Below are 57671 nucleotides of genomic sequence, written 5' to 3'. Positions count from 1 at the left end.
CTGATTGAATACCAGCAATTTACCGGTCCGGTCATAAATAGCACCACGCGAGGGGTATTGGATCTTATTCAGAAAAGCGTTACTGTCAGCATTCTTCTTGTAGTCATCGGTCGTGATCTGCAATACAAAAAGACGTATCAGATAAATCAAAACAATGGAGATAGCAATGCCTCCGATTACAAATTTGCGCTTCTCTAAGATATAATCTTTTGCCATCGTTACTTCTTAATCCCTTCTATAGCTATGATACAGGTTACAGTCAGAATAGTGCAAAGAAGCACTCGCAACAGTAACAGCCAAATGCTGGTAAATGAGAAGAACTCAATGGAGAGTAATGCCAGACTGTGCACAAAAACACTTGCAGTAGTATATTTTAAGAAAGGACTGATTCCCATCGTCTTAAAAGAGGGAATAAAGCTATCCGGATTATCACGGGGCGTGAACAGACGAAGTAAAGAGGGACGAAGAAAGGCTAGCAGCACAGTAGCCGCCGCATTCATTCCCGGAGTATCGGAGAATATATCAATGGTCAGCCCGAAGAAAAAAGCCCACAACATCAGTTCATTCCGGGAAGTGCCGGAGCTGAATTTCAGAATAAAATAGATATAGAGAAAAGGAGTAGCATAGCCGGCAATATGTACACTATTAAGGATTAGCACCTGAAGAAGTACCAAGCCGATAAACCATCCGATTCTATGTATATAAGTAATAATCATTCTTTCATCACCTTGTTTTCAAGTTTCTTCTGTTCTTCCTGACCTGTCCGGGCTACCACCCGAACGTCACTCAACTTACCGAAATCAGTAGCCAGCTTGATTTTCAACAGATAGGAAAGTCCGTCATTAGAGTCGGACATATCATCCACCGTCCCCACCATTATACCTTCGGGAAAGACGGTGGAGAAACCACTGGTAACAACTGTATCTCCCAAATTAAACTCTGCATGACGAGGCAAGTCTTTCAGATAAGCATAGCGCGAATCTCCATGTTCCCATTTCAGGTAGCCGAAATAATCACTGCCGATAATCTTGCAACTGATATTCGACTTGCTGTTCAGCACCGAAATCACCACCGAGTAGGAAGGAGAGGTTTCATAAACAATCCCTACAATCCCATTACCATCCACCACTCCCATTTCGGAGCGAATACCGGAAGAGGAACCTTTATCGAGCGTGATATAATTATCAACCAGATTCAAACTGTTCTTTATCACATGCGCTTTAAACAACTGATAATCCGCTTGCGGCACCTGCCGGATGCTGTTGATGGCCATAGAATCGAGCTGCTGCTCTCTCAATGCTTTTTCCAGATTAGTGATCTGTTGTTCGAGCACCATGTTGCGATCCAACAGATCTTCATTGACCGATTTCAGATGAAAATAAGAGGAAATCCCTCCCGAAACTTCATAAACCGCCCCCACAACCGTATTGGCAGAAGTGAAGAATGCACTCTGCTGATAACGGTTGAACCGAAATAACAAAACAAAACTGGCTACCTCCAATAAGATGAAGAGGAACCAGTAATTGTATTTCAGAAGGAAGTTTAATAAATTCCTCATCCCCGGTTTATCTCATTAAGAAAGAGAAACGGTCTACGTTCTTCAATGCCACTCCTGTACCTTTGGCAACTGCATGCAAAGGATCTTCCGCAATATGGAAAGGAATGTTGATCTTATCGGTCAATCTCTTATCCAGTCCACGAAGCAATGCACCACCTCCGGAGAGATAGATACCATTGTGCACAATATCAGCATACAGTTCAGGAGGTGTATTTTCCAATGCACTCAAGATAGCAGTTTCGATCTTTGAAATTGATTTCTCCAGACAGTGGGCTACTTCCTGGTAGCATACAGGCACCTCCATCGGAAGAGCTGTGATACGGTTCGGCCCGTGAACGATATAATCTTCCGGAGCATCATCACCCAGTTCGGTTAAAGCAGCACCTACATTGATTTTGATACGTTCTGCCATACGCTCGCTGACTTTCACATTGTGCTGACGGCTCATATATTCGCGAATATCCTCTGTCAGGTCATCACCGGCTGTGCGGATGGAGTTGTTGGAAACGATACCTCCCAAAGAGATAACGGCAATTTCCGTAGATCCACCACCTATATCGACAATCATGTTTCCTTCCGGAGCTTCCACGTCGATGCCGATACCGATTGCCGCAGCCATCGGCTCGAAAATCAAATAAACATCACGACCGCCAGCATGTTCCGCAGAGTCACGGACAGCACGGAGTTCAACTTCCGTACTCCCCGAAGGAACGCCAATCACCATGCGAAGAGAAGGTGAAAACAAATGGTTGCGAGTATTCACCTGCTTTATCAAACCGCGCATCATCTGCTCGCAAGCATAGAAGTCGGCAATCACTCCGTCTCTCAACGGACGGATGGTACGTATGTTTTCGTGGGTTTTTTCATGCATCAACTTCGCCTTTTCCCCCACGGCAATCATCTTTTCTGTACGGCGATCCAGAGCTACAACCGAAGGCTCATCCACCACGATTTTTCCGTTCGTGATGATGATAGTATTGGCTGTGCCCAAGTCCATTGCTATCTCTTGTGTAAAAGAAAATAATCCCATTTTTTTATTTACTATTTGACAATTTACTATTTACTATTTGATACATACTTATTACTATCTGACAATCAAATCCATATTGCCGAACGGCTGAATAGTAAATTGTAAATTGTCAAATAGTAAATCGCTTTAGTGTTTAAAATGACGGATACCGGTAGTCACCATCGCCATACCGTGCTCATTGCAATAAGCAAATGATAAATCGTCTTTTACCGAACCTCCCGGTTGGATAACAGCCGTAATACCTTCTTTATCTGCAATTTCCACACAGTCGGGGAACGGGAAGAAGGCATCGGAAGCCATTACTGCACCATTCAGGTCGAAGCCGAATGATTTGGCTTTTTCAATTGCTTGTTTCAATGCGTCTACACGTGAAGTCTGTCCTACACCGCTTGCAAGAAGTTGTTTATCCTTTGCCAATACGATGGCGTTGGATTTGCTGTTCTTTACAATTTTGTTGGCAAACAACATATCTTCCACTTCTTCCGGAGTAGGAGCTTTGTCTGTCACGGTTTTCAGGTCGGCTACCGTTTCAATATTAGTATCTTTATCCTGCACCAATACGCCATTCAGCAAAGCACGGAATTGTTTCTTAGGCAATTTAGCTTCCTTACGAACGAGGATGATGCGGTTCTTTTTCTGTCCCAGGATTTCGAGTGCATCCACATCATAATCCGGTGCGATAATCACTTCGAAGAAAATCTTGTTGATTTCTTCCGCAGCTTCTTTGTCGATGACACCATTCGTAATCAATACACCTCCGAAAGCAGAAACCGGATCACCGGCCAATGCGTCTTTCCAAGCTTCCAAAACTGTAGCACGGGAAGCTAATCCGCAAGCGTTGTTATGTTTCAGGATAGCGAAAGTGAGGTCATCGAATTCGTCGATCAGATCAACGGCTGCGTTGATGTCGAGAAGATTGTTATAAGAGATTTCCTTTCCGTGAATCTGGTCGAACATTGCTTCCAGATTTCCGTAGAAATAACCTTTCTGATGTGGGTTCTCACCGTAACGAAGTTGCTTCTGGCTATTAACAGAGCAACGGAAAGCAGAACCTTCGCCGGCATCGAAATAGTTGAAAATAGCCGAATCGTAGTGAGAAGAAACGGCAAATGCTTCTTTAGCCATCCAGCGGCGTTCTTCGAGTGAAGAAGTAGCGCCGTGCTCCATCAACATATCCAATAATGGTTTGTATTGAGCTTGAGAAGCTACGATGATTACATCGTTGTAGTTCTTGGCTGCGGCACGAATCAGTGAGATTCCACCTATATCGATTTTTTCAATAATGTCTGCTTCAGATGCACCGGAAGCTACGGTAGCTTCGAACGGATACAAATCAACAATAACCAGATCTATCTCGGGAATTTCATATTTCTCAATCTGTTGCATATCCTGTTCCAGGCCGCGACGACAAAGAATACCTCCGAAAATTTTCGGATGTAATGTCTTTACTCTACCACCGAGAATAGAAGGATAAGTGGTCAAATCTTCCACTGCCTTGCAAGGATATCCCAATGATTCAATAAACTGACGAGTTCCGCCTGTTGACAAAAACTCTACTCCCTCTTCATGAAGTTTGGTAATAATTTCATCCAAACCTTCTTTATGGTATACAGATACCAATGCAGTTTTTATTCTTTTAGACTCTGACATTGAATTGCTTATTAAGTATTTGGTGTGCAAAGTTACGAAATATTGTTTATCGTACGTAATAAATAAGGTGTGAATTAATAAAAAAAAGCGTTGACTCTCCTCAACGGAAAATCAACGCCTCTTCGCATATATGTTCTCTATTCAAAAACTATTACCAAATAGATACTCGTTTTTCTTTAGGTACGAACATCGAATCCTGTTCGGTGATTTTGAATGCTTCATACCAATTCTGGATATGAGGAAGAGCACCGTCCACACGCCATTTGCCTAATGAGTGAGGATCAAGTTTGGTTAATCGGAGAATTTCTTCCGGACGGATATTTCCTGCCCACACATTAGCGTAAGCCAGGAAGAAACGTTGTTCCGGAGTAAATCCGTCAACAATTTCCAGCGGTGCGGCTTCTGTTGCATTCTTGAATGCCTGGAAAGATACTTGCAAACCTCCGTGGTCGGCAATGTTCTCTCCAAGTGTCAGGCTACCGTTTGCGTGTACGCCCGGAGCTACTTCGATACTGTCAAAGAAGTTAACCATCACCTGTGCCCGTTCTTCGAACTTTTTAGCATCTTCTTCTGTCCACCAGTCTTTCAGGTTTCCGTCTTTGTCATATTGACGTCCCTGATCGTCAAATCCATGAGTCATCTCATGGCCGATTACCACGCCGATTGCACCGTAGTTCATAGCATCGTCCGCATTCATATCGAAGAACGGAGGTTGCAGGATAGCTGCCGGGAAGCAGATTTCGTTGGTAGTCGGGTTATAATAAGCGTTCACTGTTTGAGGAGTCATCAACCATTCATCCTTGTCTACCGGTTTGCCGGCTTTGGCAATCATTTCGTTGTAATCCCATTCGTTGGCACGCTCGATATTTGCCCAGTAAGAATCATCTTTGATCTCCAGTGCGGAGTAATCTTTCCATTTATCAGGATAACCTATTTTTACATGGAAGGTTGCCAGTTTCTCCAACGCTTTTTCCTTGGTCGGTTCACTCATCCATTCCAAACCTTTGATACGTTCTCCTAAAGAAGTTTGCAGGTTCTTCACCAGTGTAACCATACGTTCTTTGGCAGCAGCCGGGAAGTACTTCTCTACATACATCTGTCCTACCACTTCGCCAAGTACACCATCTACGGTGCTCACGGAACGTTTCCAGCGAGGTTGCATTTCTTTCTTTCCAGACATTGTTCTGCTGTAGAAATCGAAGTTCTGTGCTTCAAAATCATCGCTTAGATAAGAAGCGGCAGCATCTATCAATCCCCATTGGAGGTACAGTTTCTGATCGTCCAGTGATACGGTGTTTATCACATCGGCTACTTCCTTCATGGCAGCAGGCTGACCTACGTTCACTTCTTCCAAATCTTTCAAACCGGAAACGGTGAAATAAGTATCCCAGTCAAAAGTCGGGAAGTTCTTTTTCAGCGTCGCCCTATCCATCTTGTTATAATTAGCATGAGGATCACGCAATTCCACTTGTGAACGAGCCGCTTTCGCCAAGCGAGTTTCGATGTTCATCACTGCTTTCACCGCTTTCTGTGCAGTAGCCTCATCATAACCTGCCAACTGGAACATTTTGGCGATATGTTCCTGATATTTATTACGGATATTTTTAGTCTGCTCGTCATTCTCCAGATAATAGTCACGCTGTCCCATTCCGATACCACCTTGATAGGTCTGTACGATATTCATGGAACTGTTCATATCATCTGCACTTACGAACATGGTGAAGTAAGGACGGATGCCTTTCTTCTGGCTCTCAGCGATATATGCATAGATTTCTCCTTTATCCTTGAGAGCGTCAATGGCTGCCAGTTCTGCTTTGATCGGAGCTACACCTTCCTGGTTCAGCTTCACGCTATCCATTGCGATATTATAAAGATCGCCTACTTTCTGCGCAGCACTACCCGGTGCATTATCTTTCTTCGCTGCCAATTCGGCAATTAATGCTTTCAGTTGTTCACGACTGTTTTCGCGCAACATATCGAATGTACCGAAACGTGAATACTCGTCTGTCAGCGGATGATCTTTCACCCAACCTCCACAGGCATATTGATAAAAACTTGTACCCGGCATAGCCGTGGTATCCAGATTAGCAAGGTCGATACCGGACGTCAGTACGGCCTCTTTCTTACTGTTACATCCTGTTGTCATAAGGCATACGGCAAGAATTGGTAAATACTTGGTTACTTTCATATTGTATAAATAATTAAATAGTCTCTCTAATCAACAATCATCCTACCCGCAGTCCGGCACCGAGGAAGAAGGTGACCGACACCGAGGAACGCCTCGTTCCTCAACGAGAAACACCTGTTTCGACACCGAGAAACAGATACCCGCCAGGAATACCTTCTACCGAGGTATAACGTTTCTCTCACATACTGCCCGGAAGTATGCGTTTTGTTCTAATTTTTCGTTTCTTCCAGTTCCATCGAAACCCGTTCCCACTCTTCAACAATGCCATCCAACTGTTGCTTCAGTTTTTGATGCCGTTCATAGAGCTGCATATCCGAAGCTCCTTCGGGAGTTGCCATCTTCGCTTCTACGATAGCAATCGCGGATTCGGTTTCCTCTATTGAGGCTTCGCAGTCCGCCACTTGACGTTCGAGTTTCTTAATCTTCTTATTAAGTTCTTTCTGGGCTTCGTAAGAGAGCTTATTCTCCGAAGGCTGAACGGTTTCAGGTTCATTACCTTTAGCTGAAGCCGTGGGAGAAGCCGACAATCCCGCTCCTTTCTGAAGCTCGTTCAAGCTATCTATCTTTTTCTTTTGCAAGAATTCATAGATACCTCCAAGGTGTTCTTTTACAAGTCCACCGCCAAACTCATATACTTTAGTCGCAAGTCCATCCAGAAAATCACGGTCGTGGCTGACAAGAATCACTGTTCCGTCAAATTCGCGGATAGCTTCCTTCAAAACATCTTTCGAACGCATATCCAAATGATTGGTCGGTTCGTCCAGAATCAGTAGATTTACGGGTTCCAGCAGAAGTTTAATCATCGCCAATCGCGTACGTTCTCCTCCGGAAAGGACTTTCACCTTTTTATCCGAAGCTTCGCCTCCAAACATGAAAGCTCCCAGTATATCACGTATCTTCAGACGGATATCTCCTGTCGCTACTCGGTCAATCGTATCGAATACAGTCAGGTTCTCATCCAACATTTGTGCCTGGTTCTGCGCAAAATAACCGATTTGTACATTATGTCCGATCGTTAGTTTGCCTTCGAAATCAATTTCGTCCATGATACATTTCACCAAGGTAGACTTACCCTCTCCGTTCTTTCCGACGAAAGCCACTTTCTCTCCCCTGTTGATAGTCAGGTTGACATCATGGAAAACGACATGGCTGCCATACGCTTTGCGCACATCTTCGCAAATCACAGGATAGTTTCCGCTACGACTGGCTGGAGGGAATTTTAAACGCAAGGCGGAATTATCTTCCTCGTCCACTTCGATGCGGTCTATCTTTTCCAGTTGCTTGATACGGCTTTGCACCTGTACGGCCTTCGTTGCTTTATAACGGAAGCGTTCAATAAAATCTTCCGTATCTTGTATTTGTTTCTGCTGATTTTCGTAAGCACGGAGCTGTTGCTCACGGCGTTCTTTACGCAAGACTACAAATTCATCGTACTTCACTTTGTAGTCGTAAATCTGACCGCAAGTAATTTCGATGGTGCGGGTAGTTACGTTATTCAGGAAAGCACGGTCATGGCTGACTAATACGACTGCATTGGCACGTGTAGACAAAAAGTTTTCCAACCATTGGATACTTTCAATATCAAGGTGATTGGTCGGCTCATCGAGCAAAAGCACGTCCGGGCGTCGTAAAAGCAGTTTTGCCAATTCGATACGCATACGCCATCCACCGGAAAACTCCGAAGTAGGGCGTTCAAAATCTTCCCGGCTGAATCCCAATCCAAGAAGTGTCCGTTCGATTTCCGCCTGAAAGTTCGTACCGCCCATCATCAGGAAGCGGTCGTTTTCATGCGTGAAACGGTCTATCAACTGATGATATTCTTCCGAATCATAGTCTGTCCGTTCCGCCAGTTCCTGATTCATCCGTTCCAACTTCGCCTGAAGCTCAAATATATGTTCGAATGCCAGTTCTGCCTCTCCCATCACCGTCCGGTTGTCGGAAAGAATCATGACCTGTGGCAAATATCCGATGGTTACATCTTTCGGAGTAGCTACCACTCCGCGTGTCGGTGACTGCAAACCTGCCAATATCTTCAGCATGGTTGATTTGCCGGCACCATTTTTGCCGACCAGCGCAATGCGGTCTTTCTTATTAATTACATAGCTGACGTCCTCAAAAAGCGGCGTCGCATTAAATTCTACTGATAATCCTTCTACTGAAATCACTTCTGCTTCTGATTTATAACATTTTGGACTGCAAAGATACTGAATATTTATTAGATACTACTTAGTATGATACGTTATGAAAAACAAAAAAAGCAGTCATTCTTATGAATGACTGCTCTTTATCTTAATCAATGGCTCTTCTTTAGAACAACTTAGCAGGATATTCACCGGCATCTACCAATGCCTGAATCTTGTCTACTACGCTCTGACGGTCTTCCGGATAAGTGACGCCGAACCACTTGCTGGTAGTATCCAGTACTTCAACAGTGGCAGTTCCGTCATTAATCAATTTATCTACCATCAATGGGATGAAGAACTCGCTCTTCAGGTTTTCCATATTCTTCGGATCGCTTAAGAAAGTCTTGAAGAATTCCTGGCTGTAAGCGAAGTAATCAGGAGTGAAGCCCCAGAAGTTCATACTTACCGGAGTCGTATCGGGAGTAGCCGTCCATTCGCCATCATCACCGATATATTTCACTTCACCGTCCAGACGTTGAATCTTCGTACGTTCTACTACAGATGTCAACAATCCTTTAGCATCTGTACTACAGATACCACGAGATACCGTACCGCTTTCGCTCAATGTATTTCCTACACGGAAACCTACCATTGAATAAACGTTCTTTGAATTTTCAGGAAGAGCAGAAAGGAATTTACCCATCACTTGGAAAGAATCACGACCATAGAAGTCATCGCAGTTAATCACTGCAAACGGTTCTTTAATCACATCAGCACCCATCATTACTGCATGGTTAGTACCCCAAGGTTTGGTACGGTCTGCCGGGCAAGTAAAGCCTTCCGGAAGATCGTCGATTGATTGAAATACCAGTTCGCAAGGAATGTGACCTTCGTATTTGGAAATAATTTTATCACGGAAATCTTGTTCAAAATCTTTGCGGATTACAAATACAAGTTTGCCAAATCCGGCATTGATAGCATCATAGATTGAATAATCCATAATAGTTTCGCCATTAGGACCCAGTCCGTCTAATTGCTTCAAGCCTCCATAACGGCTACCCATACCGGCTGCCAATAAGAATAAAGTTGGTTTCATAAATTGTGTAATATTAAAAGGTTAGTGATGTCAACGGCATCAGATTTCGTTGCAAATTTACAAAAACTTTCTTTCTTTTGTCTTGAAACAAAAGAAAGAAACAAAGAAAAATTCAAGACTGACTTTTTTCTCCTACTCACACCCTTCACTACGCTAAAGGACAGAAACTCGCTTCGCTCAAACAATCTGCCCTTTTTAACGCTTCGTTACGGGTGTTCGCTTAACAGAGAAAAAAGTAGGTCGGAAAACCTTTCGGCATGTAAACCTATGCAGAATCAAAAGTACATCAATGACAAATCAAGAAATCCGGTAATTCATTAACCTGTGCAGCAAACACGCCGAAAGGGGATCGGCCTCGTTTTTCCGGCGTTAAGCGCAGGCGTTTTCTCCAGCGTTAAAAAGGGCAGACTGTTTGAGCGAAGCGAGTTTCTGCCCTTTAGCCGGAGAGAACACCGGAGTAGCCGGAAAGACGCAGCCTTGAATTTTCTTTGGTTCTTTCTTTGTTTCAAGACAAAGAAAGAACGTTAGAAGGGATAACCGATAGCAAAATGTATTCCCAGATTCTTCATAAAGGATCCTGTGACATTGTAATATCCGCTTCGTTCTGTATCGTAAGGCAGATGCAAAGGAATACCGAAATCAAGACGGAACACAAGAATATCCATATCATAACGAATACCGACACCGGTGCCCAAAGCGATCTGTTTCGGGAACGTTTTCAGTTCGAGTTGTGAATTGGGACGGGCCTCATCCTTGCGCATCAACCAGACGTTTCCTGCATCCAGGAAAGTGGCTCCCCAAATGCTCTTAAAGATACGGAAACGATATTCTACATTTGCCTCAAAACGGAAAGTACCCGTCTGGTCGAGGTAAGAGTAGCGGCTTTCTGCCGGATGGTATCCGCCCGGGCCGATGCTACGTACCGTAAAAGCGCGGATGCTGTTGGCACCACCCACATAGAATTGTTCGCTGTAAGGGGCTATCGTTGCATTACCGTAGGCGAAGAGAGCACCCAAAGCTACACGGGAAGCAATCTTATTATTCTTGTCCATATTCCACAAATGGCGGAATTCCGTATTCAGTTTCACAAACTGCGCGAAAGGGACGTTCAGCAAACGTTTGTCCTCTTTGCTGAAAGACTGACCGAAAGCACGGTAAATCACCGAGGTCAGGTTACCGGCAGAGGTTACAGTCGATTGCCACCAAATCGGATTTTTAATACCGCGTGCGGAAGCATTATCATAGGTATAGGTATATTCCATAGCAGGAATAAACTGGTCTTTCAAACTGATATATAATGCAGGATTAGCATCGGCAATTTCCCTGAATTCTTCCGATTGGTGTTGAAGGACGTTGAATGTCAGTTTGAAAGGGGTAATACTATGACGGCTTGTACGTGTCGGTTGGAAATCGTAGGTAGCATTTCCGCCGAATGACAATAGTTTATAATACCTGGCACGGTTCAACTGGTCGATGTATAAACGGAATGTAGTGGTAGCTGGGAAGTCAAACTCCCTTTTCCCCCAATGCGGGAAAACCACGTGCGGGAAAGTCAGAGAAGTAGAAACTCCCATCTCCCAGCTGTTCATTAAAGAGCTTTTTTCTCCTCCGCCGGTTTGCCATTCATAAGAGCCTTTCAGCTTCACGTTCCAGCTCTCGCCACCTCCGAATACATTGTTCCGGGTGACGCCGAATGATGCCCCGGGACCGGTTTGGTCGTTACTTTTGGTTACGACATTCAATTCCAGTTCGGCGTCCAGCGGCTTGGCAAACGTGGCCTGCATGGTTACGTTCAGCGTATCACAAACGGCTGTCGTATCTTTCGGAGCATATTGCAAATCCAGATAACTGAAGATTCCCAACTGGCTAAGTTTCTCCTGCACCTGCTCCTGTCGATACTGACTGTAAAGACGAGTGCGATTGGAAGCCCGCATCTGTGCATTCCGCACAAACTGTTGATAGTTCAACCAACGATAAAGCATATTCGGACGTACCTGCAATTTCTTATAATAATGTATATTCAGATTCTTATACATCATGCTGTCATTGGGCGCCTCACCATTCTTGCCAAACAGGTAAACAGAGGCATCTCCTACATAGTAAGGACGTTGTGCCGCAGCGGGTAATCCCGGAACGGGAATCAGACGAAGGCTGATATGTCCACCGGGAACCAATGTCGTATCTGCCTGATAAGTCATATAATCGGGACGGAAGTAAAAATATCCCCGGTTACGCAACAGCGTACTGATACGGGTACGCTCTTCATCCAGATCGACCACGTTGAACTGCTCGCCGGGACTTATATAAGACATTCGACGTCCCCGTTCCATAATGCGCAACGTTTGGGGAGTGAAACGCTGATAATAGACCGTATCTATAAAATAAGGATTCTTCATGTCTACCGTATAAAGAATACTTGCTTTCAGGCTGTCTTTCTTATCGACCAATGTTTCATAAGTCACTTTCCCATTGAAGTAACCATAATCACGGAGCAAGTTTGTAGCCACCTTGATGCGGACCTCCGGATTGACAGTGGAAATAAATACCGGAGGGTTAGCAGCCAAACGGTTGAACATCCACTTTCCAAATCCTTTTTTATATTTCACAAAGTCATTGTACATCCACATCTTAAAAGGAATAGGCAGAAGCCCTCCCAACATCTTCGTACTGGGAGTTTTATCAAGGGCCGCCTCAATCTCTGTCAGGGCCGTCCCTCCTACCGGTGTTGTCGACTTATTCTGTATGACAGTTTTTCCTCCTGTATAAAGTACCTCCCCTTCGGGCAGATGCTTTGTCACCGAACAACCCGAAAATAAGATGATACCCATCAGGCAACTTATTAATATGTTACTATATATACCTTTCATGTTTACTTCTTTTTCTTAAAGATGAACAGTTCGCTAAGTTTATCCAGCTTCTTGCGAAGTACCAGACCGACTCCGGTTTCCGTAATCTCGCCTTCGAGTACACTCTCGTAGTTTTTATCGTAGAACAGACGGACATAACGAGTTCCGGTTCTATCCAAGCGATATTCCAGAGAGATGTTATCGATGAAAGATTCCGCGTCATTCGTCGCATTCTCACCCGTAGAAACTTTACCTCCGATTACAATCTGGAAACGGTTATTGAAGAGACGTTGTGAATAACGGAAACTGTAATCCGTACGCTTACCACCCGTATCCGACAAATCGTGATCTTCGATACCGACAGAAACGCTGGCATTTTTCAGGTTCCCCATCAATGAGTTGATTTGGCTACTTAATACGGAGTTCAATGCAGAACCCATATTCAGTTTACCCAGTCCACCACCTCCGCCACCAATCGGTCCGGTGCCAAGGTAGGTTTTCATAACCATGATATATAGAGCCTGTTTACCTCTCTCTTCCGCTCCCATAGCCGTCAATTCATTTTGTATGGTTGCGTCTTCGGGGGCAGATACGTCAAAGGCGAAAGAAAGATTATCCAGTCGGTTCTTGACGACGATGGACACATCAAAATTAACCATACGTGTTCCGCCATTCTCTCCTTCGGAGACAGAAGCACGGATACGGTCGGTTGCTTTGAAGTTCAGCATCGGGTCCATAGGATTTCCCGTCCATTCCACATAGCTGCCGTTGTCGATAGCAAATTCTTTGGCAGCGATGACAGGCAAAGCATATTTCATCAAACCACCGCTCAACGTATAGCGTCCGGTCAATGTCAGATCTCCTTGCGGAGTATATTTCATTGAGAGGTCACCTCCTCCCTCCAGCTCAACACGATTGTCATTGCTTGCGTCCAAATCGACTTTCAAACGAACGGACGGGTCGATGTGTACCATCATCACCATATCCAGCCCGCCTAAAGAAACAGTCGGCACTTCTTGCTGAACAACCGTCGTGGTGTCACTAAATGAAGTAAAGGTTACCAAACTTCCCAAACGGTCCTGCACAGTCAACGGTGAATCGGTCAATATATAAGAAACATCTGTATTGCCCAGCAAACTCATGTTTCCACGCATATTCAATCCGTCTAACGGCCCTTTCACCGTTGCCCGGAAATCAGCATATACTTTTCCGTAAACCAGACTTTCACGGGTACGTTTGGCATCCAGAAGCGTATAGTTCTGTGCCAGCAGATTCAGATTTGCCATCGGCCGGGACATATCTCTGAAATCAACAGATCCGTCAATCGTAAATGGATTCTTTCCTGTTGTATAAATAGCGAACTTATCAAATTCCAAACGATTATTCTTTATCTGCACCGGGCGGTTATCGAACCGGAAGTTAGCACCATACTGCCGGGAAAGGACAGTAACACTATCCAATATCAGTTCGCCATTAATCAAAGGTTGTTCGGTGCTACCGGTAATGTTCAGATTACCATCCATATCACCGGCTAATGTAACCATCTGATCGGGAATGAATACGTTCGCTACACGGAGCGGGAAGTGTTCCAGAGTAGCATTTACTTCCAAACTATCTTTTCCTGTCCGGGTTGGAACCAATTTGCCATCTGCCACCATCACTTCCACATTGTCATGATTCAGATAAGCGTTAAGATATTGTTTTCCTTGTTCACCCGGCAACCAGGTAGCTCCTAATGTCACATCACCAATTCGTTGACGTTCATAAGTCAGCTCGTCAATAGATGATTCAACCGAGAGTTGAAGATCTTTTTCAGTCTGCACGTAGTGTGCTTCCGCAGAGAATAAACCGGTTATTTCCGGGAAGTAAGGCAGTACTTTGCTCAATTCGGCTAAACTGATTCTTCGGATTTCGACATCAATATTCTGTAAAGAAACAGTGTCCCCCCGCACCGAATGTACACGGAATCCCATTCCTTCATCGTCCCACATATCTACATTAGCGTATACACGCATATTCTTATGCACATAAATCCAGTTGTGATTCTCATTAAAATGGAATTTCTGGAAGGCGATAATCGGTTCTTCCGGGATTAATGTGAAAGCTAATCCATCGCCTTTTCCTTGCCCTTCAAACAAAGGACGCGCATTGACACCGAGCAGTACGCCCGTTTCTCCTTTTCCATTCTTAAAATCTACCAGCAGTTCCGCATCCCGGTCACGAATCTCTCCTGTCAGTGTAGTAGAGAAGGAGAATTGCGGATTCTTCGGTCCGTTAATAACACCGGCACGCAATTTCATGAGTGTGGTATCTTGTTTGACTGTAAAGAAAATCGTGTCCAGTTGCAAGGTGTCTACTTTCAAAGCATGAATAGCGGCTTTTCCATTAATTCCCCAATTAGGAGCTGCTCCGAATTTCACAGAAGCATCATGGTAAGCTATCTTTTTAGTAGCCAGAAAATATGCCAAAGGGTTTTCTTGTCCTGCAGAGAAAGAGAAAACTGCCGTCGGTAACGCCTTACGCAGTTCAGCGTGATTCAATGCTTTCTCATCAATCTGCTTCATCAATACATCCACAAAGTGAGTAGATTGGCGAATTAAAGGATTAACGCCGGAACGTGCGCTCAAGTCGAGTTTCATATCTCCGGAAACGAAATGTGCCGAGACTAAATCCCGACGAGCTTCGGCAGCTAAATTAAAAGTAAGCGGACGCTTCATTGGCTGTGGCATGATTCCTAATTCATGTAAATCCAGTTGAGTGACATTAACCGTTATCTTACCATCAGGATAACTGTGCGCCAAATTATATTCCGCATCGGTTGTCATTTTCAATAAAGCATTGTCACTTGTCAGATGTGCGGTGACCAGTGCGCCTTTAAGGTCTCCTGTCAAATTAAGATTGGAGAGATGATATTTTGCATAATGAAGCTGATCTAATGAAAGATTCAGTTTGGCAAAAGAATGATAAGACATGACATCCAGTCCACGACCATTAGCCGCAGCCGAAAGAGACAGTTCGTAGATAGAATCTTTCGGAAGGAAGTTATGGAGTTGCAGATTGTCTATCTTCAGATCAGCTTTGTAAACTTCGGTAGATGTATTTAATGCTGCATTCACGTCCATAGCTCCTTTCCCCTCTTTCAGACGGAGGCCTGCTTTATATTCAGGACCTTTGATATCAACTTTCGCCACCAGATTCATGCTGTCAGGGACTACAATCGTACCATTGGGAGCCTCTCCTGACAGAGCGGTCAAGAAGTTCAAATTTTGAGTTGTCATTTTCAGCCCAATGGTTCCGGTACGAGTCAGGCTGTCAGCCAGGTTTTCTATCATACCGCCGCCTTCTAAAGCAAAAGCACCCGGCAGGTCTACCGTAAAACGGGAAATCTGCATTTGTTTCAAGTTACCGTCCGTACCGGCACGAATGACAAGCGGACGAAATGGATAGGCTTCTTTAAAGCTATCAGGCAATCCTCCTGCAAATAACATAACATCTTCTTTGCCGATATAGGCATTGAGATTGGCGGACAAACGTCCTGTAGTCGGGATGTTGACAAGTTCCCAATAGGTATGGGCAGATAAATCTATTTCAGAATGAGGGGTTTTTAGTTTTAAACCGGGAACACTAATGATTGAATCGTTAGAGTATGCTCTACCTGTCAGTGAAACAACACTTAATCCGGAACGTTCATTCATTGTAAACTCACGAATGACCGCATTCATGTCCCTGCCTTTATACAACAGGGAATCCAAAGCGATGCGAACATCACGAACGGCAATATGGGAAGCATCAAAACCTTCTATTGGTTGCGCAGTTCCTGTATCATAACTGGCGGAAGTTCCCGACAACAGAAACTTCTTCAAACCATAAAACTGATTTTTCAAATCAGCCTGTGCATCATCAATAGCAGCCTCCCCGATATGAGCTGCCATCCGCATGGAATCAACAGGAAGTTGCATACTGAATGATACATTCTTTAATTTCAACTGATGAAGATCCACTTTCCAGTTTACAGGAGCAGAGGCTGTGGTATCTTTAGGAGTGGTGGTAGTATCATTCATCAGCAACTGCACATGGGTATCAGACAGTTCGGCCTGATTGATAATCGCTATTTCATTGGACAAGTCAACACCATGGCTTTGCAGGAAGAAACGTCCTAAAACGCCTTTAATCTTCATTCCTTCCATCAAATTGGCTGAATTAACGGCTACCCGGCTCAAAGTGACTTCATCCACTTCGACTTTTCCTTTTATTAACGGCCATGCCTGCACACGGACATTCAGGCTTTCCAAAGACAAAAGAGTATCCGGCTGTTGAATAACCTCTACGCCACGAACCAACAGATTAAGCGGGAAACGAAGGTCTATCCGTTCCACCTGAATCTGCATACCGGTTGCCTTAGAGGCGTATGCAGTAACCTCCCGACGCAAAAGATTCTGAACGGGAGGAACATAAAGCAATACCATTAGTATTACAAAGAGTATTATAGGAGTAAGCAGTATCCAGCTTACCCAGCGTATCCATTTTCGTTTCATGTAAAATGTGTCAGTGTAAATAAGGTGACACAAAGTAAACAAATTATTCCGAAAAAAGGTTGACGAGATGAGTAAAATGTTTAGGAACAAAAAAATATACTTATTACGATTTACCGTTTTCCAATAATCTTATCTCAAAAATGACTAGACATTTCTATTCTCAAGATATTAATATTCATTATTAGTAAAGTTTTACTCCAAACAAAACATAGCAGCATAATAATATGTTGTAAAACAAAAAGTTTTATTTTTTAATCTATAAGTTATTACATATATTTGTGAAGAAGTCTATCCATAATACAATAGACAATAGATATCAAAGCATTATCTGTTATAAATAAAAAGGAAACATCTTAATTGTTAATTCTAAAATTAATCATTATGAAAAAAAGAATTCGTACATTAACAATGGGAAGTATCTTAGTTTTACATTTAAGCTCATGTCAAGAATCGTTAGACTATAATTTTTACGACCTTAAAAAGATAGAACCGCCAGTAATTAAAACTCTTAGTAGTAATGAAAATGACATAGATGAGAAATTAAATACTATAATTTCTACTATATTAGATATCATCCCATCAATGTATAATGATAATACAAGATTCATTGAAGATATAGGAGCTGATGAATTGAAGATGCAAGCCTTTTTCAACAAAGTAGAAGAAACATTTAATATAAAGTTATTTGATTCTGAAAAAGACAATTGTAAAACTGTTGGAAATCTAAAAGCACTTCTAAAAAAATTATGTTATCCAAAAACACAACAATACTACAGTAATTATGGGCCTGTTATCTTCCAAACAGAAAATGACATTATACCAAATTTCGATTTATCATTTAATTTAAATTGTACTACAAAATGTATGAATCAGCGTTCCAACATTATTTCTGAAGTTACCAATATAGATGCTACAGTTACACCTTTTAATTTTTCATCTGATCAAGATTGGATAATTACAATAACATATAAGTCAGAAAAAGGTAATTACATTGCAAAAACTTTAAACACAGAAATTACATGGAAAGGAACAGTTACTTCAACTATTGCTTATACAAACGGAAATAAAATAATAGAAAAATGGGAAGTAATAATCCATGCTATAGTATCAAATGAAAGAGGGTTAGTTCTCACAACATCGAATATAGAAAAAAAAGGTAAAGAAATAAAACCTAATAAAGAGTCTGATAATAATAAAGATGATTTATCTCACTACACATTTGAATTCTTAAAAAAGATTATTTCTGAGCAATGTAATATTGACCCAGCCTTTATACATAAAGAGTCTCAACTCATTCATGAACTCAATTTAGATAGTTTAGATTTTATTGAATTAATAATGAGAATTGAAGAAGAATATGGAATTGATATTTCTGCAGAAAATGCAGAACGATTAAATACAGCTGGAGATCTATATCAATACATCATAGAACATGCCTAATAGAGAATGATTTCTAAAAAACTTATTAAATGAAAGAAGCTTTCTCTAGCCACTAAAATGAAAAAACTTTTTTATGTTTTCCAACAATAAAAGACACATAAAAATCTATTTTGGAACTATTTCATTAAAACAAGCTATATCATCATTGGCTAAATAGATAAAATCGCTATCATGTAATTTTTCAGAGATTGAATTTCTTTTTTCCCTCTAGTCAGCAACCTCCGTTATACATATTTTAGATTAAAATCAAATATATCGACATTACTCTGTGATAAAAAGAGTCACTACACATATAGAGAACTATTTTATTTTTGGAGGAGATATTGCTCGTATTCTCTAGCTTTTGTCAAAACTATCAATATCTCTTGGAGTACATGGTCGGTTTTTTCTTTTACTTTCTTCGAAAAGTCTTGCCCTCGCTGTACCTCCAACCATTCTAAAAGAGGTATTGCTTCATCCACTCCAATCATTGTAAAGAGAGGGAGGAGCTTATGCGCCATAGCAGCTATCCCGTCCACCTCTTTATCGTTCAGCGCTTGTTGCATCCGTTCGATATTCTTACCTGTTTCTTCAATAAAAGTCTGAATAATGGAGGATGCCGCTTCCGGATCGTCTTCAGAATAAGCAGTAAGTGCAGAGAAGTTTATTCCGGCTGTTGCCATATCTTCTGTGATATGCGCTTCATCAGCCGAGAGTTGTCCTTCATTTACCGTCATCAATAATTCTTTTACTGTAAACGGTTTATGCAGACAACCGGCAAAGCCATGTTCATGTAAAGCAGCCTTATCCATTTCGCTACGGGCAGTCACAGCAATGACGGGGATTGTTTTTGCTTGTGGTATATTAGAAGCCCGCAATAATTTTACCAAATCAAAACCGTTAATGGCAGGCATTTGTATATCTGTCAGCAATACATCGAAGACGGAAGAGCGAAGCTGTTCAACCAACTGCTCCAGCTGTTCACAACATACCGCATCGATACCATGTTGTTTCAACATGGCAGCAGTCAGATTCAACTGAATCTTATCGTCATCGATCAAAAGAACACGGATGACTTTCATCGGAGGAATCACAGCCGACTCCTCTGTTATATCCGCATTTTCGCTTTCAGTAGATTCACTTTCCGCAATGGATTTACCTACCGGATAAAGAGGCAGAGTTACAGTAAAACAGCTTCCTTTTCCTAATGTGCTTTGCACGTCAATGGTTCCTTCAAGCAAGGTTACCAGTTTCTTCACAATAGAGAGTCCGAGTCCGAAACCTTCTTCTCCCTGTGCACCGGAAAGACGTGTAAACTCCTGAAAGATACGTTCACGATCTTCTAATGCCATTCCTTTTCCTGTATCAGCGATGGCGATGGTTAACTTAGAAGAATCATAACCGGCTGTCAGGCTAATCTCTCCTTTTTGAGTAAACTTTACGGCATTAGACAAAAGGTTGTTCACTATTTGCCGGAGTCGCAAAGGATCACTGATGTATCTTCCGTTTAGTTCCGGGGCGACGTGACATTGCAAGGCTAAACCTTTGGCAGCGGTCAAAGGTTCGAAACTGACATAAATTTCGTCGAACAGCTGGGAAGGGTTAAAGGTTACACGGTTCACTTCCGCTTTATTGAGATCGAGCCGATGGAAATCGAGCAAGTCACTGACTAGTTTCAACAAATGTTCCGAAGAGCTTTTCATATTGTCGAGGTAGAACCGTTGCCGTTCATCTTCTGTCAGTCGGGACAGAAGTTCGGTATATCCCATGATTGACCCCAGTGGCGCCTTAAAGTCGTGAGTAATGGCCAGCATTAATTTCTCACGGGCAACAAGCAAATCTTCCGCGCGTTTATTCGCCACCTCCAATTGCTGACGATAACGGTTGCTGCGAGAGATATCCCGCATAATCAATATCAGGAAAAAAGCAGATAATAGTACGGCACCAACCGCGATACCGCCGATGATACGTGCCGACCGCATCCTCACTTCCTGTTGAAGTTCGGCATCCTGACGGGCACGCAGGGTCATTTCTCCCTCATATTGTTTAATCAGACTATCCATTCGTGCCGTCAACTGCGTATTCATCCGTTGGTACTTTGTACTGGTACGCCGGATGGTTCTCCTCCGTTGCAACCGTTTTTCTTCGGTAGCCATGCGGATTTTCTGTTGAAGAGAATCTTTAGAGGTAGTCGGTTGGAGAATGGTATCAGTGGCTACTTCCAGCGATGTATTAATTAATACGGCACTGTCTTGTTTAGAAGGGGAAAACACTTCGGCGAGCCGTTTGAAGAATCCCTTCTTTTTAGGAGTAGTTATTAACGAGTCACGCTTGGTAATGACCCGATGTTGTACCCGTTGCTGGGTAATGACAGAATCTTGTTCGGAAATGATTTCTTCAATCTCCGAAGCAGAGAGAAGGCTGTCGTTTGCTTCACTTAACACCCGCAACATCTGAATCGTGTTTTGATCTTTCTCGTGGAGAAGGGTCAATAGACTATCAGTTCTTAAGTTCTGCTGATCGTCGGCTGCCGACAATGCTTCCATCTCACGATGTACAAACACCAGCGAGAAAAGGAGGATCGCCAGTAACAAAGTGTAACCGGCGGTTATTTTCAACTTTGTAAAACGGAAGGAAGCCATTGGGGTAAAAATTTTAAGTATTAAGTTTTAAGTATTAGGTTTTGGGGTGGGGTTCGGGGAGTTTTGTCATGTAGTGGAAACGCCACCAGAGCATTAGTCCCGCACTCGTCAGACCAAAAGGAAATGCCATCCAGACACCTACTATCCCCCATCCCATTACAAAGCCGCAGAAATATCCTACGGGAAGCGAAATAACGAAATAGGCGATAAAGGCGATAACCATCATTAGTTTTACATCTGAAATTCCACGCAAAGCATTGGCGAAAGTGATTTGAAGCCCGTCGCCAAACTGATAGACAAGGAAAGGAAAAATTAAAGATGTCACCATAGCAACCACTTCCTGGCTGTCGGTAAACCAGCTTCCCAAGTAATTCCGGCAAAGGAAGACAATCAAGGAAAGCACGACACCCAATGTCATCATCAGATGAAAACCGGCATAGGCTGAACGGCGTACATTGACGATGTCATTCTGGCCTTTGAAATTGCTGACACGAACAGCAACAGCAGCCCCCATACCGTAATACATCATAAAGGTAAACTGCGAAATAGCCAACATCACCTGATGAGAAGCCAAAGCGATCGTACCTAGCCAACCGATCATGATAGCACTCAAACTAAAGGAGGCTGTCTCCATTCCCATCTGGAAAGCAATCGGCCATCCTAGTCCATTCAAGCGTCCAAATACTGCACGTGACCATCCCAAACGGAAAAAGCCAATCTTATAACGGACGAAACGCGGACTACGCATAAAGATGATTATAAATACAATCACCATCACAATACGCGAAAACAGCGTACTGATACCTGCTCCCAACAAACCTAATTCGGGCAATCCGAGTTTACCGTAAATCAGGATATAGTTTCCTATGATATTCAAGACATTTCCTCCAAGCAATATCCACATGGCGGTTTGGGTATCCGTTATTCCGTCTGTGAATTGCTTGAATCCATTGAAAAGCATGACAAACACTAATGAAGCAAGCAAAACAAGGTAATACGGTTTAATCAAAGGAATCAATTCTTCCGGCTGTCCGAGATGCTCTATATTCAGATAAAGAACGGTCATACATATAGTCAGCAGCAACGCAACCATCAGATTTGCCAACAAACTGTTGCGCAATGCCTGTCCGGCAGGAGCATACTGATGAGTCCCATACAACCCTCCTACAATGGGAGTCAGTCCATACGAAAACCCTGTACTGAAAATAATCGCCAGATTAAACACATTATTTACGAAGGAAGCTGCTCCCAGCTCAATCGTACTATGATGCCCGATCATTAATGTATCAGCAAATCCGAGAACGATCACTCCTATTTGCCCGATCACAATCGGTAGTCCGAGAAAAATTAGTGCTTTATAATGCTCTTTATATGTACTATAAATATGTCTCATTTACTTTTCCGTTACCTAAACGTATCTCCATTTTCAGGCAAAGGGACTTTCCCCTTTCACTGATAAATTATAAAAAAGAGAGAATTTAATTTTGTTGTTTCTTATAGTAAAGTACAACCCCGTTCTCCTTCCGGAAAGCGGATTGGGCTACTGTCCGCAATTGTTCCGCCGTGACAGAACGATAACGTTCTACTTCTTTTTCCATGTCTTCCGCCCGGCCAAGCAATTCGAACCAGGCCAGGTTGGTTGCCACATTCAAATAATTGATGTTGCCGAATATCTGGGTGGACTCAAATTTGTTCTTCACTTTTTCCAGTTCCTGTTCGTCAACCAGTTCTTGCTGTAACAGTTCCAGTTCTTCCCTTACTGCCGCTTCCGCCTGCTCCAGAGTGACACCAGCCGAAGGCTTTCCACTAATATGGAATAACCCCGCATCTACACTGCCTGAAATATAGGCATCTATGCTCGAAAATAACTGTTTCTGTTGTACCAAACGCTGGTTCAATCGACTGGAGCGCCCATTGCTCAACACATCCGACAAAATATCAAATGCATAATAATCCGGATGCCGATGGTCGGGCATGTGATAGGCCATAAACAAAGCATCGAGAGGCACATTTCTCTCTACCGTCAACCACCGTTCTTCTGTCTGTTCCTGTTCTTGTGGCAGGTTCCGCAAAGGAACTTCCCGACGAGGAATAGAAGCGAACCATTTTTCCGTCAAAGCAACAGCCTCTTCGAAAGAGATATTGCCGGTCACAGCCAATATCGCATTATTAGGAGCATAAAAACGGAAAAAGAATGCCTTTACTTCTTCCAGCGTAGCATTGGCAATATGCGACAACTCTTTTCCAATCGTAGGCCATTGATAAGGATGCGTCTGATAAGCCAAAGGGCGCAAAAGATGTCCGACATCTCCATAAGGCTGGTTCAAACAACGCTGCTTGAACTCTTCCATGACCACTCCCCGCTGTACCTCCAGGCTCCGTTCGCTAAAGTCAAGACTCAACATCCGGTCGGATTCCAGCCAAAAACCGGTTTCTACATTCTGACGAGGTACAGTGAGGTAGTAATTGGTTATATCATTATTCGTCCAGGCATTATTCTCTCCACCTGCCAATTGAAGCGGCATGTCATAATCGGGAATATTCACCGACCCTCCGAACATCAGGTGTTCGAACAGATGGGCAAAGCCGGTATGCTCGGGATCTTCGTCGCGAGCTCCCACATTATATAATATATTAAGGGCAACCATCTGCGTACTCTCGTCCTGCGAATGTACCAGACGTAACCCATTTTCAAGAATATGCCTGTTGATTTTCATACGATTCAGTCAAGTATTGTCACCTTTGTTATCTTTACATCTTCTTCGGGACGGTCGCTGCGGTCTGTTTTCACCTGCTGGATTTTATCCACAATGTCCATACCTTTCACCACTTCGCCAAACACGGTATATTCGCCATCCAAATGCGGAGTACCACCCACCGTGGTGTAGGCTTCTATCTGTTCCGGAGTGAAATGAAATTCCGGTTGTTTAGCTGCCATTTCCTGTGCCTCTGCAAACAACTTTTCCTGCAAATCATAAAGACCGTTTTCGTCATTTGCTTTTCGCATCTTATAAATTTCCTTCATGTGTTTCTGTGCCAGCGTATTGAAAATAACATTAATCTTATTCTCATTCATCTGGCTTTCCATACCCAGCAAGGTAGAGTCATTGAACACCTTACCTGTCACGATATAGAACTGACAACCGGAAGATTCTTTCTTCGGGTTCACATTATCTCCCTGACGGGCAGCGGACAGGGCACCTTTCTTATGGAAATATTTAGGATATACAAATTCAGCGGGAACAGTATAACCTACATCTCCCGTACCCAGCATTTTTCCTTTCGGTGCATTCTTTGAGTCCGGGTCACCAGCCTGAATCATAAAATCTTTGATAACACGATGAAACAGTGTGCCTTCATAAACACCGTCCTTCACCAGTTTGATAAAATTATCACGATGTTTCGGTGTCTCATTATATAGTTTCACCTCGATATCTCCTACAGTTGTCTCAATCTTTACCAACGTTTCTTTATCCATGTCTCCTCCTTTTTTTGTTCCGGTTTTGCAGGCAGTAAGTCCGCAAAACGATATGGTTAATATTATCAATAGAATCTTTTTCATAACACTTTTATTTAATTTAAGTTTGCAAATATACCACTTTCGCCTAAATCCTCTTACCTTTGTGACTTAAAAGAATCAAAACCTGACATGATGAGCTCCATATTGATCGTTGAAGATGATATCACTTTTGGAATGATGCTAAAAACCTGGCTAGGCAAAAAGGGCTTTGAAGTATCATCAGTGAGTAATATTGCCCGCGCCCGAAAACATATCGAAAGCCAAAACGTCGATCTGATTTTATCAGACCTGCGACTACCCGACCACGAAGGTATCGATCTGCTGAAATGGATGAATGAACAAGGCATGGACATTCCTTTAATCATCATGACTGGCTATGCGGATATACAATCCGCCGTACAGGCAATGAAACTGGGAGCACGTGATTATATAGCCAAACCGGTAAATCCGGAAGAATTACTGAAGAAAATTTCTGAATGTCTGCAGTCTGAAAAGAGTCCTGCTACTCATAACGTTGCTAAATCTTCTTCTAAAAAAGGTGCTTCTACTTCATCTAAAGATTCAACAGAAAATCATCGTGCTTATCTGGAAGGAGAAAGTGATGCAGCCAAACAACTCTACAATTATGTAGGTCTGGTAGCTCCGACCAATATGTCCGTACTTATCAACGGTTCCAGCGGAACAGGAAAAGAGTATGTGGCGCACCGTATTCATCAACTTAGCAAACGAAACGATAAACCGTTTATTGCCGTAGATTGTGGTTCTATCCCCAAAGAACTGGCTGCTTCCGAATTTTTCGGTCATGTGAAAGGTTCGTTTACAGGTGCTCTGACAGATAAAACGGGGGCTTTCGTTGCAGCCAACGGTGGTACTATCTTTCTGGATGAGATCGGAAACCTTAGTTATGAAGTGCAGATACAACTGCTTCGTGCCTTGCAAGAGAGAAAAATACGTCCGGTAGGTTCTACACAGGAGATATCGGTAGATATTCGTCTGGTATCTGCCACCAATGAGAATCTGGAACAAGCCATTGAAAAAGGTACTTTCCGTGAAGACCTTTATCATCGTATCAATGAATTTACCCTCCGTATGCCCGATCTGAAAGAACGGAAAGAAGATATTCTGCTCTTTGCCAATTTCTTCCTCGATCAGGCAAACAAGGAACTGGATAAACACCTGATTGGTTTCGATGCAAAAGCATCGCAAGCTTTAATGAATTATCATTGGCCGGGAAACTTGCGCCAAATGAAGAACATCGTCAAAAGAGCAACTTTATTGGCACAAAGCAGTTTCATTACTTTATTGGAATTGGGGACCGAGCTTTTAGAAACTCCTGCATCCAGCAATACGAGCATTGCATTACGCAATGAAGAGACTGAAAAAGAGCATATTTTGGAGGCGCTACGCCAAACAGGAAACAATAAGAGTAAAGCAGCGCAATTACTGAATATTGATCGAAAGACTTTATATAATAAATTGAAATTATACAATATTGATTTGTAACAAGTTACGTTCTTGCATTTTCTCAAGTATTCTCATGCCTATGAGAAAATTTTCTCAATGCGATGAGAAAAAGTTCTCATTACTATGAGTATTTATTCTCATCACGGTGAGAAATGATTCCTTTTTGTAGTGCTCGAACTTATCTTTAACCGAATCTATCGCATTACCAGATATTATTAATTTTAATGCATATTCCATAGAATAAAATGACCCCCATGAATAAAAAAACATTATTACCCCTTGCATTTGTGCCACTCGCAGTAACCAATCTGCAAGCACAAAGCAATATGCAAATAGAACGCGCGGACAAACGTCCGAATATCATTCTCTTTATGGTAGACGATATGGGATGGCAGGATACTTCACTCCCATTCTGGACACAGAAGACACACTATAACGAATTGTACGAGACTCCCAATATGGAGCGGTTAGCCAAACAGGGAATGATGTTTACTCAAGCGTATGCCAACAGTATCAGTTCTCCTACCCGGTGCAGCCTCATCACCGGAACCAACGCCGCACGTCACCGAGTAACTAACTGGACGCTGCAAAAGAATACAATGACAGACCGTAAAGATAGCATTCTGGCAGTCCCTGACTGGAATTACAATGGAGTAAGTCAAGTGTCCGGCACTAATCATACTTTCGTAGGAACCTCCTTCATGCAACTGCTAAAGAACAGCGGTTATCATACTATACATTGTGGAAAAGCCCATTTCGGAGCGATAGATACTCCAGGGGAAGATCCGCATCATTGGGGATTCGAGGTAAATATTGCCGGACATGCGGCCGGTGGACTTGCCAGTTACCTGGGAGAAGAGAACTACGGACATACCAAAGATGGGAAAGCGGTATCACTGATGTCTGTTCCCGGATTAGAGAAATATTGGGGAACGGAAACCTTTGTAACTGAAGCATTGACGTTGGAAGCCATTAAAGCACTGGATAAAGCGAAAAAGTATAATCAGCCTTTCTATTTGTATATGTCGCAATATGCCATCCACATTCCTTTGAACAAAGATATGCGCTTCTATGAGAAGTACAAGAAAAAAGGAATGACAGACCATGAAGCTGCTTATGCCACACTGATTGAAGGAATGGATAAAAGTTTAGGTGATTTAATGAACTGGCTGGAAAAGAATGGAGAAGCCAACAACACTATTATCATTTTTATGAGTGATAACGGAGGACTTGCATCCGAATCCGGATGGCGTGACGGCAAGCTGCATACACAGAATTATCCATTGAACAGTGGTAAAGGTTCTACTTATGAAGGCGGTATCCGCGAACCGATGATTGTCAGTTGGCCGGGAGTAGTAGCTCCGGGAAGCAAATGCAACAACTACTTGTTGATAGAAGACTTCTACCCTACTATTCTTGAAATGGCAGGTGTCAAGAACTACCAGACAGTTCAACCGATAGACGGTATCAGTTTCATCCCTCTGCTGAAACAGACAGGCAACCCAGCTAAGGGTCGGAGTCTTTTCTGGAATATGCCTAACAACTGGGGAAATGACGGTCCCGGAATCAACTTTAATTGTGCCGTTCGAAACGGTGACTGGAAATTGATTTATTACTATGGAACAGGAAAGAAAGAGTTATTCAACATACCTGATGATATAGGGGAAAGCAACGACCTTAGTGCACAGCATCCGGACATCGTGAAGAAACTTTCTAAAGAGCTGGGCAACTTTCTAAGAAAAGTAGATGCACAACGACCGACTTTCAAAGCGACAGGTAAACCTTGTCCCTGGCCGGATGAAATTAAGTAAATAGATTACCTAAATAAAAGAACTGTGGCGGGGAGTGTGGAATAATTCCACACTCCCCGCCACAGTTTCCACACACTCCACACATACTTCCCCACTATCCTAATTGGCATTATCTTCCTCATTCCCTTATTTATCAATTACTTATCATACATTATCTAATTTTGGCACGCACTTTGATCTTTAATTAGACGTTAGCGAAAAGCAATAACCGATTCCTTAACACAAAGGTAGAGAATTGAAAACATATGTCTAATAATCATTAAAGCAAACGATTATGAAAAAATTAGTATTAGTAGTAGCAATGTTTATGTTTGTTTGTGGTGGTTCATTCCTTGTAAAGGCTCAGAGTTCTGCAGAAGCTGTGACAGCCCCGACAGAAATCAATGCAACAGTTGTCAATGATACAGTAGTAAAAGATACTGTAACTAAAGAAGACGCGCCTGCAAAGGCATCACTGGTTGCACTCGCCGCCAATGTCAATGATACAGTTGTCACAGACACTACATCAAAAGACAAACCGGCTGAGCCTGTCAAGGAATAACCTTGCCAACAACATGCAGGACATAGTCTGCCGAAGAATAGTAAGCACACTACAAAAAAAGCCATCCCTACTTTCGTCTATTCCGGGGATGGCTTTTTTATTATCCTATCTTCTTACAATCATTCTGTAGGAGTACTTGTTTCCAATATCGGATCTGTTTTCCAACTTGAAACAATATTTGCCGCCTCTGCTTCGAAGCTCTTTCCTGCCAAGGACACAAATGTCTTGGTATTACCATTTCCATTATTGAATAACCAATTAGCTACCATTCCATCCTTATCCTCACTCAACAACTTGCCGCTCTGCTCGGAGATCTGTTGATCCGACAAAGCTTTTGTCCAAATACGGGCATAACTGATAGCTCCGTTCAACCGGCGTTTACCATCAGACTGACCGATGTAGAAATCAGAAGTAAGATTGATCTCTTTCAAATCATCCGGCGTACCGTTTGATAATTGAAGCGTTTCTCTGACACCATTTACATACAATGCAATCCGTTCGCTTCCGCTCTTACTATTATCCAATACCACAGCCACATCATACCACTTATTGGTTTCTATCTTAGTAGAGCCCTCATAGCGAATACTACCTTTATCATCTGCAGCAAGCTGAAGGAAACGTTCTTCATCATTGCTTCCTCCCTTATGCACGTCGACACGCAGCAAGAATTTCTTCTCTATACCCATCACCGTATTAATCCGGGCATTTCCATTGTCATTGCCATTCAACGACTCAATATTGAAACGAGCCTCAAATGTGATCGTACTCAAAATCTTTAGCGATTCATCTGCCGTACCATTATATTCAAACGGTACTTTAAAGTAATTACCGCTGCCCAGGTTCGCTACTTTATCTGCCTGTACCACCGTAACGGTCAGACTTAATTCCTGTTCCGCTTCGTCTCTGACAAACACGGTAGTGATACCCGCTTTTTTACCTATTAAATTGAAACGAGTGTCATCCACCTGCTGAATAGCTACAATCTCTTCATTCTCTGCTGTCAGACTATAACCTCCGTTCCCTTTTTCTACCGTAATCATGATCTTATTGTTGACTCCCACTCTCGGTGTCAGATTGGAGACATCAATAGAAATCGGTTTTACCGTCACCTGAACCACTGCCTGTTTTCCTTTATGGTCCGTAAAAGTCACTGTTGTATGTCCGTTCTTCAAACCTGTCAAAGTATAGAAAGGACGGAATTGATCTGTATTAACCATGCTGACAACCGTTTCATCCTCCACCTCATAAGACAATTCATCATTGCTGGAAAAGTTTCCCATGCTAACAATCAGTTGCTTTTCACCGGCAACTTCCAAGATCACCTCCGGTTCATTCACTTCCAATTCAAATACACCTACATTCACAGAGATATTGGCAACTACTCCTTCTCCATCCATTACTTCAACGGTAGTGGCCCCATTCTGTGAGCCACTTTTTACAGTTATTAATTCGCCGGAAACGGTAGCCGTTGCAATGGCAGTGTTGAAACTTCTCACGGTATAGTTTCCGTTTCCAACCACTACATTCACTTTGGCTTCCTCATTCTGCCCGATACGTATTACCGGTTTGTTCACAATCAACTCTATCAAGTCTTTAGCCACATCGTCGTCATCATCGTCATCACAACCTGTAACGGCAAACGATAATACCGACAAAAGCAACAGACACATATATGTATAGATTCGTTTCATCTGATTTTCTTTTTAAAGTTATACATTCCTACCGGTTTACCATCCGGGATTTTGCTCAATGGTCGGTGTCTTCTGCAACTCACTCTGGCGAATCGGGAACAGATAATGCTGAATTGAGAACGTACGTTCTTCCACGCAGAAACGCTCCATTCTATATTTCACACCGTCAACCGTAATGGCCCCATTCTCATCCTGCACCGGACGCATTCCGTTAATCATTCGCTGGCAACGAGGCAATGCACCGTTATTGGCAGCCCAGTATTTCTGTGTACGTTTTGAATTGTCACTCCCGCTCGATTTCCAAAGGCTTTCCTTTGCTAGCTCTTCCTTACTGGTGGGTTCCAGATACAAGCGGCAAGTCCACGGACGTTTTCCCTCATAAAAGAGTTCCACGCGACGTTCGCGCTGAATGTATTCACGCATCAACTGTTGATTAGTCTTTACTTCCGGCGGCATCGGTTTCATAAAAGAACGTTCACGAACCGTATTCACCAATTTATAAGCTTCATCGATATCCTCGCCCAATTCATTACAAGCCTCTGCATAAATATAAATAAACTCCGGAAGACGCCAGATGGCTGGCGCATTGATACTGAAGTTACCGGATTTGTTCCATGACTCCTGTTGGAATTTACGTAAATAATAACCGGTAGTAGTTGCATTGGTAGCACCAATCTTATCGGAACCACTCGCCGTATTGATCGTTTTCGACTCGTTCTTATTATTACGGTAAGGAGCTCCGTGATAAATTACATCGCGATAGAAACGCGGGTCACGAGTACCTTTCACATACGGATTAGTATCATCATAGCCACCTTTGCGGGCTTCTGCCGAATATACCGGATAGCCATAATCACCTACAATATATTCGTATTCATCCACTTGTTCCTGCACCGGTTGCTGGCGCGAACTTCCCTCACGGCTGGGCGGATAAATATCACCCTGCCATGCCTGATCCTTGCTCTTCGTCATAAAGAACACATACTCATTGGCAAAGGCATCCATATCATAAAACATATCCCACAAACGAGCATATACACGGCTGTCATTCAGATTACCGTCAGCCGGATCCTTGAAATCATTTGCATCATGTTTCGTATAGAGAGAATAACGCTTGGTGCCGCCGACTTCGAAATCCAGAACGGCTTTAGCCGCTTCTTTGGCTTTTCTCCAACGAGTAGCATCATAAGCATACTCATTTTCAAACACACGACGCAAGTTGTATCCATATTGAGAAGCACCATTCCACAACGGAGTAGCCGCTACCCAGCGAACAAAAGAAATCAATCCCAAACAGGCTCCCTTATCCACACGACCAAAGTTCTCGGAAGTTTTCACATACTTATTAGGAACCATGCCATAAGCAGTTTGCGCATCGGTCACAATCTTTTCAACCATCGAATGAACAGATTCTTTCTTGAAGTCCATATTATCTCCGGCATTAATCACACGGTCAATATAAGGAGCTTCGCCATACATACGCAGTAACAGCATGTGGAAATAACCACGCATGAAATACATCTCACCGATACGGTTACGAAGATCACCATCCTGTTGAGGGTTGTCGGGCGTGTTATACTTCTGTACATTTTCTATAATCAGGTTCGCTTTACGGATCCCTTCATAAAGAGCTTCCCAATATTGCCCTACACTACCGGGCAAAGAATTCGGGTTCCAGGCACCGTTATTGAAGTTATTCGTAATGTTTCCCTCGACGTTGGTTCCTTCACATTCGTCCGTAATGGCACTGTTGCTGAAGTGCTCGAAAAACACCAGCGGACGGTCTGCTTTCTTTGCAGCCGCGTATACGTCGGAAACCAGTCCGTTCACTTTTTCGTAACGGGCAAAAACGTCCGCTTCCGTAATATTATCATCATCGTCCCGATTCAAGTAATCGCTACATGAAGTAAAGACCAACGGCAGGACCAATAAAGCAATTGCTGAAAATCTATATAACTTTTTCATATTTCTATCTTATTTAGAATGTTATATCAATACCAAAATTGAATACCTTTTGAATAGGATACCAAGAAGCTCCGTCTCCGGATTTCGTTTCCGGATCTATATCCACATCACCCAGTTTATCAAAAGTCAACAGATTCAGACCTTGCACATAAATACGTGCCTGTTGCACATGGAATTTACGTAATAATTTGGGCGATACATTGTAACCAATTTCCACATTCTTAAGACGCAGGTAGGAAGCATCATACAAAAACAAACTACTGTTTCCATTCTTGTTGTTATCATGTGTTCCATAATGCAATGCCGGATATTTGGCAGTAGCAGCCGTTTCCGGTGTCCAACGGTCCAGATGCATTTTCTTCACACGTCCGATCTTATCCTGTTCAAATTGCGGGAAGTCAAATACAGCAGCCCCATTCAACAGAATAGATGATTTTGTCGCACCTTGCAATAATACACTAAAATCAAAGTTCTTATACTGGAAACCGAAAGGAATACCGAACATCAGTTCCGGACTACGCGGATTTCCCATTACCGTACGGTCTTCATCATCAATCACTCCGTTACGATCCAAATCCTTATAAACAACATCTCCCGGAATTAATTGTCCCCACGGCTGATAACCGATCTTGTTCAAACGGTCAGCCTCTTCCTGATCGGCTACAAAATGATCGAACACATAGACGAAGTTTTCGTATAAACGTTTACCGGTTTCTTTACGCCAGGAGTTCTTGCGGGCAACTTCCGCTTTATATTCCAGACGGTTACGGGAGAAAGTCAGGTTCGGACGAATATAGTAACGGAAATCCTTTCCAATCTTATCATTCCAGCTCAATTCGATATCCACACCACGGTTGCTTACTTCACCCAGATTCTGTAAAGCTGCATCTTTACCTACAATGTCCGGATATCCCATGATACCGTCACTGTTCATATCTGTAATAATGTCAAAACGATATTCGTAAAATGCATCTATCGTCAATGCCAAGCGTTGATTCAGGGTAGTAAAGTCGATACCGACATTCAGTTTACGTGCTTTTTCCCAAGTCAGATTCGCATTAGCCAAATTACCTTCGGAAGTTCCGCCTACATTCGTACCAAAGTTATTACCGAAATCATAACCGCTACCACCACCGTAGAAAGCCAGATATGGGAAACGGCTGCTGACGTTGTCACTACCTACCAAACCATAGGAGGCTCTTACTTTCAGGAAGTCAATCCAGGAAGCCTTTTTCATAAATTCCTCTTCAGAGACTACCCAACCGATTGAACCAGCTGGGAAGAACCCGTAACGTTTGCCCGGAGCGAAGTTCTCGGAACCATTGTAACCGAAGTTAAATTCCATCAGATACTTCTGATTATAATAATAAGCAAAGCGTCCGGTGATACCCTGGCTATGATAAGCCAATTCATTGTTAACAGTACGGTTACCACGGTTTGCCAATAACATGGCTGTCACTTCGTGGCGGTTGCTAAACAAACGGTTGTAATCCAAACGTGCCTGTATATAAGTACGTCCGTCAGAAGCGTTATGACTGAATCCGTTGCCGATAGTCTGGTCAATATCATATTTGTTACCCGTTTTGTAAGCACCCGTATAGTGTCCGCCTGCCATATAAGCATCCGAACCTTCGATCGGCATAAACGTCGCATATTTCGGATATTCACGATAACCGTCTTTGTAAGTATCCAGTTTGCGATTAATCCATCGTCCTTCAGAAGCATCATAAGAGAACATCACTTCCGCTTTTAATCCTTTCGTCAGAAATTCCATATCCAGATTCATGGCAAAACTACCATTCAGATACGTGTTCTTTTCATTCAGATAACCGGTACGGCTCAATTCACCCAGAAGATTGTAACGGTAGATATTGTCACCATAAAGCATACCACGAGGATTTTGCTGAATGTATTCCTCATTCTGCGGATGCGCATTTTCTTCCACCAGAATGGGCAGATATGGAGGCTGGGTAGCACAGATGGTCATCAGGCGACCGGCTGTTGTACCCGGTGCATTACGGTCGGTAATACGGGCCCCCAAATCCAAACGGGTACTCAAATAACGATTAATGTTGATATCGATGTTCGAACGGAAGTTGTAACGGGTGAACTTGGTTTGCGAGTCATATTCACCGGCATTCGAATATTTGTAGTTACCGCCTTGTGAAAAGTAATTGGCCAATACATAATAACGTACCTTGTCCGTACCGCCACGGATGGAGAGGCTGACATCTTCCTGCAAACCGGGTTTGAAAGCAAAATCATAATAATCCCAGTCATATCCCAAACCATCGGAGTTGTCTCCTTTCGCACGGCGAAAATTGTCAATCGCCTGTTGAGAGAAAAGGTTCAAACTGCTGATGTCTGCGCCCGTCATCTTAGCATCGTTCAATCTGGCTTCATTATATAAAGTTGCATAATCGGCAGAACCTAAATATTCGGGGAAACCGATCGGCTGGTTAATACCGATAGAGGCTTTCAGGTTCACGGTTGCCTTTTCCGCTGCCTTACCACGTTTGGTAGTAATAACGATTACACCATTTGCACCACGGATACCATAAGCGGCAGTGGCCGAAGCATCTTTCAGGATAGTGAATGTTTCTATTTCATCCGGTGCGAGGTAACTCATGTCACGTTCGATTCCATCGACAATGACAATGGCACTCTGGTTACCGTAAGTTGCCTTACCACGAATAAACAATTCACTTTGATCCACACCCGGTTCACCACCCGCATACTGGTTTACAATCAAACCCGGCAGACGTCCGGCAAGCGCATTGTTGATATTGGCAGTAGGACTCTGCGTCAGATCTTTCGTTGTGATGGTAGCCACAGAACCGATCATGGTTTCTTTACGTTGTTTGGTATAACCAACTACAACCACTTCCTGCAATGCTTTCGTATCTTCCTGCAATAAGACAGTCAGTTCTTTCTTTGCACCGGGAACAATCTCCTGTGGCTGGTAACCCAGATAAGAAAACACCAACGGAGCTTCCGCATAAGGCAGTTTAAGCGTAAACTTACCATCCATATCCGTAATCGTACCTGCATTGGCTACTCCTTTCACGACAACAGACACACCGATCAACGGATCATTTGTCGTCTTGTCCAATACCGTACCCGACACTGTTATCTTATTGCTTTGTGTGGCCTGCACCTTTGCCGTTCTTCCCGTTTGCGCCACACCCTGCAAAGGTATACCTGCAAGAAGAGTGCAAGAAACAGCCACCAGACAAATATTTCTTTTTATATGTATCATCTTTCTTTTCGATTTTCTATGTGTAATAAATCAATCTTATTCCTCTGCTTTCTTACCGAAATCCGGTCCGACCCAGTTGGCCTTTTCCGTTGCTTTACCTTGCACCCAGTCTTCATAACGGGCACGGATTTCAATCATTGTTGCTCCCGGGACTTCCGCATTCAAGGAGATTGTCAGGCGATCTTCCCTGTTGTCGCGATTACCAAAGGCCGGTGCTTTTGCCCAGTCGTACTCCCACACATAATAGCCTTCGGGATGAGCCAACGTCCAAAGCACATCAGAACAGCTGCGCAATGCAGCGATAAACTTATTCTTGGTCTTTTCCGGATAAAGGCTGTTAGTCGGCTGTTTCACCATATCCAGGAAGTAACGGACAAATATTCCACGGAATAAAAGATTATCTCCCGAATTTCCTTCACCACTGAATACCGGATAGTTAGAGTCCATTTTCTTATTTACCTGATAAGAGCCGAAAGCAACCGCATTACGAAGATATTCCTCCTCACCGGTAGCATTGTACAATTCCAAGGCAGCCGCCATAAATGTTCCCTGATTATAAGACAAGGCTACTTTATCAGGATCTCCCGGTGTACCGTCATCTTTAATACTCAAATTATCATATACCTGTCCGGTGGAAATATCACACAGATAAGCCGTCATCCAGTTGTATACCTCTTTGGCGAAGTTCAGGTAATAAGCAGCCTGCTCTTCCCAACCGTCTTTAGCCTCCTTAATGGTGAGCTGATATAACTTCATAGCCAACAGGCAACCGGGACCATTGGAACAAGACATACGCGAAGCCGGCGCATCCGTTTTCCATGCCATTCCTCCTGCCCCTTTGTAGTCATTCTTTGCTCCCTTGATATGATTCCACATCTTCATCAATGCACTGTAATAATCAGGATCACCAGTCAACTCGTATACCCGCAGGGAAGCTAGTGCCATCCATTCCATATCATCATAGAAGTTATTCCAAAAATCCTTGCCACCATAACCGCAATGCTCATTCCAGTCATCAAAAGCCGGCAGGAAAGGTTTCATGATGTTTTCATACAAATAAGTCTGATATTCGGGATTGTTCGCATGGCGGATATAAGCATCGGTGATAACATCCAATGCATGTCCCTGTGACCAACCACCGCTACCGCCTGTACTTGTTGGTTCTCCGGTTTCCGGTGTATTCGGTTTTTCCCAATAGATGCTTCCGCAAAAGGTATTCCGTCCACTGGCATTCTCATAGAAATATTTGATATATGTTCCTGTACTTTTGTCGGCTGCATCCGTCCAGTTCACATCCGACACATATTCGCCGGATGAGTTACCTTTGTAGATGTCTCCCAAATCGCCATCGTCACAAGCTGCGAATATTGCCAGTGCACCGCTTAACAGCAAAACTCTTTTTGATAATGATACTATATAGTTCTTCATATTATTATTAAGTTTTAATCTTCATTCGTTTCCGAAGCTACCCAACGGTGGGTATACGTTCCAAGCTCTGCGTTGAAATAAAGGGTTACATCGGTTTTCACCGTAGCATAATATACATTTCCCTGTATAGCACCCCACTGCAGTAATTCGTCGCAGAAACGGAAACTATAATCCCAGGCATCAGTACCCAATGCTAATTGATATAGATTATAATAACTCTTATCGGTATCCAAATTAGGCTGTCCCTTATCTCTTTCCTTATGTCCCCAACGGTAAGTCGTTCCGTTGATCTCCATCTTAAAGCTATGACGGGTTTCACCGCTTCCTGCCCAATCCTCTTTTTGCTTACGTGCTGTATAATTCTTCACGCCCCATTTGCCATATCCCAGATAGTCGAAGTTTTGTCTGTACCCTCCAGACTGGTTATAAAGATATACGGCTCCTATCTCATCATAACTGATGGTTTGTTCACCCATATTGATGGTAATACGATAAATACCCGATTGAGGGACAGTCACCGTATATTCTTCACCATCGTTACGTTCACGCAGCACTCCATTATCGTCTACATAATAATAACACTTACGACCTTCGACAGTAGACATAAAGACAAACGGCTGGTTGGCTTTCAATTGAGTGAAAGTCTGATAGATTCCTTCATTCTGACGGAGCATTTGTTGTGCTTCCGCTTCATCACCATCATCTTCCGTACCCACACCCGTGATGTAAACCGGGTCATTTTCAGCAGGCATATCATCGATGCCATCCATCATGAAGATCACGAAATAGCCTTCCAGACTACTAAGAGCCTGATCCAATCCGCAATAAGCACGCACCTTCCAACGCAGTGTACCGTTGGTATTACAACGGAATTTAGCCAGTTTACCTATTGTGTTTGCCTGATAATGGGTTAAAGTCAACTGTGATTCCAAACCGTTATTGTCAGAAAAGATCGTTTCTACCGGTTTGGTAAAGTCGCCCCCGATCGTATCAATCAATACTTCATAACGATATACTGTATTTCCGTGTTTTTCGGTAGGCGTCCATTTCAGAACAATATCTGTCAACGAAGCACCCGAAAGTACTACCCGCTCGCCACTAGCCATTGCATCCATGGTTCTAACAGGTTCAGGCGGAACAATCGGTTCATAATCATCCGGATCAAATCCCGGATTCAGTTTATTGTCACAAGCCGTCAGTCCGATAAGAAAAAACAGCAGGGCAAATTTGATTAGTTTTTTTGTTATCATATTGTTTCTCATATTATTATATTCCTAGTTTTAGTATGAATGAGGACATTCAATTGGTTCAAAGCGGCTCTTATCTCCATTATAAGTTGCAGGAAGTTCCGCTCCCCAGGCAGGTTTATTTTCGCTTATATTCTGCAAACAAACTTGCGCATCCAATCCGTTGCCGCCATTTCCCCAATTTTCAAAAACTGTAGTACCTCCGACACCTTTCGAGAATACCCAATATCCCATCAAGTCAGAGTGTTCTTCTGCATTAAGGATTTTGCACATATTCGCTTTAATTTCACTTTCGGCCAACGCTCTCTTCCACATCCGTGCCTGATAAACTTTGCAATATCCTACCCGATATGAATCTCCGGAACGTCCAATCAACAGCGCTTTATCATTTCCACCTACATCTGTCAGATTGAGAGATGAATTAGGGGCACAATCCTCATAAGAGTTATCTGCAGGAGTCAACGTTTCTCTCACTCCGTTTATATACATTTTATAAGCCTCTTTAGTACTTGATTTCGTTCCATCATATACAATGGCTATATGATACCATTTACCCGGAGTCTTACGTCCACCTTCCGAATCATCGCAATAAATAGTTTGCTGACTACGGAAACGGGGATCACTCTTACCATTAATTTTAGTGGCTATTTCAAAACGCGGATTCACATCCTTAGCTTCTGCACGAAGCAGGAATACACTTTCCAAACCTATAAACGATTGCATAGAACGAGTATAAGTCGGGTAGAACACAACCTCAAAAGTAAGCTGATTCATACTTTTTACCTCTGAATGTGATTCGGCATACTTTTTAATATCAATTTTAAAGCATACGTCATATTCCATACGATAACATACCGGATTCACATAAACTGGTAACGTCAATTTCTGACCTGCCGCATCAGACAGTTCCAGTGTGGTAGTCCCGAGCTTCTTTCCTGTTAGTTTTAACTTGGTAGCCCCGTCTTCCGTAATCAATTCAGCGGTTTTCAAATAGGTTTTATTATCATCCGTGAGTCGTGCCAATTTATAATCACCATTTCCTCTGGTAATAGCTATTTCAGTAGATGCCTCATAACCACCAATGATTAAAGAAGTTGCTTCATTTTCCAGTTTAAGGTTATATGGATTCACTTTCACCGCAATCTCCTCCACAGAACCTTTCTGGTCTGTCACAATCACTTTCACATCACCTCTAGCTTTGGGTTTCAAGGTAATCAGGTTCTCTTTTTCAGTATCTTCCACAATCGTTGCATCTGTAGTAGGCTCGCCGTCTCCCACCTGATAAGTGAAACGATATCCGCCATTACCTCTCTCAATAGAGATATATTGAGATTCGGCATCCGGTTCGGCAAAAGTGGCTTCATTACTTTTCAGTGTCAAATCCACGATGTTCACTACCACAGGAATAGTGATTGTCTTACCTTTCTTATCTGTTATCGTAACATTTACCGGATCGGCTCCAGTCTCGAACTTGGCAGTCAACGGAATAACCTGTCCGGATAGTTCACCCACTTCCAAAAACTTATCAGCACCTTCCGGTATGGAAATCTGATAATCTCCGTTACCGGTCAAAATCTTCACCAGTCTCTTTTCACCGATAAAAAGGTCAAAACCTTCTTCCGGTGCATCTACCGTCAAATTCCAGAGTTTTGCTACCCGAACCAGCACTCTAGCCACTTTCTTACGTCCATCTACTATTAATATAGTGGTTTCCGTACGGTTATTTTCTTCCAACTGGCTATTTTCGGTAGCTTTAATAGTCACCTTATTACCATTGATTGTAGCCGTCGCCACGTTTTCATCAAATGGCTTCACATAATAATCGCCATTACCGGAGGTGATACTCACCGTAATTTCGTCTCCTTGTAGTAGTGTCACCGAATTATTATCGACAACCAGATCTGTTGCCGGTTTCACTTCCTGTTCTTCTTTATCATCACTGCACGATACCATAAAAAATGGAATGGTCAATGCTGAAAGAAATAAAAAACTAAGTTTCCTTTTCATTAGATTAAAGATTAATAAATTAATACTTTTCAAGTTTATCTACTTAAAAACTTCGATGAGACAAAGATAAAATCACTAAACTCTACCAAAAGAAAATTAACTATCCTTTTTTACCTTTTGGCACGGATATTTACTATATTAACACGGATATTTACTTCTTCTTTTTCTTTAAAAATTCCCGCCACAGGCTACTGCTGAACCTCTTCCAAATGTTTCATCCGAAACTCTTTTGGCGTGCACTCATACTTTTCACGGAACACCTTAAAGAAAGTAACTTTGTTCGAGAATCCCGAATCGAATACAATTTCATCAATCGTCTTTTTAGTGGTCAGCAATAAATCTTTCGCTATGTGCAAACGACATTCCTTAATCAGATCGGTCGGGCTATCCTCTCCTATCTCTTCCATCTTCCGATAAAGACTCCGGGGACTGATTGCCAGCCGATCGGCGATATAACGTGGAGTCAAATCTTTGTTCGTTATATTATCATTGATAATCTTCAAAACCGACTGAAGGAACTTCTTCGACTCTTTATGCGTCAACTTCCCGTCCGACTTTTCAAAAGAACTGATCGGCGAACTGAAATAATTCTTCAACACCTCTTTCCGTTCCATCACCTGACAGACAGAAATACGAAGGTACTCCGCACTAAACGGTTTCGTGATATACATTTCCGCACCGGCAGAAAGAGCTTCCATCTGTTGTTCCATCTCGTGCCGTCCGGAAACCACAATAATAGGAATATGCGCTGTCTCTTTCACCGATTTGATCCGCCTGGTCAGTTCAATGCCGCCCATTCCCGGCATCATGACATCACAGATAATCACATTCGGATAAACCTCATTCATCACCTGATCCAGCCGTTCAGGATCTTGCAAGGTTACCACATTGAAGTCAGCCGAGAAGATTTCTCCAATAAACCATAGCATTTCGATTTCATCATCGACAACCAAAAGCGTAGGACGCATCTTATCAAACTCATACTGGGGAAGTTTCAGTATCGATTGAGTATCTATCTTAGGGATGTATTCCGCTGTGAGCCGCTTGGTTTCCGACACTCCGGTAGTCAGTTTCACGACCGGCAAGGTTAGTGTAAACATCACCCATCCGTCAGGAGTATTTTCCACTTTCAACGTACCATTCAGCAACTTTGCCATATTATAAGAGATGGCTAGCCCCAGTCCGTTCCGTGAAAAGTTCTTTTCATCCTGATTCTCGAAATTATCCAAAATGGCATACCGATTAAAAATATACTGAAAATCCTTTTCCTTGATGGTACTTCCTTCATTTGCTACACGAAGAGCCAGCATATTTTCCCGGCTCGTATCCACTTCAATCTTGATACTCTGTCCGTCGGGAGTATATTTAAAGGCATTAGAAATCAGATTAATAATAATCGTATTCAGAAACCCTTTGTCCGAGTTCCACATCACCTGCTCGGGTATCTTGCTCAAGAAAGTGATGTTTCTGGATTTAGCCATTTCAACAAACGTTTTGGCTATTCCTTTCACAATGGAAGACACATTCAATGATTCAACCCGCACTTCCCTGTTTCCCGTTTCAATCCGACGAAATTCGATCAACTCATGAATCAGGTTGTTGAGACGCTCCGCATTCGTCTGAATCATCTGTACGTAGTCCACGACAAATTTACTAAGTCCCTTCGATGAAAGGATTCGTCCGCAAGGACCATAAATCAAAGTCAGCGGAGTACAAAATTCATGTGCGATATTAGTAAAGAAACGAAGTTTGGACTCAAAGACATTCTTTTGATGGCGTTTCTCTATCTCGTTCAGCAATTCCTGCTTTTTACGTTTGGAGCGCAGGATAAAGGAACGTATCAGCAAGGCTGCCAGTAAAAGCAGACACAGGGCATAAATCAAATAAGCCCACCAGGAAGCATACCACGGATCACCTATACGAATCACCAGAGAATAGACATCACTCTCTTTATCAAAGACACTATTGTAATATTTCACCAGTAAGGTATATTCGCCGGGAGCCATATTCGTAAAAGAGACTCCGCTTTCCGAACCATTGTTTACCCATTGGTCACTCAATCCTTTCAGTTTATAGAAATAGGTACAGTTATTACCATTCAGATAATCCACAGAGGCAAATGAAACAGAAAAGAAATTCTGGTCATACTGCAAATTCAAGACTTCAGTTTCTTTTTTCCGGGTGAGAAATTCGCCCAGATTGTATTGTTCACCGAAGATAGACAGCTTATCAAAATAAACAGGAGGCATATAAAGCTGCTCCGGACGGCCATCCGCCCGGATAGCTACGACTCCATTGATTCCGCCAAAGAACAGAGTACCAGTCTGGGAATCCCGAAAAGCGGCTCCGTCACTAAACTCTACCACCTTTAAACCATCTCCAAAACCGTATGAACGAAAGACATTCCTTTTCGTATCGAAATTGATTAATCCAAGATTGGTGCTCAACCAGAAGTCGTCGGACGAGTTTCTAAGAATTGCATGAATGGTATTATTCAGGAAACCATTCTTGGCATTGAAGAGCTGATAAGAGGTTTCCGATGTGTACTTTATCAATCCGTAGCTCGTTCCGAAAAGATAGTTATTGCTGCTGTCTTTACTGATAGCGAGAATATTATTCAGGGTCATGTTTTCGTATTTGTGAGTAGACACCGGTTCCAGGCCATTCGTCGTTTCGTTATAGCGGAATACCCCATATCCTTTATTGCCAAACAACAGGTTGGCTTCATTCTCCGCATAAATAGTAAAGAAATAGTTCGATCCCAGTTCGCCGTCATTGATGATGTAACGTTGCGCATCCACAATCACCGGATTGTCCGGTGTTCCGGCAATACGAGCTTTCACCACTCCCATGCCGACACTCGCCAGCCACAGTTCGGAATCTGCTGTTTCGTAAATGTCATGGATGTATTTGAAATCTTCGTTACCGATCCGTATTGGTATACTCTTGATACGTTTTTCCCGATATGAATAATAAGTTAATCCTTCTTCGTCTCCTATCCAAAGCAAATTCCGGTGGCTCTTGGCAAAACAATAAACGGCATTACTACTCAAAGCACTATTAGAGGTAGTCAACACCTCTGCCCGACAGTCGGAGATGTTTTTATCGAATTCGTAATCATAGATTTTAAGAATTCCGTTTCCTTTGGTTCCCACCCAGAAAGTACATTCATCATCAAGATAGATGGCACGCACGGGGCGTTCTATTTTCTCGGTGTAATTGCTAAGCACCATTGATTTGATAGAATAAAGCGGGTTCGAATAAAGATAAACGCCCTGTCCGTCAGTACCAATCCAGACAACATCCTGAAAACGGTCTTTCTTGAGACAGAATACACCGCTGTTGATAGGTAACGACTGAATTTGATAATGATCCGTCTCCTTCTGTTTTTCCAACAGGAGAATGCCATCCATCAAAAAGCCCACAAAATAGCTGTTATGATAATGAACAATGGACGAAATTTTGCCACGTTCCTGTATTTCCTTACCTAGATTGGCAATAAACTCATTCTTCTGGGTCGGAATATGGAAAGCATAGAAATTAAATTCCTTGTCTATGTAATAAAGAGATTGCTCGTCATTGAAACAATAAATCAAGGAAGTCTGATAAATCAGGTTCGTTTTCTGGGGTAACAGGGTGATATCTCCCGATGCGGCTTCCTGCTGTATATCATAACAGCGGTTATATCCTTTCATGACTACCCACATCCGGTTGTTACCGTCGATAAAGAAGTTTACGATATCGGAAATCGGGATTCCCGTGATATTGATTTTCTTGAAGACTCCTTCTTTTTTATGATAATAATAAATGCAGTTACTATCCTGGATAATGAACAGATTACCATGACTATCTTTATTCATAAAGAAGAGTTTCTGAAATTCATTATAGTGAGTGATTGTATTGGTTTTCCGGTTCAAACGGTTCAGCCCATAGTAGGTTTGAATCCAGTAAACATCTTCGCCCGTATACACAATATTGTCAATCAGATTACCAGATAAGTAATCCTCTTTGTCACGAGTCTTAAATTCCTCAATCTCCTGTCCATCATAAATATTCAGTCCGTCGCAGGTCCCGAACCACATCAATCCACGCTCATCCTGGCACAGAGATGTAATCGAACTATTAGACATATACTCTTTATCTGCAACTTGCTTCAAATTATAAGCATAAGCGTTATGTATCAACAGATTAAGAAAAAATAATAGAATATAAACCGACTGTTTTCCCATAGTGTATTATTCTTAGATTTGCTATATGACAAAGGTAAACAAAAAAACATTCCGAGCTTTTTTTTGACCGGAATATAAGTAAATTTCCGTGCCAGAGTAGTTAATTTTAGCGACAAGAGGCGATTTAACCTCTCTATTACTAGAAGCACATTCCTTTTCTCCCTATTTTCGTCGTAGAAATTATTTTCAAATCTATAAATTCATTTGTTCATGAAAACACATTTTTCATTTAAACACTTGCTATTTCTTGGAGGTGCCGTGTTGTACAGCCTGCAATCTTCTGCCGTTAAGAATCCGGTAGACTATGTCAGCACACTGGTAGGCACTCAATCCAAGTTTGAACTGTCTACCGGAAACACGTATCCGGCTACGGCATTGCCGTGGGGAATGAATTTCTGGACACCGCAGACCGGTAAAATGGGAGACGGTTGGGCGTACACGTATGATGCCGACAAAATCCGGGGATTCAAACAAACACATCAGCCCAGTCCCTGGATGAACGACTACGGGCAGTTTGCCATCATGCCTATCACCGGCGGACTGGTATTCGATCAAGACCGACGTGCCAGTTGGTTCTCTCACAAAGCGGAAGTTGCCAAACCTTATTATTATAAGGTGTACCTTGCCGACCATGACGTAACAACCGAGCTTGCTCCTACAGAGCGCGCCGTCATGTTCCGTTTCACGTATCCGGAGACAAAGAATGCCTACGTGATTGTAGACGCTTTTGACAAAGGTTCTTATGTGAAAGTGATTCCGAAAGAAAACAAGATTATCGGCTATTCAACCAAGAATAGCGGCGGTGTGCCGGAAAACTTCAAAAACTACTTTGTAGTTCAATTCGACAAACCGTTCACATTCGTTTCCACAGTTTCCGAAAACAACATTCTTCCGAATGAGATCGAAGCGAAAGGAAACCACACAGGTGCGGTAATCGGATTCGCCACGAAAAAGGGAGAAATCGTACACGCACGGGTTGCTTCCTCCTTTATCAGTCCTGAACAAGCGGAATTAAATCTCAAAGAGCTGGGCAGAAACAGTTTCGACCAATTGGTAACGAACGGAAGAGACGTGTGGAACCGTGAAATGAGTAAGATAGAGGTGGAAGACGATAACATTGATAACCTGCGCACCTTCTATTCCTGCCTGTACCGCTCCATGCTTTTCCCACGTAGCTTTTACGAGATAGACGCTAAAGGAGAAATCATGCATTACAGCCCCTATAACGGTGAAGTGCGTCCCGGCTATATGTTTACCGACACCGGTTTTTGGGACACGTTCCGTTGTCTGTTTCCTTTCCTCAACCTGATGTATCCGTCGATGAACCTGAAGATGCAGGAAGGTTTGGTAAACGCTTACAAAGAGAGCGGTTTCCTGCCGGAATGGGCTAGCCCGGGACATCGGGATTGTATGGTAGGCAACAACTCGGCTTCCGTAGTGGCCGACGCTTACATCAAAGGGTTGCGCGGGTATAACATCGAAACTCTTTGGGAAGCATTGAAGCATGGAGCAAATGCACATCTTCGCGGGACTGCTTCGGGGCGTCTCGGTTACGAGTCTTACAACCAACTGGGATATGTTGCCAACAATATCGGCATAGGACAAAACGTTGCACGTACATTGGAGTATGCTTACAACGACTGGGCAATTTATACATTAGGCAAGAAACTCGGTAAACCGGAGAGCGAAATCGACATTTATAAGAAACACGCGCTGAACTACAAAAATGTCTATCACCCGGAACGCAAACTGATGGTTGGCAAAGACAACAAAGGCGTATTCAATCCGAATTTCGATGCAGTGGACTGGAGCGGTGAATTTTGCGAAGGGAATAGCTGGCACTGGAGCTTCTGCGTATTCCACGACCCGCAAGGACTTATCAACCTGATGGGAGGCAAGAAAGAATTCAACGCGATGATGGATTCCGTCTTTGTCATCCCGGGTAAACTGGGAATGGAAAGCCGCGGCATGATTCACGAAATGCGTGAAATGCAAGTAATGAACATGGGGCAATATGCGCACGGCAACCAGCCTATTCAGCACATGGTATATCTCTACAACTATTCGAGCGAGCCCTGGAAAGCTCAATACTGGATACGTGAGATTATGAACAAACTATATACCGCCGGTCCCGACGGTTATTGCGGTGACGAAGACAACGGACAGACTTCCGCCTGGTATGTATTCTCCGCACTCGGTTTCTATCCGGTTTGCCCGGGAACGGATGAATATATCATTGGAACCCCACTCTTCAAATCAGCGAAGTTACATTTGGAGAACGGAAAGACCATCACGATCAAGGCAGATAACAACCAGCTTGACAACCGCTACATCAAGGAAATGAAAGTAAACGGGAAATCACAAACCCGTAATTTCCTTACACATGACCAGCTGATTAAAGGTGCTAATATTCAATTTCAAATGAGCCCCGTACCCAATAAACAACGGGGAACCACAGAAAAAGATGTACCTTACTCTCTTTCATTTGAATAAAATATTGTACTTTTGGAGATCAATGAATTATCTACCAAACAAACTATAAAAACATGAAACTGAAAAACCTTTTACTAATTGCCCTTGTTGCGATCGTCTTTTGCGGTTGTCAAAGTAACTATCAGCCTACTTCTATCACCGTTGCCTCCTACAATTTGAGAAACGCCAACGGTGGCGATTCAATCAACGGAAACGGTTGGGGACAACGTTACCCGGTCATTGCCCAAATAGTGCAATACCACGATTTCGATATTTTCGGCACGCAGGAGTGCTTTATTCATCAACTGAAAGATATAAAAGAGGCATTACCCGGTTATGATTATATCGGTGTAGGTCGCGACGACGGCAAAGAGAAAGGTGAACATTCTGCTATTTTCTATCGCACAGACAAGTTTGACGTGATAGAGAAAGGTGATTTTTGGTTGTCGAAAACTCCCGACGTGCCGAGCAAAGGATGGGATGCCGTGTTGCCGCGTATTTGCAGTTGGGGACACTTCAAATGCAAAGATACCGGCTTCGAATTCCTTTTCTTCAACCTGCACATGGACCATATCGGCAAGAAGGCACGTGTGGAAAGTGCATTCCTCGTGCAGGACAAGATGAAAGAACTTGGCAAAGGCAAAGAGCTTCCGGCCATCCTGACGGGAGACTTCAATGTCGACCAGACCCACCAGTCTTATGATGCTTTTGTGAGCAAAGGGGTGTTGTGCGACTCTTACGAGAAGGCCGGCTTCCGCTATGCTATCAACGGCACGTTCAACGACTTCGACCCGAACAGCTTTACGGAAAGCCGTATCGACCATATATTCGTTTCTCCGTCTTTCCAAGTGAAAAGATATGGTGTGCTGACTGATACTTACCGCAGCATCGTAGGCAAGGGAGAAAAGAAGCAGGCGAACGATTGCCCGGAAGAAATCGACATCAAGACTTATCAGGCGCGCACTCCTTCAGACCATTTCCCCGTAAAGGTGGAACTGGAGTTCGACCAGCGTCAGCAGAAATAATCTTTGTATCTAGTTATAACCTGAAAGTTTCACCACACAACCCGATATTCCTATGAGAAATATATGTTTTGTAGCCTGTATGTTATTTTGCCTTACTTCCGCAGTGGGAAAGACACCGGGAAATACCCGTTATCTTTCTATTGCCGACTCGATTCTATCTAATGTATTGAATCTCTATCAGACGAATGACGGACTACTAACAGAAACGTATCCTGTCAATCCCGACCAAAAAATTACTTATCTGGCGGGCGGAACGCAGCAGAACGGAACGCTGAAGGCTTCTTTTCTATGGCCGTATTCCGGGATGATGTCGGGTTGTGTGGCTTTATACAAAGCGACCGGAAACAAGAAGTACAAAAAGATTCTCGAGAAAAGAATTCTACCGGGAATGGAGCAGTATTGGGATAACAGTCGCTTGCCGGCCTGTTATCAGTCATACCCCACCAAGTACGGGCAGCACGGACGTTATTATGACGATAACATCTGGATTGCACTGGACTATTGCGATTATTACCAACTGACTCACAAGCCTGCATCTTTGGAAAAAGCCGTTGCATTGTATCAATATATCTACAGTGGATGGAGCGATGAGATAGGCGGTGGCATCTTTTGGTGTGAACAGCAGAAGGAAGCGAAGCATACTTGTTCCAATGCACCGTCTACTGTGCTCGGTGTCAAGTTGTACCGGCTGACGAAGAATGCCAAATACCTCAAAAAAGCAAAAGAGACGTATGCCTGGACAAAAAAGCATCTATGCGACCCTACCGACCATCTTTACTGGGATAACATCAACTTGAAAGGGAAAGTTTCCAAAGAGAAATACGCCTACAACAGTGGACAGATGATTCAGGCGGGTGTATTGCTCTATGAGGAAACGGGAGATGAGCAGTATTTGCACGATGCACAGCAGACAGCCGCAGGAACAGATGCCTTTTTCCGCACAAAAGCCGATAAGAAAGACCCGACTGTCAAAGTACATAAAGACATGGCCTGGTTTAACGTGATCTTATTCAGAGGACTGAAAGCTCTGTATAAGATTGACAAGAATCCGGCGTATGTCAATGCGATGGTGGAAAATGCGCTTCACGCCTGGGAAAACTACCGGGATGAAAACGGATTATTAGGCAGGGATTGGTCGGGACATAACAAGGAGCAGTATAAATGGCTGCTCGACAATGCCTGTCTTATTGAATTCTTTGCAGAGATTTAACACTTCTTCTCCGCAACACTTTCATAATCAATACTAATCAACAAAAAAAGACTATTACCATGAATATAACTAAAGCCTTTTGTTTGTCCATAGCACTCTTGGGCGCTAGCAATATGCAGGCTATAACGAACAGTGATTTTGTCATCCAACAAGATAATACCAAAATCAACAACTATCAGACGAACCGTCCGGAAACATCGAAACGTCTGTTTGTCTCACAAGCTGTGGAACAACAGATTGCGCATATCAAGCAACTGCTGACGAATGCCCGCTTAGCATGGATGTTCGAAAACTGTTTCCCGAACACACTGGATACTACTGTTCATTTTGACGGTAAAGACGATACGTTTGTTTATACAGGTGACATCCACGCCATGTGGTTGCGCGATTCGGGTGCACAAGTATGGCCTTACGTGCAACTCGCCAACAAAGACGCAGAACTGAAAAAAATGCTCGCCGGCGTTATCAAACGTCAGTTCAAGTGTATCAATATCGACCCGTATGCCAATGCTTTCAACATGAATTCCGAAGGCGGCGAATGGATGAGCGACCTTACGGACATGAAGCCCGAACTGCACGAACGCAAATGGGAAATCGACTCGCTCTGTTATCCTATCCGTCTCGCTTATCATTACTGGAAGACGACGGGAGACGCCAGTATATTCTCCGACGAATGGCTTACAGCCATCGCCAAGGTTTTGAAAACGTTTAAGGAACAGCAACGAAAAGAAGATCCGAAAGGTCCTTATCGTTTCCAACGCAAAACGGAACGTGCACTCGATACGATGACCAACGACGGCTGGGGTAATCCTGTAAAGCCGGTCGGACTGATTGCTTCTGCTTTCCGTCCTTCGGATGATGCTACAACTTTCCAGTTCCTCGTTCCGTCCAACTTCTTTGCTGTAACTTCATTGCGCAAAGCTGCCGAGATTCTGAATACAGTCAACAAGAAACCTGATTTAGCTAAAGAATGTACTACACTGTCGAACGAAGTGGAAGCAGCCCTGAAAAAGTATGCGGTTTACAATCATCCGAAATATGGCAAAATCTATGCTTTCGAAGTAGATGGTTTCGGCAACCAACTGTTAATGGATGATGCCAATGTGCCGAGTCTCATTGCCCTGCCTTATCTTGGAGATGTGAAAGTGAACGATCCTATTTATCAGAATACCCGTAAGTTTGTATGGAGCGAAGATAATCCTTACTTCTTCAAAGGTACTGCCGGCGAAGGAATTGGCGGTCCGCACATCGGATATGACATGATTTGGCCCATGAGTATTATGATGAAAGCATTCACCAGTCAAAACGACGCAGAAATCAAGACCTGCATCAAAATGCTAATGGATACGGATGCCGGAACAGGGTTCATGCATGAATCTTTCCACAAGAACGACCCGAAGAACTTTACTCGTTCCTGGTTTGCATGGCAAAATACGCTATTCGGAGAACTAATCCTAAAACTCGTAAATGAAGGAAAAGTAGACTTACTGAATAGTATCCAATAGTCTTCTATTATGTTTTTTATTGTATTCCCGCTTATGAGATAACTGTTTCTAACCTTGAAGCTTACGCTTCCAAAGTAGTTTCAAGGTTGAAGAACTTTAGTTTCACGCCTTTGAAACCACAGTTTCAAGTAAGAGAAACTAGAGTTTCTCACCGATGAAACTAAAGTTTCCCGCTGACGAAACAAAAGTTTCAAGCAATAGAACTTTTAGTTTCAAGTACTGAAACTCTCTCTTCCGTAATAGTCTGATAATCCTTGAATACCGCTCCGGATAGAAAAATAAGTGCCCACATAGCAGAGAAACAATAAAATCCTTGCTTTCACAACAAGGTGACAGCAAAGTTGTCGTCACCTTGCCGTCACATCATGCTGTCACACTGCAGTATATTTATAATCAATCATTTATGCCCAATCAGGTGACAGATGACAGCATTTTATTTATTTTCCAATTTATATGTAGGGAGTATATGACTCCTAAAAAATAAATGACCCATATAATATGAACAATATGAAATCAACTTTTTTATTCCTACTTACTACAACCATGATGACCTGTACTGCCTACGGACAGTCTTCCAATCATAAAGAGAACAAATTACCCGATTGGGCTTTCTGTGGTTTCGAACGTCCAAAGAATGTCAATCCGGTAATATCTCCTATAGAAAACACTAAGTTTTACTGTCCATTGACCAAAGATTCTATTGCGTGGGAATCGAACGATACATTCAATCCGGCTGCTACACTCTACAATGGTGAGATTGTCGTGTTATACCGTGCAGAGGATAAATCAGGTGTCGGTATCGGACACCGGACTTCCCGCCTCGGTTATGCCACTTCTACCGACGGCACACATTTCCAACGGGAAAAGACTCCTGTATTCTATCCGGATAATGATTCACAAAAAGAGTTGGAATGGCCCGGCGGCTGCGAAGACCCACGAATTGCCGTAACCGATGACGGATTATATGTAATGATGTACACCCAATGGAATCGCCATGTACCTCGCCTGGCAGTAGCGACCTCCCGCAACCTAAAAGACTGGACAAAACACGGTCCTGCTTTTGCCAAAGCATTTGATGGAAAGTTCTTCAACCTGGGTTGTAAGTCCGGCTCTATCCTGACCGAAGTTGTTAAAGGGAAACAGGTTATCAAGAAAGTCAACGGGAAATACTTTATGTACTGGGGAGAGGAGCATGTATTCGCAGCTACTTCCGATGACTTAATCCACTGGACACCGATTGTCAACATTGACGGCTCCCTAAAAAAGCTGTTTTCTCCCCGTGACGGCTACTTCGACAGCCATCTCACCGAATGTGGGCCTCCAGCTATCTACACTCCGAAAGGAATTGTCCTTCTTTATAATGGTAAGAACCATTCAGGAAGAGGTGACAAACGCTATACCGCCAATGTCTATGCTGCCGGACAAGCACTCTTCGACGCCAATGATCCTACCCGCTTTATCACCCGTCTCGATGAACCGTTCTTCCGTCCGATGGATAGCTTTGAAAAGAGTGGGCAATATGTGGATGGAACCGTATTTATAGAAGGAATGGTCTACTTCAAAAACAAATGGTATTTGTATTATGGTTGTGCTGACTCCAAAGTAGGAGTAGCCGTTTATGATCCGAAACGACCGGCAAAAGCTGATCCGCTTCCATAGTTATAAAAAGAGTCTTGATTACATTCTTTTTTAAAGGAAAGATGTAATCAGGACTAACTTATTTCTTAAAACTATATTCCCCAAAACGGCTGAAAACAGTAAGTTCTTGTTAAGGATTTGCTTTTCAGCCGTTTCTAGTATAAAATAAAGCTTTCCGAAGCAGAATTAAATGCTACAATCGGAAAGCCTTATAATACCTATTGAAAACTGAATTGAATATTGAGAACCAGCTTTATTCTTTCATTGTCGGAGGCTTCTTCCTCCTTTCAACAATTAGCTGTCTTTTATAAGTAAGCCATCTTTATCCATTTATCTTATTCAAAACAACCGGTCTGTTTGCCGGAGCCTTACCAAAATTCTTATTAGGCTTTTTCCCCATTACAAACTTCAATGTGCTGCCATTTATTATATCCTGATAAGTGATATAACTCTTATCATAAGGCTTGCCATTCAAATACACTTTCTGGATATAGATATTTTCTTTGCTGTTATTGGGTGCTTCTACAGTAAAAGTGTTACCACCACGTACCTTCACTTCTACTTTCTTAAAACAAGGGCTACCGAAAACAAATACACCATCCGACGGGTTCACCTGATAGAGTCCCATAGATGAAAGAAGATACCAGGCAGACATTTGGCCACAATCCTCATTACCGATGATACCGTCCGGCTGGTCTGTGTAAAAATCGCTCATGATAAAACGAACCTTTTCCGCCGTTTTCCATTGTTCACCGGCATACGCGTAAAGATAAGCAACATGATGGCTCGGTTCATTTCCATGTGCATATTGTCCGATCAATCCGGTTATGTCGCTCGATGCTTCTTCCCCCATACTGTCGGTATTGGTAAAGAAACCATCAAGCTTCGTTGTAAAAGGTTTGTCACCTTCAAACAAGGCAATCAGCCCATAGGGGTCTTGTGGAGCAAAGAAAGTATATTGCCATCCGTTTCCTTCACAGAAATCTCCAACAGTATGGATGGAACGTGCCGGATCGTAAGGAGTACGCCAAGAGCCGTCTTCCAGTTTCGGACGAATGAAATGGATAGAAGAATCAAAATAGTTCTTGTAATAATGAGCACGTTTTGAGAATGTTTCAGCATCTTCTGTCTTTCCCATCTTACGTGCCATAGCGGCAATTCCCCAGTCGTCCACTGCATACTCCATGGCTATGGAAGTAGCTTCATGAACTTTGTCGGCAGGGATATAGCCTTTTTTGACTACATAAGGTACTCCTTTCTGCTTTTCATAAGTAGCTGTAGCTATCATTGCTTGCAATGCTTCTTCCGCATCGAACCCGGTAAATCCTTTCAGATATGCATCGGCAATCACCGGCACGGAGCTATACCCCGGCATCTGATCGGTCTCTCCACTCATCAAAGGCCAGATAGGGAGTTTGTCCTGCTGACGATAGATGGAAATCATCGAATTGACTACATGGTCAACCATTTCAGGTTGAGTAATAGTCATCAAAGGATTTAATGCACGGTAGGTATCCCATAAAGAAAGAGTCGTATAGTTGGCTTTCTTCGGGTCTGTGTAAATCATGTCATTCATCCCTCTATACTCTCCATTCACATCGCAAAAAAGCGTAGGGGCAATCATAGTATGATAATGGGCGGTATAGAATACACGTTTGGAAGCCTCATCATCAGTCTCTACTGTCATCTTCTCCAGTTGCTTATTCCATCGGTCGGCACTCATATCCACCACCTTATCAAAATCCCAGTGAGTAAGTTCGGATTGCAGGTTCATCGCTGCGTTGTCACAGCTGACAGAAGAAAGAGCGACTTTTATCTTCACTTCTTTCACGTTGCCAAAAGTAAGGACACTCTTCACCGATGCCACTTTCAGTTGGTCCCAAGGTTGCGGAGCATTATCGTCATAGGCAGTAAACTGCTCTATCTTCTTATCACTTTTCAACACAAAATAAACTTTGCGGGAAGGACTCCAGCCTCTCACATAACGATAACCCTCTACTGTATAATCATCTACCTTACGGATATAGCTGTCGTAAGCATTCGATCCGTTTCCTTCACGTAAGTCGATTAATATGGAAGCCGGTTTTCCTTCAGGATAAGTATAACGATGGAAGCCTACACGATCTGTAGCTGTCAACTCGGCTTTGATATTGTAACGGTCGAGAAGCAAAGAGTAATATTCGGGACGGGCGATTTCATTCGCATGAGAATATCTGGAAGCATACCCATCACGTATATCATCCTGATTGCCTCTGGGAGTACGGATCTCATTCAATGGCATGATGAGAATATCACATAAGTCAGTACAGCCCGTACCGCTCAAATGGGTATGTGAAAAGCCAATTAAAATACTATCGGAATAATGATAACCCGAGCACCAGTCCCAACCTTTATGGATATTGGTAGGACCCAGCTGTACCATTCCATACGGAACACTCGTCCCAACAAAGACGTGTCCATGATAACCGGATCCGATATACGGATCGACGTACTGCAATAATCCTTCACTTTTTGAATAGTTCTGTTGCGCTACTCCATTTCCCGCTGTAAGCAAGACACAAGAAGTAAGTGCAAGTAGTTTAAATGCCTTCATTCGTATTTTTCTTTGGTATGATTGAAAATTATAGTTAGCGAATGATGCAAATATACTACCTATTTAGGAATTAACTAACTGTCGCTAGAGTTTACAAGAAAAATGGCAGGCAGGTTTACTCTTTTGGCAAGTTCCAACCACAGATTTACACGGTTTTCCACAGAAAAACTGCGTACCGTCTACTAAATAACATAATAAATGAATCTGTGGAAATCCGTGTTAATCTATGGCGAATCCTTTCCATAAATTCCCTTCGGGAAGAGGAGCTTCAAGCTCTATCAGTTCTTTTGAGACAGGATGTATGAACCGTACTCTCCGGGCATGCAGACAAATGCTCCCATCCGGATTGGAGCGTGGAGAGCCATATTTCAAATCTCCCTTGATAGGGCATCCCATTTTTGCCAGCTGACAACGAATCTGATGATGACGTCCGGTTTTTAAATCGACTTCGAGCAAATAGTAATTCTCCGAATGACCGATCAACCGGTAATGCAAGATCGCTTTCTTGCTGTTCGGCACTTCTTTGTCGTATGCATAACTTTTGTTCTGCTTTTCATTACGTACAAGAAAATGTACCAGTTCACCTTCCGGTTCTTGCGGAGCATTTTTCACAACCGCCCAATAAGTCTTTTTCACCTCACTGGTGCGAAACATTTCGTTGAGCCTTGTTAATGCCTTACTCGTTTTGGCAAAAATAACAAGACCGCTTACGGGGCGGTCCAACCGGTGTGTCACACCGAGGAAAACATTTCCGGGTTTCTGATACTTCTCTTTCAGATACTGTTTTACAGTCTCCGAAAGCGGCGTATCCCCCGTCTTGTCTGCCTGGACAATCTCGGAAGCGGTCTTGTTGACTACAATGATATGGTTGTCTTCGTATACAACAGTCATTCTGTTCGATTACATATTCATACCACCATCTACCTGAATCACCTGACCTGATACATAAGAAGACATATCAGAAGCCAGGAAGGTAGCGATGTTTGCCACATCTTCAGGAGTACCACCACGACGCAAAGGTATTTTCTTTGCCCATTCAGCTCTTACTTCGTCAGAAAGAGCAGCTGTCATGTCTGTCAGGATGAATCCCGGAGCGATAGCGTTGGCACGGATGCCGCGAGAACCCAACTCTTGTGCGATAGACTTAGCCAATGCAATCATACCTGCCTTAGAAGCAGCATAGTTAGCCTGTCCTGCATTTCCGTGAACACCTACAACAGAGGCCATATTGATAATGCTACCAGCTTTTTGACGCATCATGATAGGTGTACAAGCATGGATGAAGTTAAATGCTGACTTCAGGTTCACGTTGATTACCATATCCCATTGCTGTTCGCTCATGCGCATCATCAAACCGTCACGAGTGATACCGGCATTGTTTACCAATATATCGATCCGTCCGAAGTCCTTGTGGATTTCTTCAACGACCTTTGCAGTATCTTCAAAGTTAGCCGCGTTAGAAGCGTAACCTTTGGCTTTCACGCCCATTGCTTCCAATTCTTTAGCTGTATTTTCTGCATTTTCGTCAATGACAAGGTCAGTAAATGCGATGTTTGCGCCTTCGGCAGCAAACTTAAGAGCGATAGCCTTACCAATACCGCGAGCAGCACCGGTTACAATGGCTGTTTTTCCGTCTAATAATCCCATACTAAAAGTTATTTAATTAAATTTCTGTTCTATGCAGTGCGCCAAACACAATGTTGGACACATATCTATTTCTTGTATCTTCATCCAGATGTGCACCTATATGGCCTCGAATATAAGGAACTTCAATTCCTTTCACACAATAATGTATCAAGTCGGCAGTCATCTCCACATCGTCAATATGGAAAACTCCTTTTGCCTGTCCTTCCAGAAGAACGGCTTTAAAGAGCTGGACTTCCTTTGCATCAAACTTCTTGCGAACTTTTTCCACCCGCCATATATCACGGAAGAAATAAGCACGCAATGTTCCGTTTCGATAGACCACCTCTTTTACCGCGTCCAACCGGGTATATATCATCTCCAACAATTTCTCGTCCGGTGAGATATTTTTCTCGGCCACCCGCTTCATCATATCCGACAGAATATCCAATTCCGATTCCACAACAGCCAAATAAATTTCATCCTTACTTTTAAAATAAGTATAGAGCGTTCGTCTACCTTTTTTAGAAGCAAGAGCGATATCATTCATAGTTGTGTTTTCTACTCCCATCTTCGCAAAAAGCTGACGGGCTACATCTACTAATTTGGCTTTTGTCTTGGATACGGTCATAGGTTACAAATTGCACATTGCTGAATATTTTGAGCAAAAGTAATTCTTTTCTTTAGACCATACAAGAAAATAGAGAGAATATTAACATTTGTATATTAATAGGTGCTAAGAAAAAGTTTCATCATTATTTCATTCATTCTCAACCAAATAAGAAAAAAAATGATGATTTACTCGAAAAATATTCAGCTAATTATTTGTTTGTTTCAAAAAAAGCCGTACCTTTGCACCCGTTAAACATCGCGGAGTGGAGCAGTTGGTAGCTCGTTGGGCTCATAACCCAAAGGTCATTCGTTCGAGTCGGATCTCCGCAACTAAAGATAAGAAGAATCGCAGAAATGCGGTTCTTCTTTTTTATGACGACTCTTCTTTACTGACTTTATTCACAACCTAATTTCAGTTATCAACAAGGATATCAACAGGTTAATTTACTTATAATAAAGCAATTAACGGGTCAGTCCGAAAACCCTGTGGATATGTTAAATTCACACTGTCAGTTTGCATAATCTAAACATAAAGAATGGTATATCTCCTACTCCCCTAAACTGTGCTCTGAACGCTTTAATTTTTGCATTGAATGATTCTGCAAATGCATTCGTTTCCCTGCTAACGAAATAGTTTAGTATTGTTTCATAATAGTTCTGCATGGTATTTGTTACGGTTCTGAAACATCCGTATCCAAGCTTTTCTATTTTATTGTACCACAAGGCAAGCTTTCCACGTGCCAC

Annotated in this window: 35 protein-coding genes and 1 tRNA gene (1 of these 36 running past the window's edge); 10 read left to right on the top strand and 26 right to left on the bottom strand. The window is 42.8% G+C overall.

Translation table 11 applies throughout. The features are described 5' to 3' along the window. From mrdA to BSAG_RS04890, 10 genes are all read right to left on the bottom strand, one after another. On the bottom strand, positions 1-216 hold the 5' end (the start) of the coding sequence (gene mrdA / locus BSAG_RS04845) for a penicillin-binding protein 2 (RefSeq protein WP_004324644.1). The gene continues 1647 nt to the left of window position 1, outside the view; the window shows 216 of its 1863 coding nt (coding positions 1-216); its start codon is at positions 214-216; its stop codon lies beyond the left edge, outside the window. A 2-nt stretch (positions 217-218) separates the two neighbouring features. Further along, the gene (mreD, locus tag BSAG_RS04850) at positions 219-716 is read right to left on the bottom strand and encodes a rod shape-determining protein MreD (protein ID WP_004314401.1); all 498 of its coding nucleotides are present in this window, start codon (positions 714-716) and stop codon (positions 219-221) included. Further along, the gene (gene mreC / locus BSAG_RS04855; RefSeq protein WP_004299942.1) at positions 713-1558 is read right to left on the bottom strand and encodes a rod shape-determining protein MreC; all 846 of its coding nucleotides are present in this window, start codon (positions 1556-1558) and stop codon (positions 713-715) included. The genes mreD and mreC overlap by 4 nt, the downstream gene beginning before the upstream one ends. Before the next feature lie 7 nt (positions 1559-1565). Then, complete coding sequence (locus tag BSAG_RS04860) at positions 1566-2588, bottom strand: rod shape-determining protein (protein ID WP_004299941.1); 1023 nt, start codon at positions 2586-2588, stop codon at positions 1566-1568. Positions 2589-2714: 126 nt separating this feature from the next. Then, complete coding sequence (purH, locus tag BSAG_RS04865) at positions 2715-4238, bottom strand: bifunctional phosphoribosylaminoimidazolecarboxamide formyltransferase/IMP cyclohydrolase (RefSeq protein ID WP_004310431.1); 1524 nt, start codon at positions 4236-4238, stop codon at positions 2715-2717. A 151-nt stretch (positions 4239-4389) separates the two neighbouring features. Next, positions 4390-6426, bottom strand: a complete 2037-nt coding sequence (locus BSAG_RS04870; protein WP_004299939.1) for a M13 family metallopeptidase — start codon at positions 6424-6426, stop codon at positions 4390-4392. A gap of 209 nt (positions 6427-6635) precedes the next feature. Then, positions 6636-8591 (bottom strand): ABC-F family ATP-binding cassette domain-containing protein, encoded by a 1956-nt coding sequence (locus BSAG_RS04875; protein ID WP_004314402.1) that lies wholly within the window; start codon positions 8589-8591, stop codon positions 6636-6638. Positions 8592-8733: 142 nt separating this feature from the next. After that, positions 8734-9645 (bottom strand): NDP-sugar synthase, encoded by a 912-nt coding sequence (locus BSAG_RS04880; RefSeq protein WP_004299937.1) that lies wholly within the window; start codon positions 9643-9645, stop codon positions 8734-8736. 524 nt (positions 9646-10169) lie between these two features. Further along, complete coding sequence (locus BSAG_RS04885) at positions 10170-12512, bottom strand: BamA/TamA family outer membrane protein (protein WP_008018379.1); 2343 nt, start codon at positions 12510-12512, stop codon at positions 10170-10172. 2 nt (positions 12513-12514) lie between these two features. Then, the gene (locus BSAG_RS04890) at positions 12515-17026 is read right to left on the bottom strand and encodes a translocation/assembly module TamB domain-containing protein (protein WP_008770339.1); all 4512 of its coding nucleotides are present in this window, start codon (positions 17024-17026) and stop codon (positions 12515-12517) included. 381 nt (positions 17027-17407) lie between these two features. On the opposite strand from BSAG_RS04890, the gene BSAG_RS23705 reads away from it, so the two are divergent. Next, on the top strand, positions 17408-18466 hold the full coding sequence (locus tag BSAG_RS23705; RefSeq protein ID WP_004313045.1) for an acyl carrier protein: 1059 nt from the start codon (positions 17408-17410) through the stop codon (positions 18464-18466). A 305-nt stretch (positions 18467-18771) separates the two neighbouring features. Here the strand turns inward: BSAG_RS23705 and BSAG_RS04895 are convergent, their stop codons facing one another. From BSAG_RS04895 to BSAG_RS04910, 4 genes are all read right to left on the bottom strand, one after another. Then, positions 18772-21087, bottom strand: coding sequence for a hybrid sensor histidine kinase/response regulator (locus BSAG_RS04895; RefSeq protein WP_008018376.1), 2316 nt, complete (start codon positions 21085-21087; stop codon positions 18772-18774). 34 nt (positions 21088-21121) lie between these two features. Then, complete coding sequence (locus BSAG_RS04900) at positions 21122-22480, bottom strand: MATE family efflux transporter (protein ID WP_004313043.1); 1359 nt, start codon at positions 22478-22480, stop codon at positions 21122-21124. 85 nt (positions 22481-22565) lie between these two features. Next, positions 22566-23804, bottom strand: coding sequence for a M16 family metallopeptidase (locus BSAG_RS04905; protein WP_004313042.1), 1239 nt, complete (start codon positions 23802-23804; stop codon positions 22566-22568). Between the two features lie 5 nt (positions 23805-23809). Then, on the bottom strand, positions 23810-24649 hold the full coding sequence (locus BSAG_RS04910; protein WP_004313041.1) for a peptidylprolyl isomerase: 840 nt from the start codon (positions 24647-24649) through the stop codon (positions 23810-23812). 87 nt (positions 24650-24736) lie between these two features. On the opposite strand from BSAG_RS04910, the gene BSAG_RS04915 reads away from it, so the two are divergent. From BSAG_RS04915 to BSAG_RS04925, 3 genes are all read left to right on the top strand, one after another. Further along, complete coding sequence (locus tag BSAG_RS04915) at positions 24737-26110, top strand: sigma-54-dependent transcriptional regulator (protein ID WP_004304936.1); 1374 nt, start codon at positions 24737-24739, stop codon at positions 26108-26110. A 215-nt stretch (positions 26111-26325) separates the two neighbouring features. Next, positions 26326-27882: a sulfatase gene (locus BSAG_RS04920; protein WP_004313040.1), complete on the top strand. Its 1557-nt coding sequence runs from the start codon at positions 26326-26328 to the stop codon at positions 27880-27882. Positions 27883-28156: 274 nt separating this feature from the next. Beyond that, the gene (locus BSAG_RS04925) at positions 28157-28423 is read left to right on the top strand and encodes a hypothetical protein (RefSeq protein ID WP_004299920.1); all 267 of its coding nucleotides are present in this window, start codon (positions 28157-28159) and stop codon (positions 28421-28423) included. A gap of 119 nt (positions 28424-28542) precedes the next feature. Here BSAG_RS04925 and BSAG_RS04930 read toward each other — a convergent pair whose 3' ends face one another. The 7 genes from BSAG_RS04930 to BSAG_RS04960 form a co-directional block, all read right to left on the bottom strand. Beyond that, the gene (locus BSAG_RS04930; protein ID WP_004313039.1) at positions 28543-30114 is read right to left on the bottom strand and encodes a LamG domain-containing protein; all 1572 of its coding nucleotides are present in this window, start codon (positions 30112-30114) and stop codon (positions 28543-28545) included. 36 nt (positions 30115-30150) lie between these two features. After that, positions 30151-32079 carry a RagB/SusD family nutrient uptake outer membrane protein gene (locus tag BSAG_RS04935; RefSeq protein ID WP_004313038.1) on the bottom strand — a complete coding sequence of 643 codons (1929 nt, stop codon included), beginning with the start codon at positions 32077-32079 and terminating at the stop codon, positions 30151-30153. Between the two features lie 13 nt (positions 32080-32092). Continuing rightward, positions 32093-35338, bottom strand: coding sequence for a SusC/RagA family TonB-linked outer membrane protein (locus BSAG_RS04940; protein ID WP_004313037.1), 3246 nt, complete (start codon positions 35336-35338; stop codon positions 32093-32095). 36 nt (positions 35339-35374) lie between these two features. Further along, positions 35375-36766 (bottom strand): glycoside hydrolase family 76 protein, encoded by a 1392-nt coding sequence (locus tag BSAG_RS04945; RefSeq protein WP_004313036.1) that lies wholly within the window; start codon positions 36764-36766, stop codon positions 35375-35377. Between the two features lie 14 nt (positions 36767-36780). Continuing rightward, positions 36781-38028: a SusE domain-containing protein gene (locus BSAG_RS04950; RefSeq protein WP_008018369.1), complete on the bottom strand. Its 1248-nt coding sequence runs from the start codon at positions 38026-38028 to the stop codon at positions 36781-36783. Positions 38029-38046: 18 nt separating this feature from the next. Next, on the bottom strand, positions 38047-40020 hold the full coding sequence (locus BSAG_RS04955; protein ID WP_008997703.1) for a LamG-like jellyroll fold domain-containing protein: 1974 nt from the start codon (positions 40018-40020) through the stop codon (positions 38047-38049). Positions 40021-40208: 188 nt separating this feature from the next. Next, positions 40209-44249, bottom strand: a complete 4041-nt coding sequence (locus BSAG_RS04960) for a response regulator (RefSeq protein WP_004313033.1) — start codon at positions 44247-44249, stop codon at positions 40209-40211. A 210-nt stretch (positions 44250-44459) separates the two neighbouring features. Between BSAG_RS04960 and BSAG_RS04965 the strand changes: the two genes are divergently transcribed. The 5 genes from BSAG_RS04965 (at position 44460) to BSAG_RS04985 (ending at position 52120) form a co-directional block, all read left to right on the top strand. Further along, positions 44460-46742 carry a GH92 family glycosyl hydrolase gene (locus tag BSAG_RS04965; RefSeq protein WP_004313032.1) on the top strand — a complete coding sequence of 761 codons (2283 nt, stop codon included), beginning with the start codon at positions 44460-44462 and terminating at the stop codon, positions 46740-46742. Between the two features lie 53 nt (positions 46743-46795). Continuing rightward, positions 46796-47746, top strand: coding sequence for an endonuclease/exonuclease/phosphatase family protein (locus BSAG_RS04970; RefSeq protein WP_004313031.1), 951 nt, complete (start codon positions 46796-46798; stop codon positions 47744-47746). Positions 47747-47798: 52 nt separating this feature from the next. After that, positions 47799-48956, top strand: coding sequence for a glycoside hydrolase family 76 protein (locus BSAG_RS04975; protein WP_004313030.1), 1158 nt, complete (start codon positions 47799-47801; stop codon positions 48954-48956). A gap of 59 nt (positions 48957-49015) precedes the next feature. Beyond that, on the top strand, positions 49016-50461 hold the full coding sequence (locus tag BSAG_RS04980) for a glycoside hydrolase family 125 protein (protein ID WP_004299909.1): 1446 nt from the start codon (positions 49016-49018) through the stop codon (positions 50459-50461). Between the two features lie 498 nt (positions 50462-50959). Next, positions 50960-52120: a glycoside hydrolase family 130 protein gene (locus BSAG_RS04985; protein WP_004313028.1), complete on the top strand. Its 1161-nt coding sequence runs from the start codon at positions 50960-50962 to the stop codon at positions 52118-52120. Positions 52121-52421: 301 nt separating this feature from the next. On the opposite strand, the gene BSAG_RS04990 is transcribed toward BSAG_RS04985, so the two are convergent. The 4 genes from BSAG_RS04990 to BSAG_RS05005 form a co-directional block, all read right to left on the bottom strand. After that, positions 52422-54692: a GH92 family glycosyl hydrolase gene (locus BSAG_RS04990; protein ID WP_004313027.1), complete on the bottom strand. Its 2271-nt coding sequence runs from the start codon at positions 54690-54692 to the stop codon at positions 52422-52424. 219 nt (positions 54693-54911) lie between these two features. Next, on the bottom strand, positions 54912-55583 hold the full coding sequence (locus BSAG_RS04995) for an RluA family pseudouridine synthase (RefSeq protein ID WP_004299905.1): 672 nt from the start codon (positions 55581-55583) through the stop codon (positions 54912-54914). A 9-nt stretch (positions 55584-55592) separates the two neighbouring features. Beyond that, positions 55593-56339, bottom strand: a complete 747-nt coding sequence (gene fabG / locus BSAG_RS05000) for a 3-oxoacyl-[acyl-carrier-protein] reductase (RefSeq protein ID WP_004299904.1) — start codon at positions 56337-56339, stop codon at positions 55593-55595. Between the two features lie 16 nt (positions 56340-56355). Next, complete coding sequence (locus BSAG_RS05005) at positions 56356-56946, bottom strand: TetR/AcrR family transcriptional regulator (RefSeq protein WP_004299903.1); 591 nt, start codon at positions 56944-56946, stop codon at positions 56356-56358. Positions 56947-57184: 238 nt separating this feature from the next. Between BSAG_RS05005 and BSAG_RS05010 the strand changes: the two genes are divergently transcribed. Next, positions 57185-57257, top strand: a tRNA-Met gene (locus BSAG_RS05010). 171 nt (positions 57258-57428) lie between these two features. On the opposite strand, the gene BSAG_RS05015 is transcribed toward BSAG_RS05010, so the two are convergent. Beyond that, positions 57429-57671: transposase (locus tag BSAG_RS05015; RefSeq protein WP_232287668.1), on the bottom strand; the 243-nt coding region annotated here is incomplete at its 5' end.

This window comes from Bacteroides sp. D1, from assembly GCF_000157095.2.
GTDB lineage: Bacteria > Bacteroidota > Bacteroidia > Bacteroidales > Bacteroidaceae > Bacteroides > Bacteroides xylanisolvens.
The sequence above is the reverse complement of the archived record's forward strand: the minus strand, read 5'-3'. Positions and strand labels throughout refer to the sequence as shown.

What these genes read in the sequence shown, in the direction of transcription:
- BSAG_RS04860 (WP_004299941.1), bottom strand. Translation starts at nt 2,588, where the DNA reads ATGGGATTATTTTCTTTTACACAAGAGATAGCAATGGACTTGGGCACA.
- BSAG_RS04950 (WP_008018369.1), bottom strand. Translation starts at nt 38,028, where the DNA reads ATGAGAAACAATATGATAACAAAAAAACTAATCAAATTTGCCCTGCTG.
- BSAG_RS04970 (WP_004313031.1), top strand. Translation starts at nt 46,796, where the DNA reads ATGAAACTGAAAAACCTTTTACTAATTGCCCTTGTTGCGATCGTCTTT.
- BSAG_RS04960 (WP_004313033.1), bottom strand. Translation starts at nt 44,249, where the DNA reads ATGGGAAAACAGTCGGTTTATATTCTATTATTTTTTCTTAATCTGTTG.
- BSAG_RS04975 (WP_004313030.1), top strand. Translation starts at nt 47,799, where the DNA reads ATGAGAAATATATGTTTTGTAGCCTGTATGTTATTTTGCCTTACTTCC.
- BSAG_RS04915 (WP_004304936.1), top strand. Translation starts at nt 24,737, where the DNA reads ATGATGAGCTCCATATTGATCGTTGAAGATGATATCACTTTTGGAATG.
- BSAG_RS04935 (WP_004313038.1), bottom strand. Translation starts at nt 32,079, where the DNA reads ATGAAAAAGTTATATAGATTTTCAGCAATTGCTTTATTGGTCCTGCCG.
- BSAG_RS04920 (WP_004313040.1), top strand. Translation starts at nt 26,326, where the DNA reads ATGAATAAAAAAACATTATTACCCCTTGCATTTGTGCCACTCGCAGTA.
- BSAG_RS04890 (WP_008770339.1), bottom strand. Translation starts at nt 17,026, where the DNA reads ATGAAACGAAAATGGATACGCTGGGTAAGCTGGATACTGCTTACTCCT.
- mreD (WP_004314401.1), bottom strand. Translation starts at nt 716, where the DNA reads ATGATTATTACTTATATACATAGAATCGGATGGTTTATCGGCTTGGTA.
- mreC (WP_004299942.1), bottom strand. Translation starts at nt 1,558, where the DNA reads ATGAGGAATTTATTAAACTTCCTTCTGAAATACAATTACTGGTTCCTC.
- BSAG_RS04895 (WP_008018376.1), bottom strand. Translation starts at nt 21,087, where the DNA reads ATGGCTTCCTTCCGTTTTACAAAGTTGAAAATAACCGCCGGTTACACT.
- BSAG_RS04990 (WP_004313027.1), bottom strand. Translation starts at nt 54,692, where the DNA reads ATGAAGGCATTTAAACTACTTGCACTTACTTCTTGTGTCTTGCTTACA.
- BSAG_RS04870 (WP_004299939.1), bottom strand. Translation starts at nt 6,426, where the DNA reads ATGAAAGTAACCAAGTATTTACCAATTCTTGCCGTATGCCTTATGACA.
- BSAG_RS04980 (WP_004299909.1), top strand. Translation starts at nt 49,016, where the DNA reads ATGAATATAACTAAAGCCTTTTGTTTGTCCATAGCACTCTTGGGCGCT.
- fabG (WP_004299904.1), bottom strand. Translation starts at nt 56,339, where the DNA reads ATGGGATTATTAGACGGAAAAACAGCCATTGTAACCGGTGCTGCTCGC.
- BSAG_RS04925 (WP_004299920.1), top strand. Translation starts at nt 28,157, where the DNA reads ATGAAAAAATTAGTATTAGTAGTAGCAATGTTTATGTTTGTTTGTGGT.
- BSAG_RS04985 (WP_004313028.1), top strand. Translation starts at nt 50,960, where the DNA reads ATGAACAATATGAAATCAACTTTTTTATTCCTACTTACTACAACCATG.
- BSAG_RS04910 (WP_004313041.1), bottom strand. Translation starts at nt 24,649, where the DNA reads ATGAAAAAGATTCTATTGATAATATTAACCATATCGTTTTGCGGACTT.
- BSAG_RS23705 (WP_004313045.1), top strand. Translation starts at nt 17,408, where the DNA reads ATGAAAAAAAGAATTCGTACATTAACAATGGGAAGTATCTTAGTTTTA.
- BSAG_RS04940 (WP_004313037.1), bottom strand. Translation starts at nt 35,338, where the DNA reads ATGATACATATAAAAAGAAATATTTGTCTGGTGGCTGTTTCTTGCACT.
- BSAG_RS04880 (WP_004299937.1), bottom strand. Translation starts at nt 9,645, where the DNA reads ATGAAACCAACTTTATTCTTATTGGCAGCCGGTATGGGTAGCCGTTAT.
- BSAG_RS04885 (WP_008018379.1), bottom strand. Translation starts at nt 12,512, where the DNA reads ATGAAAGGTATATATAGTAACATATTAATAAGTTGCCTGATGGGTATC.
- BSAG_RS04930 (WP_004313039.1), bottom strand. Translation starts at nt 30,114, where the DNA reads ATGAAACGAATCTATACATATATGTGTCTGTTGCTTTTGTCGGTATTA.
- BSAG_RS04995 (WP_004299905.1), bottom strand. Translation starts at nt 55,583, where the DNA reads ATGACTGTTGTATACGAAGACAACCATATCATTGTAGTCAACAAGACC.
- BSAG_RS04905 (WP_004313042.1), bottom strand. Translation starts at nt 23,804, where the DNA reads ATGAAAATCAACAGGCATATTCTTGAAAATGGGTTACGTCTGGTACAT.
- BSAG_RS05005 (WP_004299903.1), bottom strand. Translation starts at nt 56,946, where the DNA reads ATGACCGTATCCAAGACAAAAGCCAAATTAGTAGATGTAGCCCGTCAG.
- purH (WP_004310431.1), bottom strand. Translation starts at nt 4,238, where the DNA reads ATGTCAGAGTCTAAAAGAATAAAAACTGCATTGGTATCTGTATACCAT.
- BSAG_RS04955 (WP_008997703.1), bottom strand. Translation starts at nt 40,020, where the DNA reads ATGAAAAGGAAACTTAGTTTTTTATTTCTTTCAGCATTGACCATTCCA.
- BSAG_RS04965 (WP_004313032.1), top strand. Translation starts at nt 44,460, where the DNA reads ATGAAAACACATTTTTCATTTAAACACTTGCTATTTCTTGGAGGTGCC.
- BSAG_RS04945 (WP_004313036.1), bottom strand. Translation starts at nt 36,766, where the DNA reads ATGAAGAACTATATAGTATCATTATCAAAAAGAGTTTTGCTGTTAAGC.
- BSAG_RS04900 (WP_004313043.1), bottom strand. Translation starts at nt 22,480, where the DNA reads ATGAGACATATTTATAGTACATATAAAGAGCATTATAAAGCACTAATT.